Genomic DNA, 57,072 nt, shown 5'->3' with positions numbered 1-57,072 from the left:
CTGAAGGGGGAGACCCACACCGCCGCGAAGATCATCGATGACGCCGGGATCGACGAGCCGGCCAGTGAGACGGTGCTGATCCAGACCAAGGACGCCGGCGGCAAGGCGACCGACGCCGACTTCAGGGCCGCCGTCGCCGCGGTCATGAAGGCGGTCGAGGGCACCGGCAAGGTCACGGACGTGACGTCGCCGTACGACACGAACACGATCTCGAAGGACGGCCGCAGCGCGCTCGTGCAGTTCGACATGCGCGGCGAGGCGGACACCGCCGGCGACCGGGTCGAGCCGGTGCTGAAGGCCGTCGAGGGGGTGCAGAAGGAGCACGAGTCGCTGCGGATCGAGGAGATCGGCGGCGCCAGCATGATGAAGACGTTCTCCGACGCGTTCGGCGACGACTTCGAGAAGGCCGAGCTCTCCGCGGTGCCGGTGGCCCTCGGTATCCTGCTCATCGCGTTCGGCGCCCTGGTCGCGGCCTTGCTGCCGGTGCTCCTGGCCGTCAGCGCCATCATGGCGACCATAGGACTGATGGGCGTCGTCAGCCATGTGATGCCGATGAGCGACACCGCCAACTCCGTGATGCTGCTGGTCGGTCTGGCCGTGGGCGTCGACTACTGCCTGTTCTACCTGCGCCGTGAGCGCGAGGAACGACAGGCCGGACGGGACCCGCAGACCGCTCTGCGGATCGCCGCCGCCACCAGCGGCCGCGCGATCATCGTCTCGGGCGTCACGGTGTGCGTGGCGATGGCGGGCATGCTGTTCACCGGGCTCGCCGAGTTCGAGGCGATGGGCCTGGCCTCGCTGATGGTCGTGGCGGTCGCCATGGTCGGGTCCGTGACCGTGCTGCCCGCGCTGCTCTCGCTGCTGGGCGAGCGGGTCGAGAAGGGCAAGATCCCCTTCCTGCACCCGGAGAGCCGACTGCGCCGCAAGCGGAGCGGCAACCGGGAGAGCCGGTTCTGGACGGCCGTTCTGAAGGGCGTCCTCGCGAAGCCCGTCGTCTCGGTCGTGGTCGCGGCCGGCGCGCTGCTCGCCATCGCGGCGCCCGCGCTCGGCATGAAGACCCAGAACCTCACCCTGGACCAGGAGTTCGGCGACTCGCTGCCGATCGTGCAGACGTACAACCGGGTCAACGACGCCTTCCCCGGCGGTTCCGATCCGGCCGAGGTGGTCGTCAAGGCGGCGGACATCAACGCACCCGAAGTCACCGGCGCGCTGGCCGAGTTCAAGGAGCGGGCGATCTCCTCGGGGGCCTCGCGGGGCCCGGTCGAGATCAAGCTGCACGACGCGCAGAACCTCGCCTTCGTGTACGTCCCGCTGGTGGGCGGCTCCGACTTCGACAAGGCCGGTCAGAGCCTGGACACGTTGCGCGACGAGGTACGTCCGGCCACGCTCGGCAAAATCGACGGTGTCCAGGCACCGATCACCGGACAGGTGGCGGGCTCCAAGGACTTCAACGACCAGCTGACCGGAGCGGTCGTCCCGGTCTTCGCGTTCGTGGTGGTCTTCGCCTTCGTCCTGATGCTGCTGTCGTTCCGCTCGCTGACGATCGCGATCACCTCGATCGTGCTCAACCTGCTGTCGGTGGGCGCCGCTTACGGCATCCTCGTCGCCGTCTTCCAGCACGGCTGGGGCGCCTCGCTGGTGGGCGCGGAGGGCGTCGGCGCCATCATCACCTGGCTCCCGCTGTTCCTCTTCGTGATCCTGTTCGGCCTGTCGATGGACTACCACGTGTTCGTGGTCTCCCGGATCCGCGAGGCACGCCTGCGGGGCCGTACGACGAAGGACGCGATCCAGCACGGCGTGGTCACCACGGCCGGTGTCGTCACCAGCGCCGCCGTCATCATGGTCGCCGTGTTCGCGATCTTCGGGACGCTGTCCATGCAGTCCATGAAGCAGATGGGCGTGGGCCTCGCGGCCGCGGTGCTCATCGACGCGACGATCATCCGGGGCGTGCTGCTCCCGGCGGTGATGGCGCTGCTCGGCGAGCGCAACTGGTACCTGCCGAAGTGGCTGAACCGGCTGCCCGACCTCACCCACGACGAGGCCGCGGACGCCGTGGCGGCGCCCGCGGCGCGGGACGACGAGGGTGAGCCGCTGAGGGTCTGAGCCTTCCTCGGCGAAGGCTGAACCCCCCTTGTACTGAGGGCCCGTTGGTGACCGGGGTACCAACGGGCCCTCACTCATGCGGGCAGTGCCGCCTCGATGAGGTCGGCCGCCCTGTGGGTGCCGCCCTCCTGAGCCATCTCCGCCTGGATCTCCTTCAGCTTCCGGGCGACTTCGGGATCGTCGACCAGCGCGAGGGCGGCCGCTTTCAGGGCCTCGGCAGTCGCCTCTTCGGTATCGATCCGGCGGGCGACTCCGAGGCCTTGCAGCATGTCCGCGTTGCCGAACTGGTCCACGGCCTGCGGTACGGCGATCATCGGCGTGGCGGTCGCCAGTCCCTCCTGACTCCCGCCCGCGCCGGCGTGCGTGACGAACAGGTCGGCCTGCTTGAGGACCGCCAACTGCGGTACCCAGGACCGTACTTCGACGTTGTCCGGCAGGGTGCCGAGTTCGGCCGGGGCCACGTGCCTGCCGATCTGGAGGACGAGGTGCCAGCCGGGGAGGTCACCGAAGGCCCGGACGCATTCCTTGTAGAAGTCGGGCCGCCGAGTGAACGAGGAGCCGAGCGAGACCAGCGCCACCTTCTCCGCCGCGGCCGGCCGCTGCCACTCCCCCTCGGCGCCGCGGTCGCCCTGACAGGCGCCGACGAAGGTGTACACGCTCTCGTCGACCCGGTCGGCGTTCGGCTGCAGGGCCTTCGGGATCAGCACGAGAGAGCGGTCGGGACGGCCGACGAAGGTGTCCGGGTGCATGGCGACCCCGTTCTCCTCCAGCCAGCTCTGGAACCGGGCGTAATAGGCCTGCCCGCGCTCGGTCTTCTTCGGCTCGGCCCACATCGGCTCGGCGACCTCCTCCTCGTAGCCCCGCCAGGCGACGAGGTTCGGCGAGAGGGAGATCGCCGGCACGCCCCAGCGGTGGGCGAGGATGCGGGCCGGATAGGCGGTGATGTCGTGCAGGACGAGATCCGGTTGGTCTCCGGCGTACGCCTCGACCTGCTGTGGCAGGGCCTGGATCGCGTCGGCCAGGAAGAGCTCCACGTGGTCGAGCAGCTCGGTGCCCCAGGCCGCCGGGTCGTCGTCGGGGCCGGGAAGCGTCGAGTTCCAGGGCTTCACCTCGGCACCGGTCTCGGCGACCTTCTCGGCGAACAGGGGCGGGACGGCGTACGTGACCCGATGCCCGCGCGCCACGAGCTCGCGGATCACCTCGAGGCTGGGGTTCACGTGGCCGTGGGCGGCGATGGAGAACATGGCGATGTGCGAGCGAGTGGTCATGTCAGGAAGGCTAGGCGAGACGAGACGTCTCGTGCAAACGAATATCACTCATGCCACCAGCACCGCGTGCAGTCGCAGCCACTGCTCGGGCGACACCGCTCCTACGAGTACGGCCCGGTCGAGACGGGCGACGCGGAGTGCGGCGTCGACCCGGCGTCGGGGGTGGGCCCGGCACAGCGACGCACGCAACGAGCCGCCGACGCCCGAGAACCCGAGCTCCACCAGATGTCGCCAGCTGTACTGAGCGCTGGGTTCGAGCAGCGGCGTCCGGCGGCGCTCGATCCGCAGGATCCCCGCGTCCACGCGCGGCACGGGCCGGAAGCTGTACCGGCCGACACGGCCCACCAGACGCCATTCGTACCGGGGCCAGCTCAGAACCGTCAGCAGGGTCCAACCGCCGTAGTCCCCGGTGCGCTTACGGGCGTACTCGAGCTGGGTGAGGAGTGTCGCGTCGGTGAGTGCGGGGGCCCGCAGACACCAGTCGACGATGTCCGCGGTGCGCGAGAAGGGCACGTTGCCGGCGACGGCGAACGGCGTGCGGGGCGGTCGAGCGCCGAGGAAGTCCCCCTCGACCACCTGCACGTGCGGGGCGTCCGAGAAGCGCTCCCGGAGTGGGGGAACGAGCCGCGAGTCGATCTCGTAGGCGAGCAGACGGCGGCAGCGCGGGGCGAGCAACTCGGTCAACGCGCCTTTTCCCGCGCCGACTTCGAGCAGCAGCGGGGTGGGTCGGGGTACGGCGAGTCCGGCGAGGCGTGCGGCGGCACGGCGGTCGGCGAGGAAGTTCTGCGAGAGCGCGCGGGAAGCGCGGGTGGGACGGCCCATGGCCAGTGGTCCTTGTCTTCCGTGACGGGAAACGGGCAGACGAAGGCCCCGACCGGAAGACTGGGGAAAAGAGAAGCGCGGACGCGCAGGCGTCAGAGGGTGTCGCGCCCCGGGCCGGTCAGGGCTCCGGGGCCGCGGCGCATCCGGATGGAGTGCGTGCAGCCCCGGCCGAGACCGGAGATGTAGATCGCGTTGAAGGCTCCCACGGAGGGCACGCTAGGCGCGGGCCCTCGACGCCGACAACCGAATTACCTCAGCGCTGGTAGCGCGCCAGCACCAGGTTCCCGTCGTCCTCCAGGCGTTTGCGCAGCTCACCGAGGCCGATGGCACCGCTGTAGTACTCCTGGAAGGCGGGGGTGGCGACCTTGTCCTTCCATTCCGGGTAGCCGCGGACGGACTGCGCGGGAGCCGTGGTGAGGTGGGCGGCCAGGGCGGTGCCGGTGGCCCAGCCGTCCTTGGTGACGTGGAGGGCCGGATCGGCGAGCGCCTGCGTCCCCGTGGGCAGCATCCAGTCCCCCAGCGCCAGCCGGACCATGTTCTTCGGCCGGAGCAGGAAGTCGATGAACTCGGCGGCCTCTTTCTTGTGGGGGCTGTCCTCGGCGACGGACAGGGTCTGCGGGCTGACGCCCTGGGTGAGCCCGTCGGCGCCGGCGGGGGCGGGCAGGACCTGCCACTGGAAGCCCTTAGGCGCCTGCTGCGCGATCTGCTGACGGTAGGAGAACCCGAGCGGGACCATCGCGTACTTGCCGCCGAAGAAGCCGGGCAGGGTGTCGGAGCCGCCGCTGCCGAGTGTGGTGGGCGAGGCGCTGCGGTCGGTGTTCGCCTGGTCGTGGATCGTGCGGGGCACGGTCTCGTCGGCCTTCTCGAAGCGGATGGTGACCTTTCCATCGGCGCCCCGGTGGAAGAGCCGTCCGCCCGCCGACAGTGACAGGTTGAGGGTCGCGGAGACGGGTTCCTTCAGCGGCCAGGCCGCGCCGTACTTGCCGTCGCCGCTGAGCCCCTCGGTGATCCGCCGGAACTCCGCCCAGCTCCACGGGTGTTCGGGGGTGGGGATCCGGACGCCGGACTCCTTGAGCCACTCGGCGTTGGCTATGAGGACACGGGGCTCCTGGAGGAAGGGGACGCCGTAGACCCCGTCGCCGAAGGTGGTGGTCTCCCAACTCCGTTGCGGGATGTCCGACTTCAGCCGCTGGGGCAGCAGGTCCTTGAGATCCGCCAGGTAGCCGCCGTAGGCGAAGTCCGCGAGGTCGTCGGAGGCGTCATGGATGATGTCCGGCGCCTCGCCGCCCTCGAAGGAGGTGAGCAGCTGGTCGTGGACGCTGTCCCAACTCCCCTGCACATACTCGACCTTCACGCCGGGATGCGTCGCGTTCCACTCCTTCACGAGTGCCTTGTTGGCCTCGACGGACTCCTCCTGCCAGGCGAGGGACTGGAAGCGAAGGGTGATACGGCCGTCCTCGGACGTGCTCGTGCCGGTGCACCCGGCCAGGAGCAGGAGGAGGACTCCGACGAACCATCGGGCGCGCATCAGCTCTTCACCGCCCCGGCCAACATGCCTCCCGTGATACGGCGTTGGATGATCGCGAAGATGATCAGTGAGGGAAGGGTGGCGAGGAAGGCGGCCGCCGCCAGTGGGCCGAGGTCGGCGACGCCCTCCGCGCCGATGAAGTGGGTGAGCACGACCGGCAGGGTCTGTTTGTCGGAGGTCTTCAGCAGCACCAGCGCGAAGAAGAACTCGTTCCACGCGGTGATGAACGCGAACAGTGCCGTCGCCACGAGCCCCGGCGCGAGCAGCGGCGCCGTCACCGACACCAGGGTCCGCAGCCGCCCGGCGCCGTCGACGGCCGCCGCCTCCTCCAGTTCGGTCGGCACGGCACGGACGTATCCGACGAGCATCCACAGCGCGAACGGCAGCGCCCACACGACGTACACCAGCACCAGGCCGGCAAGGGAGTTGATCAGCCGGAGGTTCTTCAGGACCAGGAACAGCGGGATGATCACCAGCACGAGCGGGAAGGCCTGGCTGACCACCACCCAGCCCGTAGCGGCCTTCGCGAGCCGGGTGCGGTGGCGTGCCATGACGTACGCCAGCGGGGTCGCGATCAGTACGGCGATCACGGCGGCGGCGGACGCGGCGAGCAGGGAGTTTACGGCGGCGCGCAGCAGGGGCTGTTCGTCGAAGGCCTGGCGGAAGTTGTCGAGGGTGGGGTCCCGCGGGATCCAGGTGGGGTGCAGACTGCCCAGTTCTCGCGGGGACTTGAAGGCGGTGGAGACCAGCCAGAGGAAGGGAAAGGCGAGGAAGACGAGATAGGCGAGGAGGGCGGCGTACTGGCCGACGCGGCCGGTGGCACTGGTCCTCATGCCTGGTCACCTCCCGTTCGGGCCTTGAGCCGGCCCACCAGGAAGAGGGCGAGGAGGAGGGAGATCACAGCGACCATCACGAGGCCCATCGCGGCCGCGTAGCCGAACTGGCCGTAGCGGAAGGCCTCTTCGTAGGCGAAGAGCATGGGGAGCCGGGTGCGGCCGCCGGGCCCGCCGCTGGTCAGTACGTACACCAGGGCGAACGAGTTGAAGTTCCAGATGAAGTTGAGGGCGGTGATCGCGAGGGCCACCGGTCTGAGGGCAGGCCAGGTGACGGTACGGAATCGGCGCCAGGCGCCCGCGCCGTCCATCGCGGCCGCCTCGTGGAGTTCGCGCGGGGTGTTCTGGAGGCCGGCGAGCAGGGTGACCGTCGTCTGGGGCATCCCGGCCCAGACGCCCACGACGATCACGGCGGGCAGAGCGGTGGACAGGCCGCTGAGCCAGTCGCGGCCGTCGCCGAGACCGAGGTTGCGGAGGGTCTCGTTGAGGACCCCGGCGTCCGGGTTGTAGACCAGCCGCCACATGACTCCGACGACCACCTCGGGCATGGCCCAGGGGATGATCGCGAGGGCGCGGGCGAGCCAGCGCAGTCTGAGGTCCTGGTCGAGCAGAAGGGCGAGGCCGAGCGCCAGCAGGAACTGCGGCACGGTCACCCCGACCGCCCACACCAGGCCGATCCGGAACGACTCCCAGAACAGGGTGTCGTGCAGCAGATCCTGGAAGTTGAGGCCGCCGATCCACTGGGTGGCCCGGGTCCGGCCCGACTGGGCGTCGGTGAAGGCCAGCAGGATCCCGTACAGCAGGGGTCCCACGCTCAGCACCAGGATCGGGATCAGCGCGGGCAGCACCAGGAACCAGGCCCCGCGGTCGGGAGGCCGGCGGTCCCCCTCGGCGCGCGGTGCGCCCTGCGCCGACCGCTCCGTCGCGGTCACCAAGGTCACGTCATCGGCTCCTTCGCACGGTTCGTGACGATCCGGCCCTCCTGGCCTGGGCCTCCGTCATGGTCGTGAAGGGGGTATGCGCCGTCAAGGCAGCGCGCACACGGGCCCACCTGTGGGAATGCGAGACTGGCCGGGCGATGGCGTGAACTCGACGCCGTTCGCGGTGGCAATACACAGGCATGCGTGACATGTCAGGACCGGGAGGGCCGGACGATGGACGAGACACGGGCGCGGGACGTACTGGCCGCGGCGGGAGTGCTGCCCGGGGCCCGGCTGCTCGCCCTGGGCGAGAACGCCGTGTTCGCCGCCGGTGACCTGGTCGTCAAGGTGGGCCGCGACGCCGAGCTCCTCGACCGGGCACGCCGTGAACTGGACATCGCCGTGTGGCTCGCGGAGGCGGGGGTGCCCGCCGTGAGGGCGGCCGAGCCGAAGGCGCGGTTGGTGGAGGGGCACCCGGTGACCCTGTGGCACCGGCTTCCCGACGCCGTACGGCCCGCCGAGCCGCGGGATTTGGCCGAACTGCTACGGGTCGTGCACGCGCTGCCGAAGCCGTCCTTCGACTTGCCGCCGCGTGAGCTGCTGGGTGGTGTGGAGCGGTGGCTGAGGCTTGCGGGGGACGCGATCGACCCCGCCGACGCGGCGTACCTCCGGGAGCGGCGGGACGGTTTCGCGGCGGCCGCGGCCGCGGTGACGCCTCATCTGGAGCCGGGGCCGATTCATGGGGACGCGCTGCCCCGCAATGTGCACGTGGGGCCCGACGGTCCGGTTCTCGTCGATCTGGAGACCTTCTCCTCGGATCTACGTGAGCATGATCTGGTGGTGATGGCTCTGTCGCGGGACCGGTACGGGGTGCCTGCGGAGGCCTACGCCGCGTTCACCTCCGCGTACGGGTGGGATGTCCGGGAGTGGGAGGGGTGTTCGGTGTTGCGCGGGGCCCGGGAGACGGGCAGTTGTGCGTGGGTCTCGCAGCATGCGCCGACCAATCCCCAAGCGCTGGCCGAGTTCGAGCGCAGGGTGGCTTCGCTGCGGGACGGTGACGAGACGGTGCGGTGGTATTCGTTCTGACCGGTGGGCGAGTGCGGGTGGTAGGTGGCTGGTCGCGCAGTTCCCCGCGCCCCTGGGTCAGTCCCCTGGTCGTCGGATTGTTTGTGCCGCCCTCCTGAGCTCCGTCACAACCGTGTGCACCGCCCTTCTTGCCGTCCTCTCCGGGCGGTACAGGGCGTCGATGTGGCGTCGTGCCTGGACGCCGCTCAGGGGTCTCAACGCCAGGGCCGGGTGACGGCGCGTCGTCCAGCGGGGCATCAGTGCCAGGCCGCCGCCCGCGGCCACCACCTCCGCGGCCACCGCGAACTCGTTGATGCGGTGGGCCAGGTGGACGCGTCGGCCCGCCGCCGCTGCGATCGCCTCGACCGTCGCCATGACTGGGAAGCCGTCGTGCACGGTGATCCATGGCTCGCCGGCCACGTCATGCGGGGTCACCCGGCGTTTGGTCGCCAGGGGGTGGTCGGCGGGCATCGCCACGTCCAGAGGTTCGTGCAGCAGCGTGGTCACCGCGACCGTGCGCGGCCAGGGCGGGGCATGGTCGAGGCGGTGGGCCAGGACGATGTCGTACTCCCGGGTGAGGCGGGGGAAGTCCTCCTGCGGCACGTCCTTGTCGGCCAGCCTCGGCACGGGGGCGCCGGGGTGGGCGAGTGCGCGCAGCAGCAGGGGGAAGAAGGCCGCGCCGGCACTGTGGAAGGCGGCCACCGAGACCTCGCCCTCGGGCCGGTCCACGAACTCCTCGACCGTGTGCCGCGCGCGTGCCAGCGCCGTCTCCACGTCGATGGCCGCGCCCGCCAGGGCCTGCCCGGCGTCCGTGAGCACCAGCCGCCTGCCGTCGCGCTCGGTCAGCGGGACCCTGGCCGAACGCTGCAGCAGCCGCAGTTGCTGTGAGATCGCCGACGGGGTCACCAGCATCGCCTCGGCGACCGCGGTGACGCTGCCCAGTTCGCCGAGCTCCCGCAGGATCCGCAGCTGTCGTTCGTCCATCACGACAGTGTAGGAGTACTAAAAGATCGTTTTAGAAAGTGGATCTGGGCTTCATCGGGTTCCTGGTGGACCGTAGGGACATGTCCGACGCCCGCCGTACCGACGCGGTACTCCTGCTGGTCGCGATCGTCTGGGGTTCGAGTTATCTCTCCGCCCAGACAGCGACGTCCGCTCTCCCCGTCCTGCTGGTGCTCTTCGCCCGCTACGCCCTGTCCGCGCTCGCCTGCCTGGGAGTCGTCGCCGTCCCCGGGCGGGGGCCGCGCCGGTGGACCCGCGAGGAGCTGCGGGCGGGGGTGCCCCTCGGCCTCACCCAGGCCGCCGTCCTCGTCGTCGAGACCTACGGCGTCGCCCACACCAGCGCCGCCAACGCCGGCCTCATCATCAGCCTGACCATCGTCCTCACCCCCCTCCTCGACCGCACCGGTCACCGGGGCGGCCTGCCGCCCGCCTTCTACGCCGCCGCCGGTGTGTCCGTCCTGGCCGTCGGGCTCCTGATGGCGGGCAACGGCTTCCACGCACCCCGCCTCGGGGACCTGCTGATGCTCGCCGCCGCGGTCGTACGGGCCGGTCATATGGCGCTGGTCGGCCGGCTCACCGCGGGGCGGGCGATACGGCCGCTGCACCTCACGACCGTGCAGACCCTCGTCGGCACGGCCCTGTTCCTCGTCCCGGCCGCACGCGAGCTTCCGACCCTGGCCCACGCCGGCCCGGCCACCTGGGCACAGCTGCTCTATCTCGCCCTGTTCTGCAGTGTGTTCGCCTTCCTCGCCCAGACCTGGGCGGTGCAGCGCACCTCGGCCAGCCGGGCCAGCCTGCTGCTCGGCACCGAACCGATCTGGGCCGCCGCGGTGGGTGTTGCCCTGGGCGGTGAGCACTTCACCGTACTGACCGGGCTCGGAGCGGTCATGATGATCACCGGCACTTACTGGGGGCAGTCCGTGGAACGCGCCCACCGCGCAACGGCTACGCCCCGCACCACAGTTCAGCCCATCGAAGAGGACACCCGATGCCCGGCGACGACGTCTACGACACCTACGACCGTCTGATCTCCCTGCTCGACACCTCCTCCGTCGACTACCGGCTGATCGACCACGCGCCCGAGGGCACCACCGACGCCGTGTGCGCGCTGCGTGGACACCCCGCCTCCGAGGCCGCGAAGTGCATCGTGCTGCGGGTCAAGGTGGACCGCCGCACCACCCGGAACGTCCTGGCGGTCGTCCCCGGGGACCGGCGCGTGGACCTGGACGCGATCCGGGCGCTGTACGCCGCGCGCTATGTCGGGTTCAGCGATGCGGAGACCGCCGAGCGGCTGGCCCGCGCGATCCCCGGCACGGTGCTGCCGTTCAGCTTCGATCCCGAACTGGAGGTCGTCGCCGATCCGGACGTCGTGGCCCAGCCCCGGCTGTACTTCAACGCCGCCCGGCTCGACCGTTCGCTGTGTCTGTCGGGGGCCGACTACCAGCGGTTGGCGAAGCCACGGGTGGAGCCCATCGCGGGTCCCGCGCCGGAGTGACGCTCTCTCACACCGTCTCGTCGGCAGGCTCGCGCAGCGGCCAGGTGCCGTCGATCACCGCTGTCGCGTCGCCCTTGCGGCGCAGGAAGCTCTGGAAGTCCGCCGCCCATTCCGCGTACCACTCGATCTGGCGGCGGTGCAGCTCCGCCGGGCCGAGGGCGGCGACCTTGGGGTGACGCGCGGCTATCGCACAGGCGAGCCGGGCCGCGGCGAGGGCGTCGGCGGAGGCGTCGTGGGCGGCGTCGAGTGCGACGCCGTACTCCGTGCAGACCGCTTCGAGGTTGCGCTTGCCGCGCCGGTAGCGGTCCACCGAGCGGTCGATGGTGTACGGGTCGATGACCGGGACGGGGTCGAGGCCGCCCAGGCGCTCGCGCAGGGACGGCAGGCCGTACCGGCGCAGTTCGGCGGAGAGCAGGCTCAGGTCGAAGGCGGCGTTGTACGCGACGACAGGGACGCCCGTCTTCCAGTAGGTCGCGAGGACGTCCGCGATGGCGTCGGCGACCTGGTCGGCGGGACGGCCCTCGGCGGCCGCCCGTTCGTTGCTGATGCCGTGCACCGCGACGGCGTCCGCCGGGATCTGTACGCCCGGGTCCGCAAGCCACTCCCGGCGCCCTATGGGCTGCCCGTCCCTGACCTCGATCACGGCTCCCGTGACGATGCGCGCCTCGCGCGGATCGGTGCCGGTGGTTTCCAGGTCGAAGCCGATCAGCAGCTCTCGGTGCCAGCCCATGGGCCGTCCCCCTTCTTGGTGGTGCTTTCCCCCAGTGGTCTCCACCTTCCCATGCGCCACTGACAATCAGAGGGCCGCATTCCGCTTGCCGATCCGGACACTTCGGGAGGCCGGGACACTTCAGAACACGGGAACACTTCAGGACACCGGCCGCGAATCCGCCCAGTTCGTCTCGAACTCCTCGCGGTAGGTGGGGAAGAGGCCGCTGTCGTCCACATCGCCCGGCTTGACCACCCGTTGGCCGTTGCGCAGCACGAGGACCGGTGCCTCCATGCCTCTGGCCCGGCGCAGATAGGACTGCACGACCGCGATGCCGTCCGAGCCGTCGCCGTCCACGAGGTAGGCCGTGAAGCGCGGGGTGTCGTCGTAGACCTGGATCTCGAAGGCGCCCGGGTCGCGCAACCTCGACCGCACCCGGCGCATGTGCAGGATGTTCATCTCGACCGCGCGGCTCAACTCACCGCGCTTCATGCCGAGTTCCCGCTCGCGCCGCTTGACGGCGCTGGAGGCCGGGTTCAGGAACAGCAGCCGCACCCGGCAGCCGGCCTCGGCCAGACGGACCAGACGGCGGCCGGAGAAGTTCTGCACGAGGAGGTTGAGGCCGATGCCGACGGCATCCAGGCGGCGGGCGCCGCCGAAGATGTCCTCGGCGGGGAACTGCCGCAGCAGCCGCACCCGGTCGGTGTGCACGGCGACCACGTCGGCGTACCGGTCGCCGACCAGGTCCTCGACCGCGTCGACGGGCAGTCGGCGGGCGGACGGCACGTCGCCGCCGGCGCCGAGTATCTCCAGCAGCTTGGCGGAGGCGCGCTCGGCCTGGCCGAGGACCGCCTCGGACAGGGCCCGGTTGCGGGAGACGACGTTGCGCGTCACCTCCAGCTCGTCCAGAGCCAGTTCGACATCGCGTCGGTCGTCGAAGTAGGGCTCGAAGCAGGGCCAGTGCTGCACCATCAGCTCGCGCAGCTGCGGCAGGGTGAGGAAGCTGAGGACGTTGTCGTCGGCCGGGTCGAGCAAGTAGCCCTTGCGGCGGCTGACTTCGCGGACGGCGACCGCGCGCTGCACCCACTCCTGTCCGGCGGGCCCGGCGGCGGCGACGACCCAGTCGTCGTGGCCGTGGACGGGTTCGTAGATGGGGCGCAGAACAGCGGCCACCACGGCCCGCAGCCGCTGTTCGACGAGGTTCAGCCAGATGTAGGCCCGGCCGGCCCGCTGTGCGCGCGTGCGTACCTCGCGCCAGGCGTCGGCGTCCCAGTCCAGCTCCGGCCCGATGGTCGCTCCCGCGTCCATCGGCCGTGCCAGGGACACCGTGCCGGGCGGGGCGTCTGTGGAGTGCCCCTCGTGACCCTCGTCACCAGGGGGCAACTCCAGCCCTCCCGAGCCCACCCGCGCACCGCCTTCCGCTCCCCCGAGCACTCCCCTTGCCAACGATCAAGGAAGGGTACTCCGGGAGCGGTCGGCAGTGCAGCCGGATGGACAGGGTCATTCTCAACTACCGAACTCCCAGTGGCCGTTCTGCCCGGCGAGCTCGGCCGGAGTGAGCGGATTCATAGCCGTGACGTCCCTGGGGGCGATGGAGAACCCCTGCCAGTGGACCGGCATGGGCTGCTGGTCCTCGTCCCGGGCGATGTGGTGGAAGCCCACGTTCATCCAGACGACGGGGTGAGTGAGGGTCTGACCGTTGACCCACTTGTCGACGGACTTGCCCGCTCCGGTGCCGCAGTTGCCGGTGTTGTTGCTGGCGAACTGCTCGCACTGGTTGTACTCGGTGACGTAGATGTCGTGCTTGGTGAAGCTGCGGCCCGGGTACTTCGTGCTCGGACCGGGGACGATCTCGTACGACCGCGGGTGCCAGTCCTTGTTCTTGCCGACCGCGCTGACCATGCGCCACCAGCGGTAGCTCTTGGCGTCGCCCGCGAGTTCCTTGGTGACCGGGGTGCGGGTGGTCTTGACGGTCGCGGCCTGCTGGCCCTGGGCGGCCGCGGTGACCGTCGAGTCGTACTGCTCGACCCGGTTCTTGGAGGAGCCGTCGAGGGCGAAGTCGAGGCGCCAGAAGGCGTTGTGGCTGTGGCTGGTGGCCTGGGCACGGGGGCCCTTGCCGATCGGCCAGCCACGGCCGTCCCCGGCGTCGTAGTCCTCGTAGGAGAGGCTGCCGGTCGCGCCGAGGTTCATGGTGACGGTGCCGTCGTCCTGGAAGCGCCACTCGGTCATGTACTCGTACCAGCCGACCTGGTTGACCGAGTAGACGAGCAGGTCCTTGCCCTGGGCCTGGTAGACCTTGTTCGCGCTGTTGCCCTGCATGCGGTAGGCGTGGCCGCGGGAGCGGGTGGTGGTGCACAGGCCGTTGACGTTCGGGTGGTCCGGGTCCCAGGAGTCCGGGACCTTGACGCTCTTGATGGTGCCGCCGGGACACTCGCCCGGGTCCAGGTTCATCAGGCCCTGCGCGAAGCCGAAGCCCGTCAGGTCGTCGTACTCGACGCTGCCGTCGTCGTAGGGGACGTGGATCTGGCCGAGCCGGGCACTGTTGAGGACCTTGATCGGCGAGGCCTCGCCCTTGGGCTGGTAGGAGATGTTCTCCAGGGCGAGCCCGGCCTTGCTGTCGTAGCGCCAGCACATCCGCCAGGTCGTGCCGCTCGAGAGCTTCTGCTCGATCTTGTAGGCGGCGCTGCACTCGGCGGCGGCCGCCGGGGCGGCCTTCGGCTGGGCGGCGGCCGGTCCCGCACCGGTCGTGACACCGGCGGCCAGCGCGGCCACGGACACACCGAGGGCCGCGTGCCTGCGGGCACGGCTGATTCTGTTGACACGCATGAAGAAATGACTCCCCTGCGGAAGTAGCGGGTTGGAAAAGTGGACGGAGGGAGGCGGTCAGCTCTCGAGCTTGGCGACCTTGCGGGCGCTCAGGTCGATCACGAAGGCCCTGGCGTCGATCCAGGGGCCGTTCTTCACCTTCGGGAACAGCCGCACACAGCGGTGCTCGCCGCACTTGTCGAGCGCGGCGGGCTGACCGCCGGGAACCGCCCGGTACACCGCGCCGGTGAGCAGCAGCTGGTTGGGGTCGGTGAGTTCCTTGTCGGTGGCGTCCTTGTAGTCGGCCTTCAGGTCCGCGCCCAGCGCGTCGGCGATCAGAAGGCTCGCGGCCTCGGCGTACTCGGCGCTGCTCAGCGGCGGCTGAACGCCGTGCTGGGTGCCGGTCGCGACGACCTTGCCGCTCTCGAGGTCGACGGTCCTGGTGACGAGGGTGTCGTCCCGGTAGTCGTAGAACGTCACGTCCGCGCGGCGGGGCGCGTTCGGGTCGTCCAGTTCGCCGACCTTGGGGTCGGCGAGGTCGACCGTGAGCCGTTCCGGGCCGCGGTCGCCCTCGACGTCCTCACTGGCATTGCGCAGCTGCGGGTTCACGGCGATCTGCTCGACGCGCTGGATCTCGTCGTCGGTGAGCGGGTCGCGGCCCTTGCCCTTCTCGCCCTCGGCGGCCGGCGCCTGCTCGACGACCCCGGGCGCGACGGCCCCGTCCGCGCCCTGTCCCGCCTGCGCCGCGGACTGTCCTGCGGCCGCCTTGCCGCCTCCCGTGTCGTCCGCCCCCGCCGTGCCGGGCAGGGTGATCCCGATCATCACGGCGGTCCCGGCAACCGCGATGGCCGCACCTGCCACCACCTTCCCGAGGTGGCGGTGCACTATCTTGCGCACATCTTCCCCCTACTCCCCGGGCAGCTCCGGGAGTACGTGTATGCCCCAATGGTTCGGCCCAGGCCGATCCTGTGATCGCCCTGTGGCACTGGTCGATCGGTAAGAGGGACGTAAGTCATAGGTGGTTCCATCACTTTCGTGGACACTCGAGGCCAAGGCGCCACACGCGGCGCGGGACACCTGAAAGAGTCGTTCCATGCAGGTCTGGCCTGGAGAGGCGTATCCACTCGGTGCCACGTACGACGGCGCCGGCACCAACTTCGCGGTCTTCACCGAAGCCGCGGACCGAGTAGAGCTGTGTCTGTTGCACGACGACGGCTCGGAAACGGCGGTGGAACTGCGCGAGAGCGACGCGTTCGTCCGGCATGCGTACCTGCCGGGCGTGATGCCCGGACAGCGCTACGGCTTCCGCGCGCACGGCCCGTACGCTCCCGAGCGCGGCCTGCGCTGCAACTCGTCGAAGCTGCTGCTCGACCCGTACGCGCGCGCGATCAGCGGCTCCATCCGCTGGGGCGAGGAGGTGTACGGCTATCACTTCGACTCGCCCGACAAGCGCAACGATCTCGACTCGGCGCCGCACACCATGACGTCGGTCGTGGTCAACCCGTACTTCGACTGGGGCGACGACCGGCGGCCCCGGATCGGCTACCACGAGACGGTGATCTACGAGGCGCACGTCAAGGGCCTCACCATGAGCCACCCGGGGCTGCCGGAGGAGCTGCGCGGCACCTACGCCGCCCTCGCGCACCCCGCGATCATCGAGCACCTGGTGGAGCTCGGTGTCACCACCCTGGAGCTGATGCCCGTCCACCAGTTCGTGAACGACCACCGCCTGGTCGACATGGGCCTGAACAATTACTGGGGCTACAACACCATCGGTTTCTTCGCCCCGCACAACGCGTACGCCTCCTGGGGCGACCGCGGCCAGCAGGTCCTGGAGTTCAAGTCGGCGGTCAGGGCGCTGCACGAAGCCGGGATCGAGGTCATCCTGGACGTCGTCTACAACCACACCGCCGAGGGCAACCATCTGGGCCCGACGCTGTCCTTCAAGGGCCTCGACAACCCGCAGTACTACCGCCTGACCGACGACCAGCGGTACTACATGGACACCACGGGCACCGGGAACTCGCTGCTCATGCGGTCCCCGCACGTACTCCAGCTGATCATGGACTCGCTGCGGTACTGGGTCACCGAGATGCATGTCGACGGCTTCCGCTTCGACCTCGCGGCGACCCTGGCCCGGCAGTTCCACGAGGTGGACCGGCTGTCGTCGTTCTTCGACCTGGTGCAGCAGGACCCGGTGGTCTCCCAGGTGAAGCTGATCGCCGAACCGTGGGACGTCGGCGAGGGCGGCTACCAGGTGGGCAACTTCCCGCCGCTGTGGACCGAGTGGAACGGCAAGTACCGCGACACCGTACGGGACCTGTGGCGGGGCGAGCCGCGCGCGCTCGCGGAGTTCGCGTCCCGGCTGACCGGTTCCTCCGACCTGTACCAGGACGACGGAAGGCGTCCGCTGGCCTCGATCAACTTCGTGACCTGCCACGACGGGTTCACCCTGCACGACCTCGTCTCGTACAACGACAAGCACAACGATGCCAACGGGGAGGACAACCGCGACGGCGAGAGCCACAACAGGTCCTGGAACTGCGGGGCGGAGGGCGAGACGAACGACCCCGCGGTGCGGGAGCTGCGTGCCCGGCAGATGCGCAACTTCATCGCCACGCTGATGCTGTCCCAGGGCGTGCCGATGATCAGCCACGGCGACGAGGTCGCGCGCACGCAGCGCGGCAACAACAACGCCTACTGCCAGGACAGCGAGCTGGCCTGGGTCGAATGGCCCGAATCCTCCGGCGAAACGGGGCTCGGCGCCGAACTGCTGGCCTTCACGCGCGCGATGGTGTGGCTGCGCAAGGACCACCCGGTCTTCCGCCGTCGCCGCTTCTTCCACGGGCGGCCCGTGGAGGGCACCCACGACGAGTTGTCGGACATCGCCTGGTTCACACCCGAGGGCAAGGAGATGACCCAACGGGACTGGGACCGCGCGCAGGCCTCGGCACTGACGGCCTTCCTCAACGGCAACGCGATCTCCGAGCCCGGCCCCCGCGGGGAGCGGATCACCGACGACTCGTTCCTGCTGATGTTCAACGCCTCGCCCAAGACGCTGGACTTCGTGGTGCCGGTCAACCACGGCCGGCAGTGGCAGGTCGTGGTCGACACCGCCCGCCCGGACGGGGTGCCGCCGGGCACGGGGGTGAAGGTACAGGCCGGGGATCGGCTGACGCTGGTGGACCGCAGCATGACGGTGCTGCAACGGCCCGTCTAGCAGGGTGTTCGTGTGCCCGTCACCGGGTACGCGCGTGTGGGGAGCGTTTTCGGCGCGTCCGGGGTACGAGGCCGGATGCGCCGTCGGCGTGGGGACGGGACCGTACCGTCGTGCCGCCGAACGTCGGAACGGGACGGTATCGTCGTTGCGTCGGCGCCGGAACGGGACGGTACCGTCGCGCCGTTGTCATCAGGACGGCACGGCCCCGTCGAGCCCTCGGCGTCACGACGGGACGGTCCCGTTCCGACGTCCGCGTCCCGCACACATGGACCACGCGATGACACGAAAGGCGGCAGGGCGGGTACGTAGGTCTGCATGACATCTGAGCGACCCGACCCGTCGGTGCCGACCGCCACGTACCGGCTGCAGCTGCAGCCCGAGTTCCCGTTCACGGCCGCGGCGGCGGCCGTGCCGTACCTGGCCTCGCTCGGCGTCTCGCACCTGCACCTGTCCCCCGTCCTGGAGTCTGTCCCCGGTTCCGCGCACGGCTATGACGTCGTGGACCACGCGCACGTGCGCGAGGAACTGGGCGGCGAGGACGGGCTGCGGGCGCTGTCGCGCACCGCGCGGGAACACGGGCTCGGTCTGGTGATGGACATCGTGCCGAACCACATGGCGATGGCCCCGCGCCACAACCGCGCCCTGTGGGAGGTGCTGCGGGAGGGCCCGAAGTCGTCGTACGCGCGATGGTTCGACATCGACTGGGAGGCACAGGACGGTCAGCTACTGCTGCCGGTGCTGGGACACCCGGTAGGCGCGGAGCTCGGCAACCTCACGGTGGACGGCGGGATGCTGCGCTACTACGACCACGTGTTCCCGCTCCGCGAGGGCACCGAGGAGCTCCCGCTGCCCCAGCTCCTGGACGCGCAGTGGTACCGGCCGGTCTGGTGGCGGCTGGCCCGTACGGAGCTCAACTACCGGCGTTTCTTCAGCATCTCGGAGCTGATCGGGGTGCGCGTCGAGGATCCGGAGGTCTTCGAGGCCACCCACGCCAAGATCCTCCAGCTGCTGCACGAGGGAGTGGTCGACGGGCTGCGGGTCGACCACCCCGACGGCCTCGCCGACCCCGACACGTACCTCCAGCGGCTGCACGAGGCGACCGGCGGGCGCTGGACGGTCGTGGAGAAGATCCTGGCGGACGGGGAGCAGCTGCCGGCCAACTGGCCGATGGCGGGGACCACGGGCTACGACGCCCTGCGGCACATCGACGGGCTGTTCACGGACCCGGCGGGGTTCGGGGAACTCCTCGGCCAGTACCGGCGGTTCGCGGCCCCGCAGACCGACCGCGGCGGCGACTGGGCCGCGACGGCACGGCGGGCGGCGTACAAGGTGATCACACACGAGCTGGCCGCCGAGACCGACCGGCTGACCCGGGTGGCGACACGCGTGTGTGCCGCGTCCCCGGAGCCTGCGCTGCGCGACCGCGCGCCCTGGGCGCTGCGCACCGCGCTCCAGGAACTCCTGGTGCGCATGGAGGTCTACCGGCCCTACGGCTCCTCGGACGCCGCCGCCGTCGTCACCGAGGAGGCCGCGGCCGAGGCCCGGCTGGCCTTCGTGATCCCCGAGGAGGCGGGCGCCGTCGATGTCGTACGTGATCTGGTGCTGGGGCGGGCCGGTGACGGGCCGGACCATGTGGAGTTCCGGACACGGTTCGCGCAGACGGCGTCGGCGCTGCGGGCCAAGTCCGTGGAGGACACGGCGTTCTACCGGTACGTGCCGCTGCTGTCGGCGACCGAGGTGGGCGGGAATCCCGGAAGCCCGGCGGTCTCGCCCGAGGAGTTCCACGCCTACTGCACGCGCGTGCAGCGCGACTGGCCACTGACGGGGACCGTGGTGTCGACACACGACACCAAGCGCAGTGCCGACGTGCGTGCGGCCCTGGCCGTGCTCACCGAGTGCCCCGAGCGGTGGGCGGACACGCTGGCCGAGGTGACCCGCACCGGCGACGGCGTGCCGGACGCGCAGCTGGCGTGGGCGGCCTGGCAGACGGTGTTCGGGCTCGGCCCAGCGGCTCCGGAACGGGTCCGGGAGGCACTGTTGAAGCATGTGCGCGAGGCGGGTCTGTACACCAGCTGGACGGAGCAGGAGCCGGCGTACGAGGAGGCGGTGACGGCGTTCGTCACGGCCGGGCCGTGCGGGCCGCAGGGCGAGCAGGTGGCCGGGCTGCGGAGCCGGCTGGAGCCGCACATCCGGGCGAACGTGCTGGGCACGGCCCTGGTGCAGCTGACGATGCCCGGGGTGCCCGACGTGTACCAGGGCACGGAGGGCACGTACCTGGCGCTGGTGGACCCGGACAACCGGCGGCCCGTGCGGTTCCCGCCGGAGGACTCCGGCGACAAGGGCGCGCTCACGGCTGCGGCGCTGCGGCTGCGCCGACGCCGGCCGGACGTCTTCGGTGACGCGGCGACGTACGCGCCGCTGGTCGCGGAGGGGCCCTCGGCGGCGCACTGTGCGGCGTTCGTGCGCTCCGGGGAGGTGGTCACCGCGGTGACCCGGCTGTCGCTGCGGCTGGCGGAGGCGGGCGGCTGGCGGGAGACGGTGCTGCCGCTGCCGCCGGGCGTGTGGCGCGATGTGCTGGTACCGGAGCGGGAGTTCTCCGGGGACGCGCGCGTGGAGGAGCTCTTGGGCGACTCGCCGGTGGCGCTGCTGGAGCGGGTCGCCACGGATTGACCCAGGTCGGGGTGAGGGCGGCCGGCGCGGCCAGGTCTTCCGCTGCTGCGGGCCGAGGGGGCGCGGGCAACCCCGTCGGCACGTACGGCTCCACCGGCTGCCGGCAAATACATCCGGGCGCCCCCTGGAGGCTCCCCCATGGCGCGCTTGACAGCTCAACCAGACCGTGGGGTACTGCGAAATGCGAGGCCGGTCGGACGTGTCGGGGGTGAGTCTCCTGCCGGAGCTGCGCTACCCCACGGTGACCGAACTGGTTTTGTCCGCGAGGGCGTTGGTCGCACAGCGCCCAGACGTCTGCCGGCTGAGGCAGGTGGGTGTCTCGCGAGCGGGCAGGCCCCTGCATGTCTTGTCGATCGGCCATGCCCGGCGGGCCGTCCTGGTGGTCGCGGGCGCCCACTCCAACGAACCGACCGGCGGCCCGGCGGCCCTGGCGGTGGCCGCACGGGTACTGGCCGAGCGGGAGTTGAGATCGGGCACGTCCTGGCACTTCCTGCTGTGCGCCGATCCGGACGGGGCGAGTCTCCATGTCACCCCGGCTCCGCGCAGCCTCTTCGACTACCACCTCGGCTTCTTCCGGCCCGCCGGAGAGGAGCAGCCGGAGTGGGCGCCCGCGATGCTGCCGCCCGATCGGCTGCCGCCCGAGACCCGCGCCCTGACCGGGCTGATCGACGAACTGCGCCCCTACCTCCAGGTGACCCTGCACGGCACCGATCTGGGCGGCAGCTGGGTGCAGTTGACGAAGGACGTGCCGGGCCTCGCCGACCCGTTCTCGAAGTCCGCGGCGGAATTGCGCATCCCGGTGGAGACCGGTGCCTCGGACGCGGCGGGCTGGCCGGCGTCCGGGCCCGGGGTGCATGTGATGCCGGCGCCGGGCGCGGGGGCGGCGTACCCGAGCATGCCGGACGACGCGCGGCGCAGCACCTGGTATCACGCGCACCGCTACGGCGGTCTGACCGCAGTGGTGGAGGTGCCGATGTGGGCGAGCGACCTGGTGGACGATCCGGCGCCGCATCCGGCGCCGGCAGCGGCGATGGGGCGGCTGGCGGGCCGGCTGCTGCGCCAGTCGCGGGCGGTGGACCGGGTGCTGGCGGATGCGCTGCCGCGTCTGGAGGGCGCCGACGGCCCGCTGCTGCGGGCCGCCACCTGGAGCCTGGGGCTGGTTCCGGGACTGGCCGCGGACTGGATCCGCACCCGGCCCGCCGACGACACGAGGGCGTACATCGGCAGTGTGGACGCGTTCTCCCGCCGACTGCCGCTGCGGGCGGCGGCCATGCTGCTGCGGGTCCTGCGGGAGGCCGACGACCGCGCGGCACCGCGTCTCGAACAGCTCGTCAAGGCCTGGAGCGACGCCTTCGCGGACCGTTTCCGGGCCCGCTGGGTGCCCTTGGAGCACCAGGTGGAGCACCAGGCCCGCACGGTCGTGGCGGTGGCGCTGCACGCGCGTGCACGGGCGGACTGAGCCGACGTCGCTCCACGCGCGTGTGCGTCACCGCGGCACGCGTCACGCCTCAGCTCTCCAGTGCGAAGACCGCCCCGGTCCGCGCCGCCATCACACATCCGTTCGAGAAGGTCTGCCGGTACTCGACAGGTCGGCCGTTCCACTCCCCGCTGGCCTGGGCGGTGACCGGCGCGTAGAGCATCGTGCAGTAGACGCCCACGGCCGCCGGAAGTGAACCGATGTCGCCGCCGACGGCCGCGAGTTGGGCGCAGGCCTCGGCGGCCCGGCCGTGGCCCTGGGGCGGGTCGCACAGCAGGAGGGTGCCGCGGGTGTCGCCGGAGCGGCCGTCGCCCTTGGTCACCATGAGGAAGAGGTGGTCTCCCGTGGAGGGCCCTGTCGGTGCGGGCGCCGCGGCGGCGAGGAGCAGGACGGCCGCCACCGTCAGACCCGCGCGTGCCGCTCGCCGTACCGCCGTCGCTGTGTTGATGTACGTCATTCCCGATGCATCGGCACGGCGGCCTCGGAACCCCACCCCGGCTCACCCGAACGGGAGCATGCGGGTGCGTGCCGCGCGGCGAGTTCGAAGGCGGCGAGCACCACCCGCGACTGGTACTCGATCTGGCGCGGGACCGGGATCCAGCGCGCCCCACAGCCGTCGCGGTAGTCGGCGCACCAGATGTCGATGAGCCGGTCCAGCTCCGGCAGTGCGCCCGCCGGGTCGGCGCCCGCGCGGGTCACGAGCTGGTGCAGGAGCCCGGCCGTGCGCAGGGCCAGGCGCCGTCCGGCGATGCGCAGCGCGGCCAGGTGGCCGGTGCTGAGCGGGGGCAGCGGGCGGCCGCCGTCGGTGACGTCGGGGTCCCAGGCGTCGGCGAGTCCGGGGCCGACCAGTAAATAGTCCTCGATCGGGGCGAGCAGCCGGGCCGCGTCCGGGGCGTCCGACACCTGCGGGCGGATCCGCGCCAGGACGTCCTCCAGGAGCCGCGTGTCGCGGCGCAGCGTGTGGCTGACGGTGCGCAGCACGGCGGCCGCGTCGGCGGGTGTGCTGCCGTCCTCGACGGCGGCCACGCCCCACATGGGCGCCTCGACGACGGCGGTCACGGTGCCGTGCCGGTGCGGGTGGTACCAGGTCGACTCGACGGCGGCCTCGGTGATGGCGGCGGCGAGGTCGCCGCGGCGGGGCGGCGGGATCCGGTAGACGGCGGGGCCGAGGCACGGCCAGTACAGGGTGTCGTACGGGCCGAGCTCACGGGGGATGCGCAGCCGGGCCGCCGTGTGGGCGACGCGCCGGGCGAGGCCGGGCAGGTCGCGGGTGAGTTCGACGAAGCCACCGCCGACGTCGACGCCGTGCAGGGAGCACTGGAGGAAGGGCCGCAGTTCGTCCTGGAGGGCGAGGAGGGTGCGGGTCTCCGGAAGCGCGGCGGCCTCCGCGCCGTCGGGCAGCCATTCCGGCTGTTCGCCGAAGCCGGGCCGGAAGAAGTTCCGGAAGTAGCGGTCGAGGGAGTACGGCCCGCGCAGCCAGCCCTCGTTGCGGCGCAGGCCGTCGGGGTCGAGGCAGAGCAGGAGGTTCCAGGTGACGTCGGCCTCGACGGTGAGCCGGGGGTCGGCCAGCGCCTGCTCGGCCAGCCTGAGGACGGTCCCGCCGCCCACGGGCTCGTTGGCGTGCGGACCGGCGACGACGAGGGCCTGGCGGCTGCCGTGGCCGACGGAGAGCAGCCACAGGGAGTTGCCCGCGCGGGAGGTGCCGGCGCGGCGCAGTCGGGCGTCTGCGGGGTGGCGGGCGACGAGCGCTGCGGCCCGTGCGCCGAGCTCGTCGACGGTCGGGTAGCGGAGGAGGGGCGGCAGGGCACACCTCCACAATGTGGTGCCGTCGGTTCACCTGGTGTGCATGGTGTACGCACAGTCAGTCACGACTTCAGGGGTACGTCAACACCGCGCGACGGTTGGGGTTTTGGGCCGCGACGGCACGTAAATCCCAGGCCAGAGGTGAGGTTGTGCTCAGTTGACCGCGAGCCGGAAGGCCATCCGGCCGAACCCCACCTGATCGCCCTCACGGACGACGGCGGCACCGATGACCCGTCGGCCGTTGACCGTGGTGCCGTTGGTGGAACCGAGATCCCGCAGGACCCACATGCCGCCCTGCCGGCTGAGTTCGGCATGGACCCGGGAGACCGTCTCGTGGGTCAGCCGCAGGCCGTTCGCCGGATCGCGGCCGATGCGCAGCGCGTGGCCGCTGCCGGGGTGCGGCAGCAGCAGCTTGGGCAGGCGCTCGGCCTGCCACGCCCTGCGCAGCCGTACGGTGAAGCCGGAGACGGCCTCGACGGTGCCGAACACCAGTCGGGAGACACGGCTCTCCTGGGGCAGGTCCGCGGTGAGCGCGGCGAGTTCGTCGGACCGGCGCGCGATGAGGGCCAGCTCCATGCGGCGCACGAACGTGTCGTGCGACAGACGGCCCATGGCGACGCCGTCACGGAGCACCTTCAGCACCTTGTCGCGCTCCGCGTCGGAGAGCCGCGCGGGGTACGTGTTGAACTCGAAGGACGACGTCACGTTGGTGATTGTCGGGCAGTGAACCCCGGGTGTCCAGAAAACGAGACAACGCCCGCCACAGGCGCGTACCTGACGACACCTGCCGCAAAGGAGAGGATTCAAAGGCGGATTGATCACGTTTGACGCACCATGGACGGGCTACATCACGGTGAGCAGACGAAGGGGACCGTCCATGCAGTTCGAGGTGTGGGCACCGCAGGCCGGCCGTGTGACGCTCCATTGCGAGGGCGCCACACGCGCGATGGAGCGCGATCCGGAACGCCCGGGATGGTGGCGGGGCGAGGCGGAGGCCGGGGACGGCACCCGCTACGGCTTCGCGCTGGACGACGGCCCCGTCCGTCCCGATCCGCGCTCGCGCCGTCAGCCGGACGGCCCGGACGGGCTCAGCGCGGTCGTCGAGCACGAACGGTACGCATGGCGTACGCGGTGGGCGGGCCGTCCGCTGCCGGGCGCGGTCCTCTACGAGCTGCACGTGGGCACCTACACACCCGAGGGCACCCTGGACGCGGCCGCCGCCCGACTCGACCACCTCGTCGAACTCGGCGTCACGCACGTCGAGTTGATGCCGCTGTGCCCCTTCCCAGGGCGGCACGGCTGGGGCTACGAGGGTGTCTCGCTGTGGGCCGTGCACGAGCCCTACGGCGGTCCCGAGGCCCTGAAGCGTTTCGTCGACCGGGCGCATGAGCTGGGCCTGGGAGTCGTCCTGGACGTGGTGCACAACCATCTGGGCCCGTCGGGCAACTATCTGCCCGTCTTCGGACCGTACTTCACGGACACGCACCACACGCCCTGGGGTTCCGCGGTCAATCTGGACGCGCCCGGATCCGACGAGGTGCGCGCGTTTCTGCTGGGCAGCGCGCTCTCCTGGCTGCGGGACTACCGGATCGACGGGCTGCGCCTGGACGCCGTGCACGCGCTCGCCGACACGCGCGCGTGCCACTTCCTGGAGGAGCTGTCGACAGCTGTCGACAGCCTCGCCGCCGAGCTGGGGCGGCCGCTGTTCCTGGTCGCCGAGTCGGACCTGAACGACCCGCGGCTCATCACGGCCCGAGCGGAGGGCGGTCTCGGGCTGCACGCGCAGTGGAACGACGACTTCCACCACGCCCTGCACACCGCGCTGACCGGTGAGTCCCAGGGCTACTACGCCGACTTCGCCCGCGCGCCCCTGGCGGCGCTCGCCAAGACTCTCACCGGCGGCTACTTCCACGACGGCACCTATTCCAGCTTCCGTGGCCGCAGCCATGGGCGCCCACTGGACCGTACGCGCGCGGCGGCGCACCGGCTGCTCGGTTACTCCCAGACCCACGACCAGGTCGGCAACCGCGCCGTCGGCGACCGGCTGGCGGCCTCGCTCTCCCCCGGCCTGGTGGCCTGTGCGGCGGCACTCACCCTGACCGCGCCCTTCACACCCATGCTGTTCATGGGTGAGGAGTGGGCGGCGGGCACGCCCTGGCAGTTCTTCACCGACCACACCGACCCCGAGCTCGCCGAGGCCGTACGGCGGGGCAGGCGGCGGGAGTTCGCGGAGCACGGCTGGGCCGAGGAGGACGTGCCCGACCCGCAGGACCCGGCGACCCGGGACCGCTCCTGCCTCGACTGGTCCGAGCTCGAACGCGACCCTCACGCGCGCGTACTCGCCTGGTACCGCCGGCTGCTCGCGCTGCGGCACGAACAGCCGGATCTCACCGACCCCGACCTCGCCGACACCAAAGTCGCTTACGACGCGGACCAGCGCTGGCTCGCCTTCCGCCGCGGGGACGTCCGGGTGGCCGTGAACCTCGCGAAGTCGCCGGCGGCGATCCCCCTCGGCCCTCGAGAGGCCGCCGTCCTCGCGGCCTGGGAGCCTGTGGAGGCGCCGGGCGCGGACGGGGTGCTGCATGTGCCCGGGGAGTCGTGCGTGGTGCTGCTTCAGGCCTGACCTCACGAAGCCCCCTTCGCCGCCCCGGTTCACGCGAGGGCGGACACGGGAGCCGATTGGTGATGGGCGCGTGTGCGCAGGCCGCGGACGACGATCACGCCGAGGCGGAAGAGGACCTCCCCGAGGGCCATGAGGACCAGGGCAGCCACCCACGCCTGCTGACCGGTGATGGCGTGATCGGCGGAGAAGCGGGCGACGGACGCCCCTCCGGAGGGGTGGGAGGACCAGACCGCGAAGCCGAGGCGAAAGCCCATGCTGACCACCCACAGGGCCGCCGCGCCCAAGGTCGCCTTGACCCGTATGTGTCCGTCCGTGTACCGGACCCGGGTGATCGAGCCTCCTGCCAGTCCCAGGGCGACGCCGGTCCCGGCGAACGCGCCGACCAGCACGAGGTCGTTGCCCGCGGTGGGGATGTCGTGCAGGTAGGCCGTCCCCGCCCAGGTGATCAGTGCGAGCGGCAGCAGCACGGTGCGGAGCGTCAGCCTTTCCTCGCGCAGCTGCCGGAAGACCACGAGGAGAAGGGCCACGTCGATGAGCCAGTCGGAGATCGTCATGCTTCGACTGTCCGGCTCCGGCACGGTCGCGCGCCTCGACCCAGGGGTGGAAGCAGGGTGGAAAAGACCAGGTGGAGACGCCTACAACTCCGCACCTACAACTCCGCGTCGTCCGGCTCCTCGTCCCGCAGTTCCGTGACGCGTTCCAGCAGGATCGCCTCCCAGGCGCGCAGCAGCCGGGTGCGCAGGAGCGGCAGGGGGACGGCATCGCGGCCCTCCAACCCCGCGGCGAGGCGGATCACGGTGTCGCAGCGGGCGAGCCAGAGGCCGCGCAGGCAGGGCCGGGCGCCGTAGCCGGCGAGGGTGGCGGCGCGCACGGCGGCGGGCGAGCCGACGGCGAGGGCGAGGCCCGCGATGTCCTCGGCGGGGTCGCCGACCACCGTGGCGGTCCAGTCGAGGACGCCGCGCACCCGGCCGTCGGCGCTGATCACGAGGTGTTCGCCGGTCAGGGCGTGGTGCACGAGGACCGCGCCGCCGGGCTGCGCGGCGAGCTGGACCGCGGCCGGCGAGGTGAGTTGCTGGAGCCGGGCCGGATCGAACTCGTCGGCCGCGCGCAGGCGTTCGGCGGCCCGGCCGGCCTCCCGGCGCAGTCGCTCCAGGGAGCGTGGGGCGACACGTGGGACGCCGAGCGCCTCGGCCTGCCGTACCGGCACCTCGCGCAGCCCGGTGAGCAGCCCGGCGAGGTCGGCCTCGCCGACGGCGGAGACGTCGTGCTCCTCGGCCGAACCGCCGGGCACCTTGGTGTCGAGCGTGTAGGCCAGCCCGGGCGCCCACTCGCCCTGCGCCACGCTGGTCGGCACCGCGACCGGGACGTGCGGGCGGACCAGGTCGCGCAGCCGTGGTTCACGGCGTCTGCGGCTGGAGGCCGCGCGGTCGCCCGCGAGGCGCAGCACATGGCGGGTGCCGACCCACCAGGTGGAGTGCCCGCCACCCTCGGCGACGGGCCGGACCTCGGGCCCGGCGGCCTCGCCCGCGCCGGGCGTGCTGTCCTTGAGCAGGGAACGGACCAGTCGGCGGACCGTGTCCGCGGTGGGTGTCGGTGCCTGGGTCATGGTCGCGCCGTAGTCGCTCGGGGGTGGAGGGGCTCCTGGGGTTCGGTCAGTCCACTATGACCATCTCGCGGGTGGTGTCGTTGAGCCTGCGGCCGCCTTCCTCGGTGACCGTGACGATGTCCTCGATGCGTACCCCGAAGCGGCCCGGCAGATAGACGCCGGGCTCCACGGAGAAGCACATGCCCGGGACGAGGGGCTGTTCCTCGCCCTCGATCATGTACGGCGGTTCGTGTGTGGTGACGCCGATGCCGTGCCCGGTGCGGTGGATGAAGTACTCGCCGTAGCCGGCGTCGGCGATGACCGCACGGGCGGCCCGGTCGACCTCCTGGCAGGGCACGCCGGGCCGTACCGCACGGAAGCCCGCCTCCTGCGCCGCACGCACGAGATCGTGCACCCGGCGCTCCTCGTCGGTGGGTTCCCCGACGTGGACCGTGCGGGAGGTGTCGGAGCCGTAGCCGTCCTTGAGGCCGCCGAAGTCGAGAACGACCATGTCGCCGCGTTCGATGACCCGGTCGCCCACCTCATGGTGCGGGTTGGCGCCGTTCGGGCCCGAGGCGACGATGGTGAAGTCGACCTGGGAGTGGCCGAACCGGCGCAGCAGTCCGGCGAGGTCGGCGGCCACCTCGGACTCCCTGCGGCCACCGAAGGGAACCTTCCGGATCTCCTCGAACGTTGCGTCGGCGGCCGCTCCCGCGGCCGCCAGCAGCTCCAGCTCCGCCGTGTCCTTGACGGCCCGCAGCATCGGCAGGGCGTCGGTGAGGGAGGCGTACGACGTGCCGGGCAGCGTCTTCTGCAGGCCCAGCAGGTGCATGGCCCAGGCGTTGTCGCTGATGCCGAACCGGCCGCCGGCGTCCAGGAGGGCGGCGGTGGCGGCGTAGGGGTCCTTGCCGTCCGTCCAGTCCCGCAGGGTCAGGGCGCTCGCGCCGGCCGCCTTGCCGGCGTCCGGGGCCTCCAGGGTGGGCACGACGAGGACGGGGTCCTGTCCGGGGGCGAGGACCAGCAGGGTGAGCCGTTCGGTGACGGCGGTGGGTGCGTAGCCGGTGAGCCACACCAGGTCCGGGCCGGGGGCCACGAGCAGACCGGCGAGCCCGGCCTCGGCGGCCGACCGTGCCGCGCGCTCCATGCGCGCCCTGTAGTCGTCGGCAGCGAAGGGCGCTGCGGTGCCGGTCATCCGGGCCTCCCTGGGCGGGTGCGGGTCTTAGGGCAGCATCCTGCCCGGACGACGAGGGGCGCGCGAGCCGGTCGACACGTCTTTCGGACGGACCGTACGGAGTGCCGGTCCCCGCGTCAGCTCTCCAGGGCCATGCGGACACCGAGGAGCAGCAGTACGCCTCCGGAGACCTGTTCCAGACGCCGGCGCACGCCCGCGCGGGACAGCACGGCCCGCAACCGGCCGACGAACCACACGTAGAGGCCGTAGTAGCCGACCTCGTAGACCGCCCAGAGCGCGGCGAGCCCGACCATGGTGAGCAGGTGCGGGGCGCCCTCAGGGACGAACTGCGGCAGGAAGGACAGGGCGAAGACGGCCGCCTTGGGGTTGGCGAGGTTGAGCAGGAGTCCCGCGCGGTAGGCGGCCCAGCCGGTCCTGCCGGTGCTCTCCCAGCCGCCGTCGGCCGCGGCCCCCTTGGTGCGGCGCGCCTGCCGCAGTGCCTGGATGCCGAAGGCGACGAGCACGACGGCGCCGCCGATGCGCATCACGTCGTAGGCGATCTCGGAGGCGGTCAGCAGCGCGGTCAGGCCCAGCGCGGCGACGACGCCCCAGATGAACACCCCGGTCTCGTTGCCGAGCACGGTCAGGAAGCCGGAGCGTCTGCTGTGCAGCGACTGCTTGATGATCAGCACGGTGCTCGGCCCGGGTGACGCGGCGATGAGAGTGCAGGCACCCAGGAAGGCGATGAGCGTGGTCGGCATGGGCTCATCGTGCCGCCGACGGCCGGATCCGGACCAGTGGTTTTCCCTTGATTAACGAGAGGGACTTGATCAAGCATTAGCGCTAATGCTTGTATCAACTCAAACCATTAGAAGAGGGGGTACGGTCGTGCTGGTACTCGCGCACATCAGCGATCTGCATCTCGACGGGAGCGCACGGGCGACCGAGCGCGCCGAGCGGGTGCGTGACCGGCTGTGGCGGTTGCCGGGGCAGGTGGACGCTCTGCTGGTGACCGGCGACATCGCGGATCACGGCGCCGAGGCGGAGTACGAGGAGGCCGCGCGGATTCTGGGACTGCACGAGGGCGACCAGCCGTTCCCGGTGCTCACCTGCCCGGGCAACCACGACAGCCGGGCCCCGTACCGCAAGGCCATGCTGCGGCGGCCCGCGGACGACGGGCCGGTGAACAGCGTGCAGGTCTTCGACGGCGGCGCGGTGCTGATGTGCGACTCCAGCATCCCGGGCAGTGACGAAGGGGCGCTGGACGAGGAGACGTACACCTGGATCGAGGCGACCCTCGATGAACTGACCGGAAGCCTTCCGGCGCTGTTGGCCTTCCACCATCCGCCGGTGGCGCTGCACCACCCGCTCCCCGACTCGTACCAGCTGGACGGACCCGGGCGGCTGGCCGCGCTGCTGGAGCGGCGTCCCGAGATCGCCGGACTGATCACCGGTCACGCGCACACGCCCGCGGCGACCGTGTTCGCCGGGCGGCCGCTGGTCGTCGGGCCGGGGGTGACCTGGACACTGCGGCTGCCCTGGGAGGGCGAGCAGGTCGCGGACCGGGACGCGCCGGTCGGTCTGGCCTTTCATGTGCTGGACGACGACGGACGGCTCACCACGCACTTCCGGGTGGTCACGTGAACACGGGGCGCGTGAGGAGCGTTCACCTGACGAGGGTTCATGTGACGACGCCCGGCACGGCCGTCAACTGCTGATATCCGCCGCCGCGGTGGCGGACCGTCAGCACGACCTCGCGGCCGGGGCGGGCGCCGGCGACGGCTCGCGCCAGGTCGGCGGCCGTGTCGATCCGGGTACGGCCGACGACGAGGAGTACGTCGCCGCGGACCAGGCCCGCTGTGAAGCCCGGGCCCGGGACGTGGACGCCGACCACCATCGCGCCCGACTTCTCGGCGTCCACGGCCTCCAGCCCCAGGGTCGCGGTGACGGGGGCCCGCCGGCGGGCCGGAGCCGATGCGGAGGGGTTCGCGGACTCCGGGACGGACGGGCCCGTCCGGGTGCGCTGCCCGTCCTGGCCCGGTGCGCCCGGGCCGGAGGCGGCCTGCCCCGGCACTCCCGGCCCGCCCGCCTGCCGTTGCAGTTCGGCCAGTCTGCTCATGCCGATCACCGTGACGCCCACCGTGCCGAGGCCCACCCCCGTCAGCACCAGGACGGCCGCCACGAACAGGCCGAACAGCAGGGTCGTGAGCCTGCGTCCGCGCCGGCGCGCGGCGTGCGGGCGCCGGGCGGACCCGGACTTCCTGCCTCCGCCCGGTTCCTGACCGGGCATCGGCTTGGGGCGCAACGCAGTCTGTTCCATGGATCGCCTCCGGCTGGATCACCACCGGATGGTGCCTACCCGGCGCACCGGCACGCGACGAGCCACGAACGAGTGAGACTGACGGGGGGTCAGGAGCGGGAAGCAGCCCGAACCAGCAGGTCGAGGAAGTCCGCCGCGGCTCCGCCCGGTGCGCCCGCGCACACCAGTTCCGTCCGGTGCACCACCCGCGGATGGGCGATCGGCACGGCGACCGTGCCCGGAACACCGGTGGCCGCCGGCCGGGGCAGCAGGACCAGGCCGTGGCCGACAGCGGCGAGGGCGGTCAGGACGCTCACGTCGGTGCCCTCGTAGCGCAAGGCGCACCGAAAGCCGTGACCGCCGTTCGCGGCGCGGAGGTGGGCCAGCGGCAGAGCGGTGTCGGGTGCGTCGATCCAGCGGGCGTCGGCGAGGTCGCCGAGGCGCAGTCCGGTGCGCCGGGACAGCGGATGCGTGTCGGGCAGCAGGACGCACACGGGTTCCTCTCCGACGCCGCGTGTGATCAGCGGGGCCACGTCCGGAAGCCGCAGCGGATCACTGGGGGCGACCAGACCGTCGGTCAGACCGATGTCGGCCGTGCCGGTGGCCACGGCCGCGGGGACCACGTCACGGGCCGTCACCCGCAAGGTCACCCCCGCGGCCGGGAGCGCGGCGAGGATCCGCGGACCGAGTGCGGTCGGCGCTGCCGCGAGGGTCAGTCCATGTGCGGGCGCGGCCGCCGTCCTGGCGACGTCCGCGCGGGCCGCGTCCAGGCGCAGCAGCAGCGGCTCCGCGTGTTCGAGGAGCCGCCCGCCGGCCGCAGTGGGGGCGACGGGGCGGCGGGTGAGCAGCGTGGCGCCCAGGTCCTGTTCGAGTGCCGCGATGTGCTGTGACACGGCCGACTGGGTGTAGCCCAGTTCGCGGGCGGCCTCGGAGAAGGAGGAGAGGCGGGCGACGGTGACGTAGGTGCGCAGGAGGTGCGGATCCATGCGCCCAGCATTGCATCAGAGCTGCTTATCAAGAGTGCAGTAATCATCGTTGGACACGATCCTCGGCCGCCCACAAGGATGACGGCATGACGACGAACGCGGCACGGACCGCCCGGATCGCCCTGGTCGGAGACCGCTCCCCCAACGTGGTGTCGCACACCCGGATCCCCGGCCTGCTGGACGCCCTCGTCGAGCGCGACCGGCTCGTGCTCGACGCCTACTGGATCCCGTCCCAGGACGCGGGGGACGCCGACGCCGTACGCGGGTTCGACGCGGTGTGGGTGGTGCCGGGCAGCCCGTATCGCAGTGAGGCGGGTGCCCTCGCGGCGATCCGCACCGCGCGCGAGGCGGGCATCCCCTTCCTCGGGACCTGCGCCGGGTTCCAGCACGCCCTGCTGGAGTACGCCCGCGATGTCTGCGGACTGACACGGGCGGCGCACGCCGAGAACGACCCCGAGGCCGAGGACCTCCTCATCGAGCCGCTGGCCTGTTCCCTCGTCGACCACGCGGGCGTGGTGAACGTCGAGCCGGGCTCGCTCGCCCGGTCGGTGATCGGCTCCGAGCAGACCGTGGAGCGCTACTTCTGCGCCTACGGCCCCTCCCGCCATCTGGACACCCTGCGCGCACACGGCCTGCGCTTCTCCGGGCACGACGAGAGCGGCCAGGTCCGGATCGCCGAACTCCCGGGCCATCCCTTCTTCCTCGCCACGCTGTTCCAGCCGGAGCTGTCCGGCGACGGCTCGCGCCCGCACCCGGTCGTCCGGGCCCTGGCGCGAGCCGCGGTGGAGCACGCCGGGCGCGGGGTGCGTCAGTCTGCGTGACCCTCGCCGTGGCCGCCGTGGGCCCCGCCGTGGTCGAACTTCAGTGCCTCCGGGGGCATGACGACGAAGCCCGGCGCCGCCGACTCCCTTTCCTGCTGGTTCTGGTCACGACGGAACGACGAAATCCCGTTGTCAGTGGGGGCTGTTACGTTCTGTGACATGACCGATCACGCCCTGGGGCTGCTCCGGCAGGACCCCCGATTGGCCGAACTCGCCGACTTCCCCTTCAACTTCTCCCTCGCCCGCGCCGAGCACGGCCACGTCGAGCCGGTCCTCCTCGCCTCGGGCGGCCCGCTGGAGGTCATGGCGGGCGACGACGCCGGTGGTACGTATTTCGTGTGCGGGGACGGCTCCGTGCTGTACGCCGACTCGGAGGGCGGGGCCGGGATCATCGGCTCCGGTGTCGACGAGGCGCTGGAGGTCCTGATCGGCCTGCCCGGCTGGCACGACTGCACCCGGCTGTCCCCGGAGGACGGTGAGGAGAAGATCCTCGCGTACGTCGCCGAGGTGGAGCGGGAGATCCGCGAGGAGTGCGGGATCTCCCTCGACGAGGAGCGCGCCGAGCTGCGCGCCGCCCTGGGCTTTCCCGAGCGCTCCCCGGTCGAGCTGGTGGGCATGCTGCATGCCGCGCTGGCGCGCACGGAGCCCGATTACACGCTCCTCAACGCGGAGGAGGGCAGGGCCTACGACCTGATCGGTCCGCCCCCGCCGCCGCTGTGGGAGCCGGTCCTGGCGCAGGGCCGCGCGGATCTGGCCGCGCTGCGGGCGGGAGAGAGCGAGGTGTGGCAGGCGGTGGCAGAGGATTCCGTACGGCGTCGACTCGTGCTGCGGGCCGCGCAGTTCGACCGGGCCGAGGGGGACCTTGTACTGCTGCGGCGGTTGCTGCGGTACGAGAGGCGGTCGTCGATGTCCGACGAACTGCGGCTGGCCGCCGTGCTGGTGGGGCTGTACGGCCGGGCGGAGGACCTGCCTCTGCTGCACGAGGTGCGGGTGACGGACTTCGACACGGCGTGCGGGCTGAGCGAGATCCCCGGACCCGACGCGGGCCCGGCCGAGCTGCGTCGCTGGGCCCAGGAAACCGACGACCTGTTCTTCGGCGGGGACCCCGCCGGCGAACCCCTGTACACCTGGACCGATCTGGCCCTGGACCAGGGACTGACGAGCCTGGCCCTGGTCGCGCTGATACGCCGGTTCGACGCGATCGAGCTCGACCAGAGCCTGTTGCGCCGGGCCGATGATCCGACCCGGCTGGACACCGGCGAACTGAGCGCTCTCGCCGACGACTTCGAGCGGCTCGGTGAGCCGGTCCAGGCGGACCGGGCGCGGCGCCTGCACGCGGGCCTCCAGGACCGCCCGCAGCACTGAACACGGGCGGTCGGGATCGGGGCGTCTGCGTCGTGCGGCGTGCTGAAGCTCCGGCAGTCAGGCCACCCCCTGTCGTCGTCGAGCCGGGAGGGCGAGCAGCCGCCGTCCGGCGGGCACGCGGGCGGTCGAAGAGCCCGAGCGGTCGTGACGTCCGAGGCGGTCGAGAGTCAGCTGTCAACCCGCCATGGGGAGCGCCGGCGGCCGGTCCGGGAGGAAGCCGTGGGTGCGGCGGGCCAGGTGGTCCGCCTTGTAGCGGTCGACCGTGCGGTGCCAGTGCAGGATGCCCGCCATCCAGTGCTGGAGGTCGGCGACATAGCCCCGCATGATCTCCCGCGCTTCCTCCGAGAGACCGAAGTCGTCGTACACGACGGGCAGTTCGTGCGCGGCGACATGCTCGAACTGCTGCATGCGCTGGGTCATCAGGTCGTGGACGACGCGCAGCGCGGTCGGGTAGTCGATGCCGAAGAAGTTCTGCACGACAAGGATCGCGTTGTGGACCTCGCCCTCGTACTCGATCTCCTTCTGGTAGGAGAAGACGTCGTTGACCAGGCACGCGTAGTCGACGGCGGCGTTCTCCAGGGAGCGCACCGGTCCGCTGCGGTAGACCTCCGGCGGGACGGCGGGGCCGTGGCCCATCCGGCACAAGCTCATGGTGAGGTCGGAGCCGAAGGTGGCGCGCCGCATCTCCAGGTAGTCGACCGGGTCGGGGACGCGGTGCTGGATCTGGTTGGCCAGCTCCCAGACCCAGCTCTCGGTCATCACGTTCACGGCGTCCTTGAGGGTGCGCCGCTGGTCGGGGGTCATCTCGGCCGTGGTGCGGGCCCACAGGTCGATCAGACCGCGTTCCATGGCGTTGACGGGGACGAGGACCTGCTCGCCGTCGAGGGGCATGCAGTCCGACAGACGCTGTGTGGTCAGGCGGGCGGCGGCGAGGTCGCGGCGGCCGCCGTAGACGAGGGGGTAGTAGTCGTCGCCGTAGGTTCCCCAGGCGAGCCAGTCGGAGCTCAGGTCCAGGGCCTCGGGGCTCGCGTCCGGGTCGATGCCGGCCGCGCACAGGGGGAGGTCGGCGGCGGCGAGCTTGTCCTCGTCCCAGACGCCCTCCTGGAGCATGCCCATGCGGTGCGTCCACTCGGCGAGGCGGGGGCGGGCACCGGGCAGGTGCGGGCTGAGTTCGTTCTGGAACGGCATGTAGAAGTCGGGCAGCAGGGACGGACCGACCTTCTGGAAGGGCACATGCGTGTGGGCGCGCAGCCGCTCGGCGCCGGCCGCGGCGAGCAGGGCGCCGACGTCGGCGGCCGAGGTGCCGGGGCCGGTCAGGGTCTGCCAGGGGGAGGTCGTCTCGGCGCGGGCGTTCATGTAGCGGCTGGAGCGCATGTGCCATTCGTGGCCGCCGGACTGCCAGTCCTGGAGGCCTTGCGTGTAGGCGGCGACGGCGGTCAGCTCGCCCGGCGAGAGACCTTTCTCCAGGGCGATCGCGGGGACCTCGGTGAGGGCGGTGTGCTCGAACTGGTGGAGGCGGGAGGTGAGGACGTCGTTGACGGTGTCGGCGGCCTCCTGGGTGGTGCAGCCGAAGAAGGTCTCCAGGACGAGCACGCCGTTGCTGAGTTCGCCCTCGTCCTCGACCTCGCGCTGGTAGGAGAACAGGTCGTTGCGCAGGTGGACGCCGTCGGAGAAGGTCTCCATCAGCACGCGCAGGGGTCGGGTTCCGGCGACGGACGGCGGCACCTCGGCCGTCGCGTACTCCACGAGACCGGCCGACCAGGGGGCGCCGCCGACCTTGCGGCGCATCTCGATGTACTCGACGGGGTTGGCGATCCGCCCCTCGTTGATGTTGGACAGCTCCCACAGCGACTCGTTGAGCAGGTGCTCGGTGGCGACGGCGAAGCGGCGGCGCCAGTCGGCGGACATCGACGGCACGGTCCGCGCCCACAGGTCGGCGAGGCCGGCCTCGACCGGGTTCTCCGGCTCGGGCATCGGGGTCGACAGGTCCATCGGCATGAACAGCGGCAGCCGGTCGAGGTAGGCCTTGCCGCCGGCGCGGTCCTGGGTGCGCTTGAAGATCTCCAGGAAGTGGTCGTCGAAGAAGAACACCCACACGTACCAGTCGGTGATGAGGGAGAGGGCGGGTCCGTCGCAGTCGGGGTGTGTGTAGGCGCAGAGCAGGCCGTAGTCATGCGCGTCGAGGTCTGACTGCTCCCAGATCCCGGACCCCTCCAGCATGCCCATCTCGCGCGCCCACACGGTGGAGTGGGCGCGTGCCTCGTCGACGTGCGGGTTCAGCCGCGCAGGGTACGGCATGTAGAAGTGCGGGAGTTCGAAGGGCTGCTGCGTCATGAGCCGGGCCCTACCCAGGGCGCTCCGGAGGCATCCACCGGGGCACACATGATCACACCATCGCGTGAATCCGGACCGAACTCGGGAGTTCTCGGCGGGACTTGTGGCGTTGATCTCCACGCACGCAGACTTCACCCGCTCAATCCGTCTCCCTGCTGCGTACCGCCCGCCCCACCTCCGCCCGCAGTGCGACGAACTCGGGCAGTCCCCGGGTGGCGATCTGGTCCCGCCGCCCGGGGAGCCGGACCGGCAGGTCCCGGACGATCCTCGAGCCGGGGCCCGGGGAGAGGACGACGACGCGGTCGCCGACGTAGACGCTCTCGTCGATGTCGTGGGTGACGAACACGATGGTCGTGCCGTCGGTGCGGTGGACCTCCAGGAGCAGGTCCTCCAGTTCCTCCCGGGTCTGGGCGTCCAGGGAGCCGAAGGGTTCGTCCATGAGGAGGAGGGTGGGGCGGCAGACGAGGGCACGGGCGATGGCGACGCGCTGCTGCATACCGCCGGAGAGCTGCCAGGGGTGGCGGCGGGCGGCGCCGGACAGACCGACGCGGTCGAGGATGCGGTCCGCCTCTGCGCGCCGTTCGGCCCGGGCGAGGCCGCGGCGGCGCAGCGGCAGGGCGACGTTGTCGCGGACCATGAGCCAGGGGAAGAGGGAGCGGCCGTAGTCCTGGAAGACGACGGCCAGGCTGTCGGGAACGCCGGTGACCGGTGCGCCGTCGATGGTGACCGTGCCCTCGCGGGCGGGGAGGAGACCGGCGATGGTGCGCAGCAGGGTGGACTTGCCGCAGCCGGACGGGCCGGCGACGCAGAGGAGTTGGCCCGCGGGAACGGTGAGGGTGATGTCGTGCAGAACGCGGTGGTCGCCGTAGTGCTGGCCGACCGCGGTGAGCTGGAGCATGCGGTCGGTCCCCTGTTCCTGGGTGCTCATCGCGTGGCTCATGTGGCCCTCCCCCTGCCGATCAGTCGTTTCTCGATGGCCAGCAGTCCGGTGTTGAGCAGATAGCCGAGGGCGCCGAGCAGGACCAGCGCCGCCCATACGGTGAGCAGGTCGGAGCGGGTCTGGGCTTCGGTGAGCGTGAAGCCGATGCCGTTCGCGGTGCCGGGCAGCAGTTCCGAGAACACCATGAGGATGAGGGAGAGCGAAAGGCTCAGACGCAGTCCGGCGAAGATGCGGGGCAGGGCGGAGGGCAGGACGAGGAACCAGAGGCGTTCGGCGGTGTTCAGGCGCAGGACCGCGGCGACGTCGAGGCGCAGCGGGTCGGTGTTGCGGACGCCGGCCGCGGTGTTGATCAGCACCGGCCAGACGGCGCTGAAGGCGATCGAGGCGATCTGCATCGGGGTGCCGAACGCGAAGACCACGACGAAGACGGGGACCAGGGCGGGCGGCGGGACGGCCCGGGCGAACTGAAGGACGGGGTTGGCCAGCGCGTACGCCCGCCGCGAGCGGCCGACCGCGACACCCAGCACGATCCCGGCGACGGCCGCCAGCGCGAACCCGGCGGCCATCCGGCCGAGGCTGGGCAGGATGTCGTCCACCGCGGCCGAGCTGAGGAAGAGATGCCGGGCGGGCCCGTCGAACCACAGCTCGTGGACGCGGCGGGCGATGCGGTCCGGGGGCGGGAAGTAGACGCTGCCGTGGACACGGGTGGCCGACTCCCATACGCCGACGGCCAGGACGAGGACCAGCCACCGGAGGAGGGCGGAGTGGGCGGCGGCGCGGGAGCGGGTCGGGAGCGAGGCCGGCGCCGGGCTCCCCTGGGGTGCGGTGTCCGCTTCCCCGTTCACACCCGAGACCCTCCCCCGGCGGCCTCCCGATGTTCCGGCGTCCAGGGAAACAGCCGTCGCTCGCCCCACACCAGCACCCCGTTGACGACGAGCCCCAGCGTCCCCGCCCACACCACACCCGCCAGGACGTCCCTCGTGCCGTCGGTGGCCAGGCCCGCCTGGGCGATGAAGATGCCGAGGCCTTCGCCGAAGCCGGAGAGGATCTCCGTGGCGACGGCGAGGATGAGGGCGACTGCGGCGGAGATGCGGATGCCGGCGGCGATGAAGGGGGCGGTGGCGGGGAGTTCGGCGCGCAGCAGGACCGCGAGGCGGCCGAAGCCGAAGGCGCGCAGTGTGTCCTTGGCGAGGGGGTCGGTCTCGCCCAGGCCGTAGACGGTGTTGAAGAGGATCGGCCACACCGAGGCGTAGGCGATCAGCGCGACCTCGGTCTCGGTTCCGGAGCCGAGGAGCAGGGAGACCAGGGGGATCAGGGCGACGGACGGCAGGGGCCGCAGCAACTCCACGATCGCCCGGGTGGCGGTGTCGACGAGCGGCACGCTGCCCAGCAGCAGGCCGAGTGGTACGGCGATCGCACAGGCGAGGCCGAGCCCCAGCGCCCAGGCCCGCAGGGTCACTCCGATCCCGTCGAGGAAGACCGGGTCCCCCGCCAACTTCACGGCACGGCCGAGCACTTCGGTGGCGGGCGGCAGATAGCTGCGGCGGACGAGGCCGGCCCGGCTCACCGCCTCGCACACGCCGAACGCGAGCAGCACACCGAGCAGCCCGAGCCACGGCTCCTGACGCACCCTCAGCCGCCGCACGGACACCGCCCCTTCATGCCCCGCGCCGACGGCGCGCTCTCATGCCCCGCACCGGCGAACGCCGCTCACTTCACCAGCAACGTGGCGGGATCGATCGGTTTCTTCAGCATCTTCTGTTTCTCCATGAGCTCGGTGAGCCGGGCGAGCTGCGTTCCGTCCATGGTGGCCGGGTACACCGGCAGGTCGATCTTCTCCGCCTGCTCCTTGGTGACCTTGGTGTACGTCGGCAGCACCTCACGCACCAGGGACGGATCCGCTTCGGCGAGCTTGACGGCCGCTTTCAGGGCCCGTTGGAACCGGGCGAGGGCGTCGGCGTTCTTCCCGGCGAACCTCTCCGTCGTGATGTAGCCGCTGAGCGGGATCGACTCGACGGGGGCGGACGACCCGTCCACCAGCACCCTGGCCCCCAGCTCGTCCTGGATGGAACTGTCGAAGGGCTCGACCGCGTGCACGGCGTCGACCTGCCCCTTGTCCAGTGCGGCGCCCATCTGCGGGAAGGGGATCTGCCGGTAGACGGGCCGACCGACGCCCTGTTTCGCCAGGATCTCGTTGAAGGTCAGCGACTGGACGTTGTTGAGGACGTTGACGGCGAGCTTCTTGCCCGCGAGATCGGCGAGGGTCTTGATGTCCGAGTCCTTCGGCACCAGGACGTCCATCATGCGCGGCGCGGCCCTGATCGCCTCGGCGACGATGCGGATGTCGAGGGTGCCCTGGTCCTGGGCCTGGAAGTAGGTGACGTAGTTCGCGCTCGCGACCATGTCGATCTGGCCCTTGGACAGGGCGGGCAGCGCCTGGAGGCTCTGCTGGATCTGCTGGACGCGGACGTCGAGGCCTTCCTTCTTGAACAGCCCCCGGTTCTGGGCGATGTAGAGCATGGCACAGTCGCTCAGGGGCAGCGCGGCCACCCTGACCGTCGTGCGCCCGCCGTCCGAGGACGTGGAGTCTCCGTCACCGCCGCAGGCCGTGAGCACCAGTGCGAGGGCGGCCGCGGCGGCCGCCGCCTTCCCGCTTCCCGAACGCCAAGGTCGTAACGTCAGTCCCCACGTCATCCGGGCATGATGACCGATCGATTGACATGATCACTACATCAAGGTCAGCCGAATCGTCACTCTTGGGAGAAAGCCGGAAGGATCTCCTCCGCGACCCAGCCGAGCGCGTCGGGCAGCGCCTCGGTGGCCACCGGCAGCCACAGCGAGCAGGCCGTGAGCCCCGCTTCGGCCAGCTGCCCCAGCTCCTCGCGCACCCGCTCGGCGGTGGGATGCGCGCCGCCCAACGGACGCCGCCCGGGCGGTTGTACGGCGGCCTCGAAGCCCGGTGGTACGACCATCAGGCCTTCCGTGAGCTCCAGAGCGTTGGCCGGATCCCGCCCCGTCTTCTCCCCGAGCTCGGCCAACCGGCCCCGCACCTCGAGGACTCCGGCCGCGTCCAGCCCGGAGCCGTGCCACGCGTCGCCGTACCGCAGCGCCCGCCTGAGGGCCGCGTCGCTGTGTCCGCCGACCCACACGGGCGGCCCCCCGGGTGTGCGCGGCCGCACCCCGAGCCGTACCTCTGCCTCGTCGCGCCACAACTTCCGTACGGTGTCCAGCTGTTCGTCGGCTCGCCTGCCCCGCCCGCTGAACGGCACCCCGGCGGCGGCGAACTCGGCGGTGTCCCAGCCGGTGCCGACGCCGAGCGTGAACCGGCCGCCGGACAGCCGGTCGAGCGTGGCCGTCTGGTGGGCGACGACGACCGGCTGGTACAGGGGCAGGATCAGGACGCTGGTCACCAGCCGGATCCGGGTGGTCGCCCCGGCCACGGCGGACAGCAGGACCAGAGGATCCGGGGTCACACCCACCGCTCCCGCCAGCAGATGGCTGCTCGCGATGAGATGGTCGAAGCCCAATTCCTCGGCGGTACGGGCGGTTTCGAGGACGCCGTCGAGTTCGTCCTCGTGCGCCGGCCACAGGCGGTGCGGTGCGACTCCCAGACGCATGGGGTGCGACTCCCTTGGGGTGAGGGGCAGAGGGTGGTGCACCTGGGCAACAAGGCGACGGCCTCCTCTCATCCCTTGACGAGCGGGCGTTCGAGGCGCCCGACACGCCAGACCTGTCCCGCACACCGGATCCGACGTCTGCCTCGTGGCCCTCTTCCAGGCCCGAACGGCTGGTCTCGAACCTCATCGACGGCATCAAGTCCCTGCGGGTCCGCGAGACATGAGAACCTGAAGACGGGAGAGGGGTTCGGACGTAGCCGTCGAGGTGTGTGCCGACAGGGGGTCCTCGGTGTTCGGGGCAGAGTTGTTCACCCAGACCGCTGCCGCCGCAGCGGGCACGATGGTCGGGCTGATGACCACGGATGCCTGGCAGGCGGCCAGGCATCGGCTCGCGCGGATCCTGCGGCGGGAGGATGTGGAGCGGCTGGAGCGGGCGCGGGCGGAACTGGACGCCGCGCCGCCGGGGCGGCAGCAGGTCATCCTGCGTGAGCAGCGGGACGATCTGGACACGACCCTGCGTGCTCTGCTGTCCAGGGACCCCGCGCTGTCCGGTCTGCTGACCGAGTTCGTCCAGGAGTTCTCGGGCTTCGCGCGCCCGGTCTTCATCCAGGTCCAGCAGCCCCCGGCCCCGGTGGAGCCCGTCCGGGCCCCTGGTGCGCTGACCGTGGCGCCGCCCCTGGGCCGGCTCGACCGCCGGGTGCGTGGCCGTGAACCGCTCCTGGACACGCTCAAACAGCTCGTGGGCAAGCCGACTTCGGGTGTGCGGGTGCTGCACGGCATGGGCGGGAGCGGGAAGACGACGGTCGCCCTGGAGATCGCCGCCCACGCCGCCGCGCTGAACGTCGACGTGTGGTGGGTGACGGCGAAGAACCCTGCCACGCTGAGTGCGGGGATGCGCGAGGTGGTGGCCGCGCTGGGCACGCCCGCGGATCTCATCGACCGTGCCTGGTCGGGGCGTTCGAGCGCGACCGACCTGCTGTGGCGGCGGCTGTGCGACACCGCGAGCCCCTGGCTGCTCGTGGTGGACAACGCCGACGAGCCCGAACACCTGGCTCCCTACGGCCGGTTGGCGGAGGGCACGGGCTGGATCCGGCCCGCCGCGGAACTGCCCGGCCTGGTGCTGATCACCAGCCGGGACAGCAGCCCGACGACCTGGGGGCCGTGGGCGACGCTGCACTCGGTGGACGCCCTGGAGGAGGACGACGCCACCGAGGTGCTGTGGGACCTCGCCGGGGAGCGGGCCGGTTCCCGTGAGGACGCCCGGCTGCTGACCCGGCGGCTCGGCGGGCTGCCCCTGGCGCTGCGCATCGCGGGCTCGCATCTCGCGGCGGCCTCGGCGTTCCCCGCGTGGCCGGGCACGACGACCGTGCGGACGTACGCCGACTACCGCGTGGCCCTCGACGAGCGCTTCACCGAACTCCTCGACGAGCGCCCGCACGGGCGCCAGGGCAGCAACTACTCCGTCCCGGTGACCGGTACCTGGGAGCTGTCCCTGGACCTCCTCGAGCGGCGGGGCATCGTCCAGGCCCGGCCGCTGATGCGGCTGCTGTGCTGTCTGGGCGAGGCGCCGGTACCCCTGCTCGCCCTGTTACGCCCCGACCGGCTCGCGGACTCGTCGCTGCTGCCCGGTGTCACGCCCCAGGAGCTGTACACCGCGCTCACCTCGCTCGCCGACTTCGGTCTGGTCGAGCTGCACACCCCGCCCGGCGGGGACGACCACACCCGCACCCTGCTGATGCACCCGCTCGTGCGGGACGCCGGCCGGCTCCAGCGGGACCTCGCCGAGCACATGAGGGAGTACGCGGCCGTCGTCGCCGACCTGGTCGTGTGCGCCACCGCCGAGCTGAGCGAGGACGACCCGCGCGACTGGCCGCGCTGGCGGCTGCTTCAGCCGCACTGCGACGCCCCGCTGGCCCTGATCGGCGACCCGTACGAGGCGGAGGACGAACTCGTCTCGAAGGCGCTGCGGGCGGCGGCGGCCGGGTCCCGGCATCTGATCAAGAGGGGCTGGCTGGACCGGGCGGAGGAGGTGCTGGGGGCCTGCGAGCCGGTGGTGCTCGCGTGCGGTCCGCGTGACCCCGACGCCCTCGAAGTACGGTCCGCCGCCGCCCACTTGCTCCATCTGCGCGGTCGGCTGCCAGCGGCCGAGTCGCTGCTGCGCACGGTGCTGGAGGACACCCGGGCCCTGTTCGGCGACGCGGCCGGCGAGACCGCCGACGCCCGGTACGCACTCGCGAACCTGCTCAACGGCCGGGGCCGCCCGGTCGAAGCGGCGACCGAGTACCGCGCGGTCCACGCCACCCGCCGGACCCTGCTGGGCGAGCGCGACCCCGGGACCCTCGCGGCCCGCAAGGGCGTGGCCTGGATGGCGCGCTACCGAGGGTTGCTCGCGGAGGCCGAGGAGGACTACCGCCTGCTCCTGGACGCCTATCGGGAGACGCTCGGCGCCAATCACCCCGACACCCTGGTCACCCGGCACGAGATGGCCCAGGTGCTGCACGAGCGCGGGATGTTCCGGCAGGCGGAGCAGGAGCTGCGGGAGACGCTCCAGGTGTGCGCGGACGTACTGGGCGAGCGCCACCCGAGCACCCTCGCCGTGCGCCACGACCTCGCGGACGTCCTGCGCGACCGCGGCCTGCTCGTGGAGGCCGAGCACGAGTTCCGTACGGTGCTCGGGCTGCGCGCCGACGCCTACGGCGAGGACCATCCGGAGACCGTGGCGGCCCGGCACGGCCTGGCCACCGTGCTGAGGGACCGAGGCTGGCCCACCGACGCGGAGACGGAGTTCCGGGAGGTCTTCGAGGTCCAGCGCAGACTGCTCGGCGACATGCACCCGCACACCCTGGAGGTCCGCCACAACCTGGCCGACCTGCTGATGGAGCGCGGCCAACTGGAGGCTGCGGAGGCGGAGTTCAGGGAGGTGTACGCGGCGCGCCGCGAGGTGCTCGGCGAACAGCACCTGCTCACCCTCTCGGTACGGCACGGCGCCGCGCACGTCCTGCATCTGCGGGGCCGCACCGACCGGGCGGAGACCGAGTACCGCACGGTCCTGGCGGACTGCGTGGACACGCTCGGCCCCCGTCACCCCGGCACGCTCGCGGTCCGGCACAACCTGGCCGACCTGCTCAAGGACCAGGGCCGGTTCGCGGCGGCGGAACAGGAGTTCCGGGAGGTGTACGAGGCCCGGCGGACCGTACTCGGCGAACAGCACCTGCTGACCCTGTCCGTACGGCACGGCGCCGCGCACGTCCTGCATCTGCGCGGGCACGTCGAGCAGGCGGAGGCGGAGTACCGGACGGTGCTCGCGGACTGCGTGCAGACGCTGGGGCCACGGCACCCGGGGACCCTGGCGGTCCGGCACAACCTGGCAGACCTGCTGTGTCTCAAGGGTGAACTCACGGCGGCCGAGGTGGAGTTCACGGAGGTGCGGGAGACCTGTGAGGAAGTGCTGGGGCTACGGCACCCGCGGACCCTGGCCGCTCGGGACGCCCTCGCCCGTCTGCGTTCCAGGGACGGGGATCAGGCGCCGAGCGATCCCGACTCGGCGACCGCCGGCTCGTAGCCCGGGAAACGGGCGGGGATCTGCCGCAGGTCCCACAGCGCGAGCGCCTTGTCGTCGTAGAAGTCGTCGGACTCGTCGTCACCGATGACGCGCAGCGGTTCGGGCAGGCCGAAGGGCTCCTTGCACAGGTCGATGGGGCGCCACCAGCCGGTCACGATGTCGGTGTTGGCGGGCGTCCGGGAGAAGGTCGTGGTGAGCAGATAGCGCGAACCGCTCTCCCGGAAGCGGGTCAGCGCCTCCACCACGTGCTGGTAGGAGAAGTGCACGAGGGCGTCCCGGCACACGATGAGATCGACGCGCGGCACGGGCTGGGCCGTGAAGTCGAGCAGCTGGAACTCGCGCCCCGGGCCGGGGTGGTCGGCGCGGTTGGCCGTGATGAGCTCCGTGACGACGTCCCCGCCGAGATAGGAGGCGCCGTGCAGGTCGACGTACTGCATCCAGTTGAAGTCCCCGCACGGCGCGTCCAGCACCGAGCGAACATCCAAGTCCTTGATGAGGGCGCTGAGTTGGCCGATCACCCGCTTCATGCGCTGCAGCTCGGAGCCCGGTCCGGAGCGGGTCTCGTCGGAACCCCAGCGGTTGGTGCGGTAGATGTCCGTGAACACGTCGTGCAGGTCGGCCTCGGCACGGGCGTCCGTGACGTCGACATAGCGCCGTGCGTCCACGTCGTAGACGGGCTCCCCTGGATTGCTCAGGTACCGCGGGGTCAATGACGTCCTCTTTCGCTGCCCGTCGGCGGGACGTATGGCAGCCCACCTGTACTCGTCGGCATCCTATGCTCCTCAGGGCCGGACCTGGATGAGCGCATGGGTGCCGCTGGTCCGCCAGCGCTGCCCCTCCGCCTCGACCAGCGCGGCCTCCGTACGGTCGTCGAGGCCGGTGATCACATCGGACTTCAGGGTGCGCAGGGCGGCGACCGGTCCCGGGAAGTACGCGGTCACCTCGGCGAAGGAGGTGGTCGGCGCCCACCATCGATCCCCCACCAGGCGCCGGTAGTTGAGGTCTCCCTTCAGGACCGTCAGCGCGGCCCCGCCGATCTCCGCACGAAGGTCGTCCGGCATGTCCGCGTACGGCAGCGGAGCGCAGGAGAAGGCATGCGCACGGACACTCAGCCGTCCGTCGGCCATGGCGTCCCACAACCGGCGCCCGTACTCCGCGGCCCGCCCCGGCGCCCGCACGAGCCGGCGCAGCGCGTCGACCACGTCGGCGGTGGTCGCGTCGGAGACGTAGTAGGGGTACGGCTTCACGTGCAGAACGGCCCGCTCGATACGACCGTGCTCCAGGAGGTGAGCCAGCAGCAGCAGGTCGGGAATCAGCTCACGTCCGGCGTTGTCGGCGATCAGGCAGAGAGTGCCGGTACCGTCGAGCAGCGACCAGAGCCGGTCGCTGTCGTCGGCGACCAGATCCGGAACGGCGTCCCGCCTCTCGGCCTCACCGTCGGAGAGCCGGAATCCGAGGTCGGCCCGGTTCCCCCACAACGATCCGTGCAGCAGAGCCGCCCCCTGCTCCTCGGCCGTCCGGGAGGCGAGTTCGTCCAGAGCTGCCAGCTCCTGGTCGGTCTCCTGGGAGTCGAGTTCGGCGAGCTTGGAGGGCCGGAAGGGGTCGATGCCACGCCAGGGCCCGTCCCCGAAGTAGCCGACGGCATCAAGGAGCCGCCGATAGAAGTAGCTCTCGGACCACAGCCACGGCACGTCGAACCAGGACTGCCCGACGTGGTCGTCGATTCCCCACTCGCCCCACGCCCCGTCGGGGAGCGGCTCGATCACTCCTTCGGTGCAGCCGGCGAGCAGCGCGTCAAGCGCCCGGTGCTGCTCGGGCCCGTAGGGAAAGGCCTCCCGCACCTGCCCGATGATGGCGGGGTGCCGCTCGGCGAGCACGCTGTACGGAAAGGACTCGGGTGCACTGCCGAGGATGACAGCCGCGCTGGGAGACATGCCCCGACTGTAGCCACCGGGGAGCGCAGCGCTGAGGCCCCCCACCGGCACGGGCCGGAACGGGGCTCACCCGCTCCGCGACTCCTGCTCCAGCTGGCTGACAAGAGCCAGATAGCGCGCCCGTCGAGGAACCGGCACCAGCCCCCGGATCATGACGTGCCACATCTCGGCGAGTCGCCGCGGCTGCCGGCCCACCGGCTCCAGATGCCGTCCCACCACCCGCGTCCCGACAAAGAAGCAGACAAGCGAGTGCGCCACCGCGTCCACATCGGTGTCGGGATGGAGGTCGGACTCCTTGACCGCGCCCAGCAGCTTCCCGGTGGCCAGGTCGAGCCACTCCGTGAACGGATGCCGAAGCGGCGGCCGCACCTCGACCCCGCCCGTGGCGAGCCGGAGTCCGGCGCGGAGCACCGGCCCCTCGACCGACAACCGTGCTATCCCGAAGGTGATGCGGACCAGCGCCTCCATCGAGGTGTACCCCCGGGCGTCCACGTCCCCCGCCACCTGCCGCGACGTCCGTGACTGGATCTCCATGATCGCGTGCGCGAGATCGTCCTTCGCCGCGAAGTGGAAGTACAGCGCGCCCTTGGTGACCTGGGCGTGCTCGACGATGTCGCTGAGACTGGTCGATTCATAGCCACGGCGGTCGAACAGCTCGGCGGCGGCGGTGAGGATCGTCGCTCGGGTCTGTTCAGCGCGTAACTGCCTCGGCATCGACTGCACACTCCTGTGGCGGAAAAGAACGGGTCATGCCGTTTGTTTCTTACTCCCTGTACAAGATAACTCACCCTGCGACGGCACCCACCCGGCACTCGAAGACCAGCGACTCCCCCTGCAGCGCGACGACTTGTACGTCGTCGCCGCCCTCTGCGCTCACTTCCATCCAGACCGGCCGGTCGAGCTCCGCGTACTGGTGAAAGGCGGCGTGGAAGGACACCGGCACCCGGCTCTCGTCACCTCCGTGCGCCCGTACGGCCTGGCGGGCGGCCTCCAGGAGGAGCATGCCGGGGATGTGATCCAGCGGATGGTCGAAGAAAACAGGATGTGCGGTATCGACGCGGAGCCGCCAGCGTCCTGGGCGGCCCACGGGCGACAGGAGTACGTCGGCGCCCAGGGCCCGCCCCACCGTGTCGGGCGGCAGCAGCGTGAGGGGCGGCTGGGGCAGTCGCAGGGCACCGACGTCGGCGGTCCGTCCCCCGCGCAGCCGGCGGTAGACGGACTCGTTCGTCCAGGTCACGGCGATACCGCCGGTCGCGATCCGTTCGCCGCCCAGGCGTACGACGGCGTCGTAGCGCAGGGCGGACGGGCGGCCGGCGCGGCGGCGGACCTCTCCGACCGTGATGTCGATGACGGGCTCGGCGGGGGCGGCGCCGACGGCCAGGTGCTCTGGGCAGGTGTCGACACGCAGTTCCCGCAGGACGAACTGATGACCCAGCGGGACCTCGTACGCCGCGTGAGCGAGCAGCGCCCCGCACTGGCGGACCGTTTCTGCAACCAGCAGCGGTTCGTACGCCGAGCCGTCCGGGGACACGTGTAACTGATGAGTGCGCGGCCACTGGGCGGTGATGGTGAACCGGTCGGCGTCCGTCCTGGTCCAGCCGGTGAGGAGGACCTCCGCGACGGCCACGCGGTGCACGAATTCACGGGGAACGGTCGCCGTCAGCACCCCTGTCCCGGCCGGGGCCCGCGTGAACTGCCGTAACTCTGGCATGTCTCCCCCTCGTTCCTCCGAAGCGATGACGGACGGCGAGGTGCCCGTGCCGGTGAGCGATAGAGTACGAGGGATTCCGGTCTGTTTTCAATGTGACCTGATCGAGACCGGACAGGATCCGAACTCGGCGCATGGGAGGGGTTCTTATGGCGAGACAGGAGCGCGCCATCAGGACACGCAGGACGATCGTGGAGGCCGCGGGGGCCGTCTTCGACGAGCACGGGTACGCCGCGAGCACCATCGCGATGGTGCTGGAGCGGGCCGAAGTCACCAAAGGTGCCCTGTATTTCCACTTCCCCTCCAAGGAGTCCCTGGCCCAGGCGGTGCTCGACGAGCAGTTGTCGCTGGGGGCCGTACCGCCGCATCCGTGCAAGTTGCAGGAGATCGTCGACATGACGTTCGTCTTCGGGCAGCGGCTGCGGACCAACTCTTTGCTGAAGGGGAGCGTCCGGCTGACGGTGGACCAGTGCGCCCCGCCCGGTGTCGATCACACGGGACCGTTCAGGCAGTGGAGCGAGCATCTGTTGGCGATGCTGCAACAGGCTCGAGACCAGGGCGAGTTGCTGCCGACGGTGAAGCCGCCGGACACGGCGGATCTGCTGGTGGGGGCGTTCGCCGGGGTTCAGCTGATGTCACGGGCACTTCACGGGCGGGAGGACCTCGAGCACCGGATCTCCGTCATGTGGGCTCACCTGCTGCCGAGCATCGCGGTGCCGGGACTGCTGATCGGCCTCGACAGCCGACCCGACCGCGGCGCCCGCGTGCTGGCGTCGGTGGAGAGCGGTGAACTGGTGGGCGCCGAAGCGTGATTCCGGGTGGGTGGAGGAGGTAGCCCTCCCGGACCCGCGCGGACGCAGGACGGGCCGGCCGGTGCCCCATCCGCACCGGCCGGCCCACCCGTTCGGGGGAGTTCGCTCAGAAGGTCAGCCTCCAGCCGTTGAGCGTGCCCGTGTCCTGCGCCGCCGTGTCCTGGACGCGGAGCTTCCAGGTGCCGTTGGCCGTCTCGGAGGAGGCGTTCACGGTGTAGGTGGTGTTGACGTTGTCCGCGGAGTCCGAGGAGCTCGCCGGCTTCAGGCTGTACACCGAGCCGTCCGGGGCGACGAGGCTGATCGCCAGGTCACCGCGGTAGGTGTGGGTGATGTCGACGCCGACCTGGAGGGCCGAGGGGGCGTTGCCGCTGCGGCCGCTGACGGCGATGGAGGACTCGATCGCGGAGCCGTTGTCCGGGATGGCGACGGCGGTGGTGCTGGAGAAGGTCGTCCCCGTCGTCGTACCGCCGCCGCTCACGGCCGCGACCGTCTTCGCCGCGTCCGCCAGGCCCGCGCCGCAACCGCCCGAGCAGGCGCCCGGCAGCGGACGGGCATTGTTCTTGATGGCGGTCTCGATCTGCGCCGGGGTCAGCGAGGAGTTCGCCGACTTCACCAGCGCGACCAGGCCCGCGATGTGCGGGGTGGCCATGCTGGTGCCCTGGTAGTAGGCGTACGACTCCGAAGACGGCGTCGAGGCACCGGAGTTGAGCGTGGACAGGATGCCGTTGGCGGTGCCGGTGCTGGTCTGGCCGCCGGGCGCCGAGATGTCCACGAGGGAACCGTAGTTGGAGTACGAGGCCTTGGCGCCGGTGCGGTTGGTGGCGGCGACCGAGATGATGTTGTTGCAGTTGCCCGGCGAGTGGCCGGAGACGTTCTCGTTGTCGTTGCCGGCGGCCACGACGACGGTCGTGCCGCGGCCGACGGCGTTGTTGATGGCGGTCTGGGTCGCCGAGGTGCAGGCGCCGTCGCCGCCGAGGCTCATGTTGATGACCTTGGCGACATTGGTGTTGGCGGGCACGCCGGAGACGGTGCCGCCGGACGCCCAGGTGATGGCGTCGATGATGTCGGAGTCGTAGCCGCCGCACTTGCCGAGGACGCGCACCGGGGAGATCTTCGCGCCGTACGCGATGCCCGCGACACCCTTACCGTTGCCCGTGACCGCGGCGATCGTGCCGGCGACGTGCGTGCCGTGCCAGGAGGAGCTGGAGGCCGGGATGCCCGAGCCGCACTCGTTGGCCGCGTAGTAGTCGCCCGGGTCGGCCGGGTTGCTGTCACGGCCGTTGCCGTCGACCGAGACCGCGGTGTCGGAGATGAAGTCGTAGCCGCCGACGATGTTGGCGGCGAGGTCGGAGTGGGTGACGTAGCCCGTGTCGATGACGGCGACGGTGACGCCGCTGCCGGTCGACGTCGGCCAGGCGCCCGGCACGTTCATACCGGCGGTGGACTCGAACAGATCCCACTGCTTGGCGTACTCGGTGTCGTTCGGGTCGGCCTGCGGCTTGTTCAGGCGGTCCGGTACGACGTAGGCGACCTGCGGGTCCGCCGTGAACTCGGCGACGGCGTCGGCGACTTCGGCCTTGCTGGGGTCCGCGCCGAGGTCGACGAGAGCGGCCCCGGTGCCGAGTCTGCGCTGGAAGTCGGCGTCCTTGGCGGCGGCGTCGGCCTCGGCGGCCTTGTTCGACGTGGCCTCGGCGGCGCCGGTCCGGTATCCGACGATGAGGCGCTCGGCCTGGATGCCGGGGGCGGCCTCGGTGAGCGCGGCCGGGACGGCGGCTTCCTGGGCGGGGGCGTCCTGGGCGACGGCGACGGAGGCCGTGCCGACCGAGAGCAGCGCCGCGGAGACGGCGGCGGCGGATATCAGCTTCCGCCGGAGGGAGGGGGAGGTACGCAAGGGCTTGCCTTTCGTGGCCGTGCTCCGGGCAGCGCGGAGCGGCAGTCGAATCGCTTCGTCGGTGAAGCGGCGGGGGGTGAAGCCAAGAGCGCGGCGGCCGGCCAGAAGGAGGCGCATGACCCGTTCGGGGTTACCTGTGGGTCAGCTGTGGTCGAACGATAGGCAAAGAGCAGGTCATGCGGATACAGGGGAAACCCTTGATCCGGCCGAGAACGCACCCTCTGCGGTGGCCGGTTGACCGATGGCGGCCGCTTTGCCCGTCTCTGAGAGGAGGCGGACGACCCGGTAGGCCGGTGAACGCGTGAGGCCGCTTTCCCGTACTGCACGGAAGCCCGTAGTTCCCGCGCCGCCCGAGGAGGCGTTCCGGATGGCCCGGATGTCCTGGACCACCGCCCGTCGCACGAGTGCGGCGGTCGCCGCCCTGTCCCCGTTCCTGCTGACCCTGTTCGCGGCGGCGCCCGCGCAGGCCCACGGCGCTCCCACGGATCCGGTCAGCCGGGTCTTCGCCTGCTCCCCCGACGGCGGCTCCTCGGGCACGGCGGCATGCCGCGCCGCTGTGGCGGCCAACGGCTCGCCCTTCACGGCGTGGGACAACCTGCGGGTCGCGAACGTGAACGGCCGGGACCGGCAGACGATCCCCGACGGCAAGCTGTGCAGCGGCGGCCTGCCCGCCTACCAGGGCCTCGACCTGGCCCGCTCCGACTGGCCGTCGACCCGTCTGACGCCTGGCGCGACGCTGACCATGAAGTACGTCTCGACGATCCCGCACACCGGCACGTTCCGTATGTACCTCACCGAGCCCGGCTACGATCCGTCGAAGCCGCTGAAGTGGTCCGATCTGCCGGAGCAGCCGTTCGCTCAGGTGAAGGACCCGGCGCTGACGGACGGCGCGTACCGGATCAGGATGACGCTGCCGAAGGACCGGACGGGCCGGCAGGTGCTGTACACGATCTGGCAGAACAGCAGTACGGCGGACACGTACTACTCGTGCTCGGACGTGGTGTTCCCGGCAGCGGCCGACAAGGGCGGGGGCGAGGCGAGCGCCGCCGCGTCACCGACCCGTTCGAAGGCGGCGGAGAAGCAGCCCGCCAGGAGCCCGGCGCCGACCTCTGCCTCGCCCACGCCGACACCTTCCGTGGCCCGTTCGGCGGGCGGCGCCGTCCCCGACTCCACTCCGGTGGCCGCAGACGCCGACCCCGCCTCCGGGCCTTCCGCGCCCATGCTGGCGGGCGGCGCCGCCGCGGTGCTGGTGCTCACCGGGGGCGCCGCCCTGGCGCTTCGTCTGCGCCGGCGCTGAACTACGCGGTTACGGAGTTCAGTTGACGTAGACCGCCTCACCGCTCGCGGTCACCGGGCTGTACTTCGCGGTCCAGAAACCGCTGGCGGGGCACAGCGAGGAACCGGACGTCCGGGTGAACTGCTGGTTGGCGAACGTGATGCTGTTGTCGGTGTTGTCGGCCGTTCCGGACAGTCCGGACGCCGCCTGGTAGACACAGCTGACGCTGCCCAGCAGGGTGCGCAGCACGACGGTGGTCTGGATGGCGGTACCGCTCGCCGGGGTCACGGCGACGGAACCGTCGGAGGACACGGCGGTGGTGTACGGCAGGTTGTTCACCGTGATGCTGGTGACGCCGAGGACGCCGACCACGTTCGAGGTGCAGTTGCTGAAGGTCTGCCCGGTCAGGGACTCGGTGGCGGTGCCCGGGGCGGTCGGGTTGCCGTCGACCGTGGCGGTGAACGTGGAGGCCGAGCAGCTGATCCCGCTGGTGCCCGTCGAGCTGGAGTAGAGGGTCGCGGTGGTCCCGGCGGCCAGGGAAGCGCTGATGACCGAGCCCTCGGCGACGTTGGTGCCGCCGAGCCCGCCGGTGGTGAGAACCGCGACGTCGGCCGCGGCGGCGGGGGCGGACGCGGCCACGGCCACGGGAAGCGCGAAGGCGGCGGCAGCGGCGGTGAGGGAGAGCAGAGAACGCATACGCATGCGGGGTTGCCTCTTTCCTGAGGTGAGGGTGGGTGTGGGGGGGGCGCGGACGCAGGTCGGCGTCCGCCGTCGCCGACCCGTCACGCCTTCTCCGTACGTGACGGACCGGCAACGGCAGCCGGCCGGTGACCGGCCGGATACCCAATGGGGGGAGGGCTCCGGCCGGGCCGGGCGGGAGGTGGCGAGCCCGGTACGGACCAGGGGGGAAGTGACCGTTTCGGGTGCCGTGGAGGGTCGGACTCGGGCGGTGAAGAGCCCGTGAGGACAGATCGTCCGGGAACGCGGGCAGGTGCCGCCCGACGGCTTGGATCCGGCGCCACGGATCCGGGGGAAGCCAGGGAGAGTTGTAGACCTGATCATCCGTCAACGTCAAGGTGCAACAAGGGAGTTGATCATCGTTCGACGATATTTCCCTGCCGGTGGGAACGTTGTTGATCACGACTGCCACATAATCAACACCCTTTACTCACAAGTTGCTTGACCCATGACCGTAACCGCCGGTAACTTCCGAGTCGCTACTGCGGAGTACGTGAAAGCCCTTGCAGCCGCCGGGGGTTGGGAGGAGACGTGCGCCGCAGCCGCTGTCCGCGCCAGGACAACACGCCACTGAAGCCGCACATCCGCACGTGAGCCCCACTTGCGTTGACTATGCCCCTGGGAGCAGCACATGGCCTCGTCCGTCGGCACCACCTCTGAGACCAACGAAAGCGGTTCCACCCCCGAAGCCTCCGACAGCCCTGCCAGACGCGGACGGGTCCGGGGACGCCGGGCCGCGATCATGGCCGTGCCGGCCGTCGCGCTCACCGCGGGTCTCGCGATCCTGACCGCCGAGGGTGCTCTCGGTGTCCAGTTCGCCATCTCCGGCATGCCCTTCACGGTCACCGCCGAGAGTCTCGACGGCACCGGGTTCGAGCAGTTCGGCGGCCTCGACAACATGGCGGACAACAGCCCGAACGCCGGCGACACCGGCGGACAGGTGCTGGTCGTCACCTCCGCCATCAAGAGCGCGACCCTCACCAAGCTGTGCCAGAGCGTCGACCTGGGCGGCACCAACCTGCTCATCAAGGCGGGCCAGGGAGACAAGAAGGTCGAGGCGACCGACCTGACCACTGACTCGACCGAGCTCACCGGTAACGCCTCGTTCGGCAACATCGAGATCGGCAACGACGCCAGCACCCTCACCAAGGCGGGCGTGAAGGGCCCGATCGGCGTCTTCAGCCAGCAGGCCGACACCGTGCACATCGGCGACCTGCGGCAGACCAACTACGCCACCACGGCCGCTGTGTTCAAGCTGCCCGGCCTCAAGCTCAGCTTCAGCAGCAAGGGTTGCTGATGGAGGGCCCGGAGCCGGTGAGCGGACCCGAGTCCGAGGGCGTACAGCAGCCTGTCCTCGTCGAGGACGCGTTCACCCGCTGGGTGTATGGGCGCCCCTTCTTCGGCGGACTGTGGCTCACCCTGGGCGGGGCGTGGACCCTGCTCACCATGAAGGCCTCGGTGAAGGTCATCCTGCACGTGGGCATGCAGGGGGTGGCGGGCTACCTCCTGCCGACCCTGATGGTGCTGCTGGGGCTGCTGATCCTGTTCAGCCCCGAGCAGCGCCTGTTCTACTCGATCACCGGCGTCCTGATCTCCATGGCCACCTGGGTCACCTCGAACCTGGGCGGCTTCATGGTCGGCCTCCTGCTGGGGGTCGCGGGGAGCGTGCTGACCTTCGGCTGGCTGCCCGACCAGGACCGGCGGGTGAGCCGCCACGAGCCGCTCGAGCAGGCCCGGGAGGCGGGGACCGACCCGGGGCCGCCCGGTCCCGCGACCGACACGGCGCAGGCCGGAATGGTCTCCGGTACAGCGCAGGCCGCCCAGTAACCGGGCCCGCACCGACCGCACCCGCCCGTGGGATCACGCACCTCCACAGGAACGCACACCCGCCCTCCCGGGGCCCGGACCGCGCAGGCACCGCCCGTCAGACGCCGGGCAGCCTGCGCGGTTCGACGCGTTCCTCGACCGCCGTCCCGCCGTCGCGAGTGACGACGTAGGCGCCCTTTCCGGGCACCTCGGTGACGGCCTCGACGAGTTCGGTGCCGCGGTAGACCAGTCCCACGCCGTCGTCCGTGCAGTGGGTGGCGGGCAGGGTGCCGTCCGCGACGAGCCGGTGGACCAGGGGGCGACGGCCCGGGTCGCTGTCGTAGTGCACGCCGTTTCCGTACGGCAGGAAGCCCAACGCGTCGGTGAGCGGGCGCAGTTCGGGGCCGTACGAGTCGGTGGTGCCGCCCTCGAACCAGCACAGGGAGCCCGCGCTGACCCCGCTGAGCACCACCCCGGCCTCCCAGGCCCTGCGCATGACGCGGTCGAGGCCGTGCACCCGCCACACGGCGAGCAGGTTCGCCACCGAGCCGCCCATGACCCACACCACGTCCTGCTCCAGGACGGTGCCCTCGACGTCGTCCAGGTTGGGCATGGGGAAGAGCTGGAGCGGGGTGAGGTCGAAGCCGGCCACCCGGGCCGCCTCGTGCATCCGCGCCGTGAAGTGTTCGGCGTCCCCGATGGCCGTGCCGACGTACATCACGCGCGGCCTGCGACCGTGGGCGCCCGACAGATCCACGGCGTGGTGCACCAGCGCGTGGAACGACACCATGGTGCGACCACCGGTGCGGTGTCCTCCGGAGGTGGCGACGATGGTCGGTTCCGAGCCCATTCACATGATCATAGCCAGCGGCCGCGCGAGGACAGGGGCGAGGATGGGGGCATGCGGGCGGGTGCCGTTCAACCGGCCCAGTGGTTGGTTCGCTGACGGTGGCCGCCCGGTCGGCCCGGGACATCGCGGGGGCACTGGTGCGGCGTCGGCGCGGGGAACTGCGTGACCAGCACCCACCTGACCGAGGAAAACCCACACCGTCCTCAACCATGCTGGATTGGACGGCAGTTGACGGTGGGACGGTAGGGGCATGGAGCGAGACGTCGACACCGGCAGCGCGCACTCCGCGCGGATCTACGACTACATCATCGGCGGTGCGGACCACTACCCGGCGGACCGCGAGGCGGGCGATGCCATGGTCCGGGAGTGGCCCGCGCTGCCGGTCCACATGCGGGCCAACCGCGACTTCATGAACCGCGCGGTGCGCCACCTCGCCGAGAAGTCGGGGATACGGCAGTTCCTCGACATCGGGACCGGCATCCCCACCTCCCCCAACATCCACGAGATCGCCCAGTCGGTGTCCCCCGACGCCCGGGTGGTGTACGTCGACAACGACCCGCTCGTGCTGCGCCTGTCCCAGGGCCTGCTCAACGGCACGCCCGAGGGCCGGACTTCGTACATCGAGGCCGACATGCGGGATCCGGCGAGCATCCTGGATGCGCCGGAGCTGCGGGCGACGCTCGATCTCACGCAACCGGTGGCGCTGTTGGTGATCGCGATCGTGCACTTCATGACGGACGAGGACGACGCCGTCGGCATCGTGCGCCGGCTCCTCGACCCGCTGCCGTCCGGGAGCCACCTCGCGATGTCCATCGGCACCGCGGAGTTCGCCCCGGACGAGGTCGGCCGGGTGGCCCGGGAGTACGCCGCGCGGGACATGCCGATGCGGCTGCGCGACTTCGCCGAGGCCGCGGAGTTCTTCACGGGACTGGAGATCGTGGAGCCGGGCATCGTCCAGGTGCACAAATGGCATCCGGACGGCTCGGGCACCGAGGTGATCCGGGACGCGGACATCGCGATGTACGGGGTGGTGG

General features: G+C 71.3%; 48 protein-coding genes and 1 pseudogene (2 of these 49 running past the window's edge). 17 read left to right on the top strand and 32 right to left on the bottom strand.

Translation table 11 applies throughout. From position 1 onward, the window contains the following. On the top strand, positions 1-2,103 hold the 3' portion of the coding sequence (locus tag RNB18_RS20415; RefSeq protein ID WP_311715511.1) for an MMPL family transporter. Its footprint begins 162 nt before the window's first position; 2,103 of the gene's 2,265 nt are visible here — the last part of the coding sequence; the start codon falls outside the window, past its left edge; it ends in the stop codon at positions 2,101-2,103. 74 nt (positions 2,104-2,177) lie between these two features. Here the strand turns inward: RNB18_RS20415 and mgt are convergent. From mgt to RNB18_RS20390, 5 genes and pseudogenes are all read right to left on the bottom strand, one after another. Then, positions 2,178-3,423 (bottom strand): annotated as a pseudogene (mgt, locus tag RNB18_RS20410) (macrolide-inactivating glycosyltransferase). Further along, positions 3,420-4,193 carry an ErmE/ErmH/ErmO/ErmR family 23S rRNA (adenine(2058)-N(6))-methyltransferase gene (gene erm, locus RNB18_RS20405; RefSeq protein WP_311715510.1) on the bottom strand — a complete coding sequence of 258 codons (774 nt, stop codon included), beginning with the start codon at positions 4,191-4,193 and terminating at the stop codon, positions 3,420-3,422. The pseudogene mgt and the gene erm overlap by 4 nt, the downstream one beginning before the upstream one ends. Positions 4,194-4,446: 253 nt before the next feature. Beyond that, a complete protein-coding gene (locus tag RNB18_RS20400) occupies positions 4,447-5,721 on the bottom strand; it encodes an ABC transporter substrate-binding protein (RefSeq protein WP_311715509.1) in 1,275 nt (424 codons plus the stop codon). Next, a complete protein-coding gene (locus tag RNB18_RS20395) occupies positions 5,721-6,554 on the bottom strand; it encodes a carbohydrate ABC transporter permease (protein WP_311715508.1) in 834 nt (277 codons plus the stop codon). Before RNB18_RS20395 ends, RNB18_RS20400 begins: the two co-directional genes overlap by 1 nt. Continuing rightward, the gene (locus tag RNB18_RS20390; RefSeq protein ID WP_311715507.1) at positions 6,551-7,495 is read right to left on the bottom strand and encodes a carbohydrate ABC transporter permease; all 945 of its coding nucleotides are present in this window, start codon (positions 7,493-7,495) and stop codon (positions 6,551-6,553) included. The genes RNB18_RS20395 and RNB18_RS20390 overlap by 4 nt, the downstream gene beginning before the upstream one ends. A gap of 213 nt (positions 7,496-7,708) precedes the next feature. On the opposite strand from RNB18_RS20390, the gene RNB18_RS20385 reads away from it, so the two are divergent. After that, positions 7,709-8,560, top strand: a complete 852-nt coding sequence (locus RNB18_RS20385) for a phosphotransferase enzyme family protein (RefSeq protein WP_311715506.1) — start codon at positions 7,709-7,711, stop codon at positions 8,558-8,560. A 57-nt stretch (positions 8,561-8,617) separates the two neighbouring features. Here RNB18_RS20385 and RNB18_RS20380 read toward each other — a convergent pair whose 3' ends face one another. After that, a complete protein-coding gene (locus RNB18_RS20380) occupies positions 8,618-9,523 on the bottom strand; it encodes a LysR family transcriptional regulator (RefSeq protein ID WP_311715505.1) in 906 nt (301 codons plus the stop codon). 80 nt (positions 9,524-9,603) lie between these two features. Here RNB18_RS20380 and RNB18_RS20375 point away from each other — a divergent pair, with 80 nt between their 5' ends. Continuing rightward, positions 9,604-10,569, top strand: coding sequence for a DMT family transporter (locus RNB18_RS20375; protein WP_311715504.1), 966 nt, complete (start codon positions 9,604-9,606; stop codon positions 10,567-10,569). Beyond that, positions 10,530-11,036, top strand: coding sequence for a YbaK/EbsC family protein (locus RNB18_RS20370; protein WP_311715503.1), 507 nt, complete (start codon positions 10,530-10,532; stop codon positions 11,034-11,036). Before RNB18_RS20375 ends, RNB18_RS20370 begins: the two co-directional genes overlap by 40 nt. 7 nt (positions 11,037-11,043) lie before the next feature. Here RNB18_RS20370 and RNB18_RS20365 read toward each other — a convergent pair whose 3' ends face one another. From RNB18_RS20365 to RNB18_RS20350, 4 genes are all read right to left on the bottom strand, one after another. Beyond that, a complete protein-coding gene (locus RNB18_RS20365) occupies positions 11,044-11,766 on the bottom strand; it encodes a 3'-5' exonuclease (RefSeq protein ID WP_311715501.1) in 723 nt (240 codons plus the stop codon). Positions 11,767-11,904: 138 nt separating this feature from the next. Further along, positions 11,905-13,149, bottom strand: a complete 1,245-nt coding sequence (locus tag RNB18_RS20360) for an SAV2148 family HEPN domain-containing protein (protein ID WP_311715633.1) — start codon at positions 13,147-13,149, stop codon at positions 11,905-11,907. 102 nt (positions 13,150-13,251) lie between these two features. After that, positions 13,252-14,571, bottom strand: a complete 1,320-nt coding sequence (locus tag RNB18_RS20355; RefSeq protein WP_311715500.1) for a copper amine oxidase — start codon at positions 14,569-14,571, stop codon at positions 13,252-13,254. 57 nt (positions 14,572-14,628) lie between these two features. Continuing rightward, entirely contained in the window at positions 14,629-15,447 is an 819-nt protein-coding gene (locus tag RNB18_RS20350; RefSeq protein WP_311715499.1) for a Tat pathway signal sequence domain protein, read from the bottom strand. A gap of 196 nt (positions 15,448-15,643) precedes the next feature. Between RNB18_RS20350 and glgX the strand changes: the two genes are divergently transcribed. The 3 genes from glgX (at position 15,644) to RNB18_RS20335 (ending at position 21,899) form a co-directional block, all read left to right on the top strand. Then, a complete protein-coding gene (gene glgX / locus RNB18_RS20345) occupies positions 15,644-17,770 on the top strand; it encodes a glycogen debranching protein GlgX (RefSeq protein WP_311715498.1) in 2,127 nt (708 codons plus the stop codon). A 315-nt stretch (positions 17,771-18,085) separates the two neighbouring features. Beyond that, positions 18,086-20,440, top strand: a complete 2,355-nt coding sequence (treY, locus tag RNB18_RS20340; RefSeq protein WP_311715497.1) for a malto-oligosyltrehalose synthase — start codon at positions 18,086-18,088, stop codon at positions 20,438-20,440. Positions 20,441-20,648: 208 nt separating this feature from the next. Next, positions 20,649-21,899, top strand: a complete 1,251-nt coding sequence (locus RNB18_RS20335) for a M14 family zinc carboxypeptidase (RefSeq protein WP_311715496.1) — start codon at positions 20,649-20,651, stop codon at positions 21,897-21,899. Positions 21,900-21,948: 49 nt separating this feature from the next. On the opposite strand, the gene RNB18_RS20330 is transcribed toward RNB18_RS20335, so the two are convergent. From RNB18_RS20330 to RNB18_RS20320, 3 genes are all read right to left on the bottom strand, one after another. After that, positions 21,949-22,374 carry an SSI family serine proteinase inhibitor gene (locus RNB18_RS20330; RefSeq protein WP_311715495.1) on the bottom strand — a complete coding sequence of 142 codons (426 nt, stop codon included), beginning with the start codon at positions 22,372-22,374 and terminating at the stop codon, positions 21,949-21,951. Then, complete coding sequence (locus RNB18_RS20325) at positions 22,371-23,735, bottom strand: M14 family zinc carboxypeptidase (RefSeq protein ID WP_311715494.1); 1,365 nt, start codon at positions 23,733-23,735, stop codon at positions 22,371-22,373. Before RNB18_RS20325 ends, RNB18_RS20330 begins: the two co-directional genes overlap by 4 nt. Before the next feature lie 138 nt (positions 23,736-23,873). Continuing rightward, entirely contained in the window at positions 23,874-24,425 is a 552-nt protein-coding gene (locus RNB18_RS20320; RefSeq protein WP_069763642.1) for a DUF1707 and FHA domain-containing protein, read from the bottom strand. 172 nt (positions 24,426-24,597) lie between these two features. Between RNB18_RS20320 and treZ the strand changes: the two genes are divergently transcribed. Continuing rightward, a complete protein-coding gene (gene treZ, locus RNB18_RS20315; protein ID WP_311715493.1) occupies positions 24,598-26,343 on the top strand; it encodes a malto-oligosyltrehalose trehalohydrolase in 1,746 nt (581 codons plus the stop codon). A 29-nt stretch (positions 26,344-26,372) separates the two neighbouring features. On the opposite strand, the gene RNB18_RS20310 is transcribed toward treZ, so the two are convergent. The 4 genes from RNB18_RS20310 to RNB18_RS20295 form a co-directional block, all read right to left on the bottom strand. After that, a complete protein-coding gene (locus RNB18_RS20310) occupies positions 26,373-26,897 on the bottom strand; it encodes a hypothetical protein (protein ID WP_311715492.1) in 525 nt (174 codons plus the stop codon). A gap of 95 nt (positions 26,898-26,992) precedes the next feature. Continuing rightward, the gene (locus RNB18_RS20305) at positions 26,993-27,949 is read right to left on the bottom strand and encodes an aminoglycoside phosphotransferase family protein (protein WP_311715491.1); all 957 of its coding nucleotides are present in this window, start codon (positions 27,947-27,949) and stop codon (positions 26,993-26,995) included. Positions 27,950-27,995: 46 nt separating this feature from the next. Then, a complete protein-coding gene (locus RNB18_RS20300) occupies positions 27,996-29,120 on the bottom strand; it encodes an aminopeptidase P family protein (RefSeq protein WP_311715490.1) in 1,125 nt (374 codons plus the stop codon). Positions 29,121-29,236: 116 nt separating this feature from the next. Further along, positions 29,237-29,860: a LysE family translocator gene (locus tag RNB18_RS20295; protein WP_311715489.1), complete on the bottom strand. Its 624-nt coding sequence runs from the start codon at positions 29,858-29,860 to the stop codon at positions 29,237-29,239. A gap of 127 nt (positions 29,861-29,987) precedes the next feature. Between RNB18_RS20295 and RNB18_RS20290 the strand changes: the two genes are divergently transcribed. Next, entirely contained in the window at positions 29,988-30,743 is a 756-nt protein-coding gene (locus RNB18_RS20290; protein ID WP_311715488.1) for a metallophosphoesterase, read from the top strand. 37 nt (positions 30,744-30,780) lie between these two features. On the opposite strand, the gene RNB18_RS20285 is transcribed toward RNB18_RS20290, so the two are convergent. Next, positions 30,781-31,419, bottom strand: a complete 639-nt coding sequence (locus RNB18_RS20285; RefSeq protein WP_311715487.1) for a PDZ domain-containing protein — start codon at positions 31,417-31,419, stop codon at positions 30,781-30,783. 89 nt (positions 31,420-31,508) lie between these two features. Beyond that, positions 31,509-32,384, bottom strand: coding sequence for a LysR family transcriptional regulator (locus RNB18_RS20280; RefSeq protein WP_311715486.1), 876 nt, complete (start codon positions 32,382-32,384; stop codon positions 31,509-31,511). Positions 32,385-32,470: 86 nt separating this feature from the next. Between RNB18_RS20280 and RNB18_RS20275 the strand changes: the two genes are divergently transcribed. Then, positions 32,471-33,205 (top strand): CTP synthase C-terminal region-related (seleno)protein, encoded by a 735-nt coding sequence (locus tag RNB18_RS20275; protein ID WP_311715485.1) that lies wholly within the window; start codon positions 32,471-32,473, stop codon positions 33,203-33,205. Between the two features lie 159 nt (positions 33,206-33,364). Continuing rightward, complete coding sequence (locus tag RNB18_RS20270; RefSeq protein WP_311715484.1) at positions 33,365-34,570, top strand: hypothetical protein; 1,206 nt, start codon at positions 33,365-33,367, stop codon at positions 34,568-34,570. 174 nt (positions 34,571-34,744) lie between these two features. On the opposite strand, the gene cyc2 is transcribed toward RNB18_RS20270, so the two are convergent. From cyc2 to RNB18_RS20240, 6 genes are all read right to left on the bottom strand, one after another. Then, entirely contained in the window at positions 34,745-36,904 is a 2,160-nt protein-coding gene (gene cyc2, locus RNB18_RS20265; protein WP_311715483.1) for a germacradienol/geosmin synthase Cyc2, read from the bottom strand. 139 nt (positions 36,905-37,043) lie between these two features. After that, on the bottom strand, positions 37,044-37,802 hold the full coding sequence (locus tag RNB18_RS20260; protein WP_311715632.1) for an ABC transporter ATP-binding protein: 759 nt from the start codon (positions 37,800-37,802) through the stop codon (positions 37,044-37,046). 38 nt (positions 37,803-37,840) lie between these two features. Beyond that, the gene (locus RNB18_RS20255) at positions 37,841-38,689 is read right to left on the bottom strand and encodes an ABC transporter permease (RefSeq protein WP_394817644.1); all 849 of its coding nucleotides are present in this window, start codon (positions 38,687-38,689) and stop codon (positions 37,841-37,843) included. Continuing rightward, on the bottom strand, positions 38,686-39,489 hold the full coding sequence (locus RNB18_RS20250) for an ABC transporter permease (RefSeq protein ID WP_311715482.1): 804 nt from the start codon (positions 39,487-39,489) through the stop codon (positions 38,686-38,688). The genes RNB18_RS20255 and RNB18_RS20250 overlap by 4 nt, the downstream gene beginning before the upstream one ends. Before the next feature lie 65 nt (positions 39,490-39,554). Continuing rightward, positions 39,555-40,538, bottom strand: coding sequence for an ABC transporter substrate-binding protein (locus tag RNB18_RS20245; RefSeq protein WP_311715481.1), 984 nt, complete (start codon positions 40,536-40,538; stop codon positions 39,555-39,557). A gap of 56 nt (positions 40,539-40,594) precedes the next feature. Continuing rightward, entirely contained in the window at positions 40,595-41,461 is an 867-nt protein-coding gene (locus RNB18_RS20240; RefSeq protein WP_311715480.1) for a TIGR03619 family F420-dependent LLM class oxidoreductase, read from the bottom strand. Between the two features lie 289 nt (positions 41,462-41,750). Here RNB18_RS20240 and RNB18_RS20235 point away from each other — a divergent pair, with 289 nt between their 5' ends. After that, positions 41,751-45,023, top strand: coding sequence for a tetratricopeptide repeat protein (locus RNB18_RS20235; RefSeq protein ID WP_311715479.1), 3,273 nt, complete (start codon positions 41,751-41,753; stop codon positions 45,021-45,023). On the opposite strand, the gene RNB18_RS20230 is transcribed toward RNB18_RS20235, so the two are convergent. From RNB18_RS20230 to RNB18_RS20215, 4 genes are all read right to left on the bottom strand, one after another. Then, entirely contained in the window at positions 44,981-45,733 is a 753-nt protein-coding gene (locus tag RNB18_RS20230) for a class I SAM-dependent methyltransferase (RefSeq protein WP_311715478.1), read from the bottom strand. The genes RNB18_RS20235 and RNB18_RS20230 overlap by 43 nt on opposite strands. Before the next feature lie 72 nt (positions 45,734-45,805). Next, positions 45,806-46,957 carry a damage-control phosphatase ARMT1 family protein gene (locus tag RNB18_RS20225; protein WP_311715477.1) on the bottom strand — a complete coding sequence of 384 codons (1,152 nt, stop codon included), beginning with the start codon at positions 46,955-46,957 and terminating at the stop codon, positions 45,806-45,808. Positions 46,958-47,023: 66 nt separating this feature from the next. After that, complete coding sequence (locus tag RNB18_RS20220; RefSeq protein ID WP_059207049.1) at positions 47,024-47,671, bottom strand: ScbR family autoregulator-binding transcription factor; 648 nt, start codon at positions 47,669-47,671, stop codon at positions 47,024-47,026. A gap of 70 nt (positions 47,672-47,741) precedes the next feature. After that, positions 47,742-48,668 carry a ScbA/BarX family gamma-butyrolactone biosynthesis protein gene (locus RNB18_RS20215; RefSeq protein ID WP_311715476.1) on the bottom strand — a complete coding sequence of 309 codons (927 nt, stop codon included), beginning with the start codon at positions 48,666-48,668 and terminating at the stop codon, positions 47,742-47,744. Between the two features lie 146 nt (positions 48,669-48,814). Here RNB18_RS20215 and RNB18_RS20210 point away from each other — a divergent pair, with 146 nt between their 5' ends. Further along, complete coding sequence (locus RNB18_RS20210) at positions 48,815-49,477, top strand: ScbR family autoregulator-binding transcription factor (protein ID WP_311715475.1); 663 nt, start codon at positions 48,815-48,817, stop codon at positions 49,475-49,477. A gap of 106 nt (positions 49,478-49,583) precedes the next feature. Here the strand turns inward: RNB18_RS20210 and RNB18_RS20205 are convergent, their stop codons facing one another. After that, on the bottom strand, positions 49,584-51,368 hold the full coding sequence (locus tag RNB18_RS20205) for a S8 family peptidase (RefSeq protein WP_311715474.1): 1,785 nt from the start codon (positions 51,366-51,368) through the stop codon (positions 49,584-49,586). 376 nt (positions 51,369-51,744) lie between these two features. On the opposite strand from RNB18_RS20205, the gene RNB18_RS20200 reads away from it, so the two are divergent. Beyond that, the gene (locus tag RNB18_RS20200) at positions 51,745-52,665 is read left to right on the top strand and encodes a lytic polysaccharide monooxygenase (protein WP_394817649.1); all 921 of its coding nucleotides are present in this window, start codon (positions 51,745-51,747) and stop codon (positions 52,663-52,665) included. An 18-nt stretch (positions 52,666-52,683) separates the two neighbouring features. Here RNB18_RS20200 and RNB18_RS20195 read toward each other — a convergent pair whose 3' ends face one another. Further along, entirely contained in the window at positions 52,684-53,346 is a 663-nt protein-coding gene (locus RNB18_RS20195; RefSeq protein WP_311715472.1) for a Tat pathway signal sequence domain protein, read from the bottom strand. A 667-nt stretch (positions 53,347-54,013) separates the two neighbouring features. Here RNB18_RS20195 and RNB18_RS20190 point away from each other — a divergent pair. Both RNB18_RS20190 and RNB18_RS20185 read left to right on the top strand, forming a co-directional pair. Beyond that, positions 54,014-54,679, top strand: a complete 666-nt coding sequence (locus tag RNB18_RS20190) for a DUF6230 family protein (protein ID WP_311715471.1) — start codon at positions 54,014-54,016, stop codon at positions 54,677-54,679. A 17-nt stretch (positions 54,680-54,696) separates the two neighbouring features. Further along, complete coding sequence (locus RNB18_RS20185; protein ID WP_311715470.1) at positions 54,697-55,209, top strand: DUF6114 domain-containing protein; 513 nt, start codon at positions 54,697-54,699, stop codon at positions 55,207-55,209. A gap of 97 nt (positions 55,210-55,306) precedes the next feature. Here RNB18_RS20185 and RNB18_RS20180 read toward each other — a convergent pair whose 3' ends face one another. Further along, positions 55,307-56,038 (bottom strand): Type 1 glutamine amidotransferase-like domain-containing protein, encoded by a 732-nt coding sequence (locus RNB18_RS20180; RefSeq protein WP_311715469.1) that lies wholly within the window; start codon positions 56,036-56,038, stop codon positions 55,307-55,309. 250 nt (positions 56,039-56,288) lie between these two features. Between RNB18_RS20180 and RNB18_RS20175 the strand changes: the two genes are divergently transcribed. Next, a protein-coding gene (locus tag RNB18_RS20175; protein ID WP_311715468.1) for an SAM-dependent methyltransferase crosses the window boundary here: on the top strand, positions 56,289-57,072 show its 5' portion. The gene runs 14 nt beyond the window's last position; 784 of the gene's 798 nt are visible here — the first part of the coding sequence; its start codon is at positions 56,289-56,291; its stop codon lies beyond the right edge, outside the window.

The organism is Streptomyces doebereineriae, from assembly GCF_031845645.1.
GTDB classification, from domain to species: Bacteria; Actinomycetota; Actinomycetes; order Streptomycetales; family Streptomycetaceae; genus Streptomyces; species Streptomyces canus.
The sequence above is the reverse complement of the archived record's forward strand: the minus strand, read 5'-3'. Positions and strand labels throughout refer to the sequence as shown.

Excerpts from the sequence above, each read along its gene's own strand:
- erm (WP_311715510.1), bottom strand. The coding sequence starts at position 4,193 with ATGGGCCGTCCCACCCGCGCTTCCCGCGCGCTCTCGCAGAACTTCCTC.
- RNB18_RS20400 (WP_311715509.1), bottom strand. The coding sequence starts at position 5,721 with ATGCGCGCCCGATGGTTCGTCGGAGTCCTCCTCCTGCTCCTGGCCGGG.
- RNB18_RS20395 (WP_311715508.1), bottom strand. The coding sequence starts at position 6,554 with ATGAGGACCAGTGCCACCGGCCGCGTCGGCCAGTACGCCGCCCTCCTC.
- RNB18_RS20385 (WP_311715506.1), top strand. The coding sequence starts at position 7,709 with ATGGACGAGACACGGGCGCGGGACGTACTGGCCGCGGCGGGAGTGCTG.
- RNB18_RS20380 (WP_311715505.1), bottom strand. The coding sequence starts at position 9,523 with ATGGACGAACGACAGCTGCGGATCCTGCGGGAGCTCGGCGAACTGGGC.
- RNB18_RS20375 (WP_311715504.1), top strand. The coding sequence starts at position 9,604 with ATGTCCGACGCCCGCCGTACCGACGCGGTACTCCTGCTGGTCGCGATC.
- RNB18_RS20370 (WP_311715503.1), top strand. The coding sequence starts at position 10,530 with ATGCCCGGCGACGACGTCTACGACACCTACGACCGTCTGATCTCCCTG.
- RNB18_RS20365 (WP_311715501.1), bottom strand. The coding sequence starts at position 11,766 with ATGGGCTGGCACCGAGAGCTGCTGATCGGCTTCGACCTGGAAACCACC.
- RNB18_RS20355 (WP_311715500.1), bottom strand. The coding sequence starts at position 14,571 with ATGCGTGTCAACAGAATCAGCCGTGCCCGCAGGCACGCGGCCCTCGGT.
- glgX (WP_311715498.1), top strand. The coding sequence starts at position 15,644 with ATGCAGGTCTGGCCTGGAGAGGCGTATCCACTCGGTGCCACGTACGAC.
- treY (WP_311715497.1), top strand. The coding sequence starts at position 18,086 with ATGACATCTGAGCGACCCGACCCGTCGGTGCCGACCGCCACGTACCGG.
- RNB18_RS20330 (WP_311715495.1), bottom strand. The coding sequence starts at position 22,374 with ATGACGTACATCAACACAGCGACGGCGGTACGGCGAGCGGCACGCGCG.
- treZ (WP_311715493.1), top strand. The coding sequence starts at position 24,598 with ATGCAGTTCGAGGTGTGGGCACCGCAGGCCGGCCGTGTGACGCTCCAT.
- RNB18_RS20310 (WP_311715492.1), bottom strand. The coding sequence starts at position 26,897 with ATGACGATCTCCGACTGGCTCATCGACGTGGCCCTTCTCCTCGTGGTC.
- RNB18_RS20305 (WP_311715491.1), bottom strand. The coding sequence starts at position 27,949 with ATGACCCAGGCACCGACACCCACCGCGGACACGGTCCGCCGACTGGTC.
- RNB18_RS20300 (WP_311715490.1), bottom strand. The coding sequence starts at position 29,120 with ATGACCGGCACCGCAGCGCCCTTCGCTGCCGACGACTACAGGGCGCGC.
- RNB18_RS20295 (WP_311715489.1), bottom strand. The coding sequence starts at position 29,860 with ATGCCGACCACGCTCATCGCCTTCCTGGGTGCCTGCACTCTCATCGCC.
- RNB18_RS20285 (WP_311715487.1), bottom strand. The coding sequence starts at position 31,419 with ATGGAACAGACTGCGTTGCGCCCCAAGCCGATGCCCGGTCAGGAACCG.
- RNB18_RS20280 (WP_311715486.1), bottom strand. The coding sequence starts at position 32,384 with ATGGATCCGCACCTCCTGCGCACCTACGTCACCGTCGCCCGCCTCTCC.
- RNB18_RS20275 (WP_311715485.1), top strand. The coding sequence starts at position 32,471 with ATGACGACGAACGCGGCACGGACCGCCCGGATCGCCCTGGTCGGAGAC.
- RNB18_RS20270 (WP_311715484.1), top strand. The coding sequence starts at position 33,365 with ATGACCGATCACGCCCTGGGGCTGCTCCGGCAGGACCCCCGATTGGCC.
- cyc2 (WP_311715483.1), bottom strand. The coding sequence starts at position 36,904 with ATGACGCAGCAGCCCTTCGAACTCCCGCACTTCTACATGCCGTACCCT.
- RNB18_RS20260 (WP_311715632.1), bottom strand. The coding sequence starts at position 37,802 with ATGCTCCAGCTCACCGCGGTCGGCCAGCACTACGGCGACCACCGCGTT.
- RNB18_RS20245 (WP_311715481.1), bottom strand. The coding sequence starts at position 40,538 with ATGACGTGGGGACTGACGTTACGACCTTGGCGTTCGGGAAGCGGGAAG.
- RNB18_RS20240 (WP_311715480.1), bottom strand. The coding sequence starts at position 41,461 with ATGCGTCTGGGAGTCGCACCGCACCGCCTGTGGCCGGCGCACGAGGAC.
- RNB18_RS20225 (WP_311715477.1), bottom strand. The coding sequence starts at position 46,957 with ATGTCTCCCAGCGCGGCTGTCATCCTCGGCAGTGCACCCGAGTCCTTT.
- RNB18_RS20220 (WP_059207049.1), bottom strand. The coding sequence starts at position 47,671 with ATGCCGAGGCAGTTACGCGCTGAACAGACCCGAGCGACGATCCTCACC.
- RNB18_RS20215 (WP_311715476.1), bottom strand. The coding sequence starts at position 48,668 with ATGCCAGAGTTACGGCAGTTCACGCGGGCCCCGGCCGGGACAGGGGTG.
- RNB18_RS20210 (WP_311715475.1), top strand. The coding sequence starts at position 48,815 with ATGGCGAGACAGGAGCGCGCCATCAGGACACGCAGGACGATCGTGGAG.
- RNB18_RS20200 (WP_394817649.1), top strand. The coding sequence starts at position 51,745 with ATGTCCTGGACCACCGCCCGTCGCACGAGTGCGGCGGTCGCCGCCCTG.
- RNB18_RS20195 (WP_311715472.1), bottom strand. The coding sequence starts at position 53,346 with ATGCGTATGCGTTCTCTGCTCTCCCTCACCGCCGCTGCCGCCGCCTTC.
- RNB18_RS20190 (WP_311715471.1), top strand. The coding sequence starts at position 54,014 with ATGGCCTCGTCCGTCGGCACCACCTCTGAGACCAACGAAAGCGGTTCC.
- RNB18_RS20180 (WP_311715469.1), bottom strand. The coding sequence starts at position 56,038 with ATGGGCTCGGAACCGACCATCGTCGCCACCTCCGGAGGACACCGCACC.